Genomic DNA, 57432 nt, shown 5'->3' with positions numbered 1-57432 from the left:
GATCATGCCGACCGCACCGAGGATATTTTCCAAGGCCTGCTGGACCTTTTCCGACTGGCCGACGGTGCCGCTGGCCATCTCGTGGCTAGTGCCCATCGCCGTGACCGCGGCACCGACACCGCCGTGCAGGCGGGTGATCATCGCTTCGAGTTCTTCGGGCGAGTGCTGGGTCCGCTTGGCCAGGGTCCGGACTTCATCGGCCACCACGGCAAAACCACGCCCCTGCCCACCGGCTCGGGCGGCTTCGATGGCGGCATTGAGGGCCAGCAGGATGGTCTGTTCGGCGATGCTCTTGATCACATCCAGCACGCGGCTGATGGCCTGGCTGTCGGTCGCCAGTTGATTGATCACCTGCACCGACTGGTCGATCTCGCTGGCCAAGCGGGCGATGCTGCCCTGCTGGGACTCCACCAGCCCGCGCCCGCTGAGGGTTTCGTCGTTCACGCTGTGGGCGCTGCTCACCGCGGCGGCGGCACTGCGCGCCACTTCCTGGGCCGTGGCCGACATCTGGTTCATCGCCGTGGCCACCAGTTCGATCTGGCTGCGCTGGCCGGCGACAGCCTGGTTGCTCCGGGCCGATACCGTTTCCACCTGCTCGGCCTGGCGTTCGACTTCCGCGACGGTGCGACCGACCTGTTCGATCAGGTCGTGGATCTTCGCCACCGTACCGTTGAACACTTCACCCAATTCGCCCAGTTCATCCTGGCTGCGGGCGACGAAATTGACCGTCATGTCCCCCGCCGCCACCTTGTCCATCATCTGGCCCAGGTGTTGGAGGGTGGTGCGGGTCGACGCGTAGAAGCCGGCGTACAGGTAAAAAATCAACAGGAACACCGCCACCAGTGCCACGGCTTGCAGCACCATATGGCTGCGATTCTGCTCCAGGCGCTGTTGCAACTGCACACCGAGAAAGTCCTGGGTCGCTTCGTTCAATTCATAGGTCTGCGCCATCAAGCCGCTGACCTGATCAAAGAATGCCGGCCACGGCGCATCGAGGGTGTCGGCCATCACCACCTGTTCCTCGATCAGTTCCGAGGCTTTTTTCAGGGTGCTTTTGCTGCCGTCGGCCTGGGTGGCAAGGGCTTGCCCAGCCGCTTTGCTGGAACCGAGGGCGTCCTGCAGTTTCAAGTCGTACTCACCCTGGAGCTTTTCGATCTGCCCCAGCAACTCATCGAAGCGGGTGCTCGACGCCGAATTGAGAAACCCCAGCCCCAACGAGGACGCACCCAGCGCCCGGCCTTCGCCGAGGATCTGGGTGACCTTGGGGGTGGTGCCGATGATCAGTTCGCTGAGCTGGCGGATGTCGCTCTGGTTGTCGCGGCTCAGCCCCGCCTGGCTGGCGATGATCTGGCTGAACATCTGGGCGCTGTTGAGCAATTTGCCGATCAGCGCACTTTTGCTCTGCAGGGAGCTTTCAGCTTGCTGGGCCTTGAAAGCGCCGATCATCTCGTCGCGCTTGGCCTCGAAGGCACTGACCTGCTCAGGCTCGATGGCCATGGCGGTCATGCCTTGCAGGCGCGTGAGGACCTGTTGTTCCAGGCTACCGATCTTCGCCTCCACATCACCGGCCTTGCCAGACTGGCCCAGGCTGGCATTGATCTGCACCAGGTTGTTGAGGGTTTCCAGGTCCCGGCGCAGGGCCAGGCTGCTGCCCAGCAGGTCGAGGCTTTGCAGCTCCACCTGGGTGCCCTGGAATTCCCGATAGGAATCACGCACCAGAAAGAAGTTGGTCACCAGCATTGGCAGCAGGAACAGCACGCTGATCAGGCTGAACTTCATGCCGAAGCTCAGGCGGTTCATCAGCGCGACGGCGGGCCAGAGCAAACTCTTCACAAGGAAGTCTCCCGGTAGTGTTCTTATTGTTATGAGCGCGCGCACGGAGACAGCAGAAAGCCACTATTCGGGCGCTGTCCCTGTATAGCCTAAATCGGCGGGGAGATTTGTAACTTAAGGTTAACGAGAGAGATGAACCACGAAAACACTGTGGTGAGGGAGCTTGCTCCCGCTGGCCTGCGAAGCAGGCCCCGGGGTTGCTCAGGCAGATCGCTTTGTCCGGGTTTGCGGCTGCTGCGCAGCCGAGCGGGAGCAAGCTCCCTCGCCACAAAAGCGCCTGGCTACAACCTTGCTTACGCTGATCAGGCCAACACCGTCCACAACGCGAACCCGGCATACCAGAGCACTGCCGCACGCAGCAGCAATTCCCATAGGCGATCCAGGCTGTTGATGCCGTCCGGCCCGGCGACGGGCTTGGGGATCTCGCCAGCCACCAGGCCAACCTTGTCGATACGGTCGGCGGCGCTGATGTTCCAGTTCAACAGTTCATGCAGCATGACCCGGCTGACCGCAACGAAATTGCCCACCAGGGCGAAGCTCGCCGCCAGCAACCGCACCGGCACCCAATCGAAGGCATCGCGCATTTGCGCGGCCCGCTCGGCCACGCCGGGGGTCTGGCTGTGCTCGGCAGCCAGCGCCAGCAATCGATAGCTCAAGGCCGCGCCCGGGCCCAACACGAAATACCAGAAAATCACCGCGAAAAAGCTCTGGTAGGCCTGCCACAACAAATGGCCCTGGACTCGCTCCAGTAACTGCTCACCGTCATCGGCTTCAATGTCCAGGTCGCGCTTGGCCACATGAGCCGCCGCTTGCAGGTCTTCCCGACGCCAGGCGTCGCGAAACGGCCCGAGGGCGGCCAGCAGATCACCGCGCCCCAGGCTATAAATCACCACCAGCAAGTGCACCGGCAGCGCCAGCAAGCCGTAGGCCACTGGCTCCAGTACCCACAAAAGCAACGCCAGCAGGGCCACGGGCAGCAGGACCATTGAGGTCAACACCAGCCAAGGCCGGTTGACCCACCGTGGGCTCGCCTCGAGTTTGTTCAGCTCGCGCAGCCAACCGCCGTCGCGCTGGACCCGCAGGCGCAAGGCCGAGAACTTCTCGATCCAGACGGCCAGCAGCAACACCAGAAAACTCATTGTCCTTCCCCTTCTGTCAGGGCCGCGCGATAGCGCGCCCAGTCGAATGCCGGTCCCGGCTCGGTCTTGCGCCCTGGAGCGATGTCGCTGTGCCCGCAGATTCGCTGCACGGTGATCGCCCTGAACGCCGCTTGCAACTGCCGGGTCAGGTCCACCAATGCGACATATTGCGCGTCGGTGAATGGCAGATCATCCGTGCCCTCCAGCTCGATGCCCAGGGAAAAATCGTTACAGGTCTCGCGCCCCTCGAAGCACGAGACGCCCGCATGCCACGCGCGATCCAGACAAGAGACAAACTGGGTCACGCTGCCGTCACGTTCGATCAGGAAATGTGCGGAGACGCGCAAGTCGGCGATACCGGCAAAGTAGGGATGTTCCGTGACATCCAGACGATTCTGGAAGAATTCCTGCACCTTGCCCGTGGCGAATTGTGCCGGTGGCAGGCTGATGTTGTGGATCACCAGCAGGGAGATTTCGCCTTCCGGGCGCGCATTGAAGTTGGGCGACGGGCAATGACGCACCCCCTCGCACCAACCGCTCGCGGAGTCCAACTGCATACAGGTTCCTTCGATGACGACGGTGAATGCCGTCAGTATGCCGTGATCGGGCCGGGCTGCGCGATCACTTGCCGCGATTGAGCTGGCGCAGATTGCCCAGCACCGACTCCAGCGCCCGGTCGAACAACAGGGTGTCGTCCAACAGCCGCGCCGCGCCCCGGCGGAACTCCAGGGCCAGGCTGGTGCGGCTGTGCTCCAGCACCTTGAGGCCAGTGCGATTGACGAAGACGTATTTGCCGGTGGCCTCGATGATCGCCGCCAGCTTGCAACGCAGGGTATTGTCCTCGTCCTCCTGGAACTCGACCCAGCTCCCCAGGTGCAGTTGGTCGACCTGCAGCAGGCCGACGTCATCCGCCGGCAAATGCACCGCCACGCTCTCCCCCGCCGACTTTTGCGGCGCACGCAAAACAATTCTTTCCGACACCTCGACCATGGCCGGCGAATCGAGCGACTGGACCTGTTCCGTTGCCTGGCCCATGCGTTCGAGCGCCTGCACATGGAGGACTTCCAGCTCACTGAAAAACTCGCTGGTGGCGAATGGGTCGAACGCCGAACGGCTCAGGCCTTCACGCAGGGCCTTGAGCAGTTCCGGCACCATCGCCAGCAGACGCAGGCCGGCATCGGGCTCGTCGTGAGGCTGGACGCTCCAGATCAATTGCTCCAGGGTCAGGACGTCAGCCTGCCACTCGGCGGAATACTTGCCGTGCTTGAAACAGGTCAGCAACAACACCTGGCTCCAGGCCTGCTGCACGAACTCCACCACGGCTTGTGGCAAGACTTTGCCCAGCATCACCTGGTTCAGCGCCCCTTCGACACGCTGGCGCGCCAGTTCGGCCTTGGCCCGACCTTCTTCGGCGTCGCGGATACGCTGTTCAAGCAACTCGCTGCGGCGCCGCTCGTCACTGGTGAAGGCGAGGAAATCGGCGAGCAGTTCGGAGAAAATCGCCGGGTCATCGACGAAGTCATTCAGCAGGCGCTGAACGACCTGCTCGATGCGCAAGTACAGGCTGTCACGCTGATGATCGTCGCAATCGCCCCAACCCATGGCTGCGGCCGCGATTTCGTTGAGCAGTCGCCGGGCCGGATGGTTACCGCGGCTGAAAAAGCTCTTGTCCTGCACCGCGCCCTTGAGCATCGGGATTTGCAGGCGACCGATCAGGGCCTTGAAGGAATCTGGCAGGTTATGGTCGTCGAGGATGAATTCGAACATCATCGAGATCAGGTTGATCACATCTTCATCAGCGCCGTCGACCACCCGGGACTTGCCACTCCTGACGCTGACCCGGGTCAGCAGTTGTTCGAGCTGGCTACGCAGGTCGAACTCGTCCTGCACGGCAGGCGCCGGCACGTATTGCTGCAAATGCGAGAGCAGCCGCAGCAGGTCACGGGTAGAAATTGGCTGGGGCGGCACACTGGGTTCCAGGGTCGGCGCCACGCTGCCACGCACTTGCATCAATAGCTTCTGCAAGGCGGCGAACACTTCCTGCACGCTGTCGTCGACTTCGGCATCGCTGGGTTTGGCGGCGATTTCGGCGTTGGGGCTGGGGGTATCCTCGGGGCGATCCGAGACCCTACGCGCCGGCGTCACCTTGAGTTCCGGCAGGATCCCCGTGGCCGCCAGCAACTGGTTGGCCTCGGTATAAAGTTGGTCGCACTCGCTGAGCACATAACGCTCGAACAGTTTGAGCAGGATCAGCTTGACCTTGATGCCCACGCCCAGGTTGCGCCCGGCCTGCAAGAACTTTTCGCACAGCAGTGCCGGGCTCAGGGGATTGTGCTGATTGCCCAGCGGTCGAGCCAGCAGCACACCGAGCCGGGCCGTCAGTTGCTCCAGCGCCACGCCATCGCGCCTGAGCACCCGAGCGACCATGGCCTCGACCGCCAACTGCCGCTCCAGGTCGTCTTGGGAGCGCTGGGGTTGACCGTCCGACGCCAGGGTAGGCGCCAAGGTGGCGTGGGTCAGGTCGTACTGGGCCAGGCTGACGAAGGTCTCAAAAAACTGCTCGATGAATTCCCGCTCGATGCTTTTGCGCTTCAGGCGCAGGTCCCGCATGGCCTCGAAGTACAAGTTCTGCTCGACGTCATCGCGCGCCCGGTCGGCCATTTCGAACAAGGTGTCGTCAGCGTTATCGAACAGCCCCTGCAAGCCCAGGCGCAACTGCTGGGCGGCCTTGTCGCGAACCTGAAGCAGAATCACAGGCAGGCGGGCGAGCGGCGAGCGAGTCGCCTGATCGGTAGACACCTTGTGCAAAGGCACTACATTCCCGTCGTTGTGCATCCTGGCCTCCTGAAACGGTTCTTCGGCTCATGACGTCAAAGCTATGGCGTCAATCGAAAGGCGGATTATGGGTAAAAGAACCCCGCCGCACCAGCGGTACTCTGTGACGCAGCTCGAAATACGGCGCATCTAGTGACCGAGGAAATGAGGAAATGTTGCGAGGACGCGACCAAATGCAGGTTTCGACACCCTATAATCCAGGCCACTTTGTTTGTGGAGCCCGTTATGCCGAATCTACGCCTCGCCGACCTGACCGCCGAAATCGAAGCCAACGTGCGCCGCGCGTTGCTTGAAGACGTCGGCAGCGGCGACATCACCGCGCAACTGATCCCCGCCGAACGCCTGGCCAAGGCCACCATCATCACCCGCGATGCGGCGATCATCAGTGGCACGGCCTGGGTCGATGCCGTGTTCCGGCAGCTGGATCCGCGTGTCGCGGTGCATTGGCAAGTGCGCGATGGCGACCGGGTCAGCCCCGACCAGGTGCTGTTCCACCTGGAAGGCCCGGCCCGTTCGCTGCTGACCGGCGAACGCAGCGCGCTGAACTTCCTGCAGATGCTGTCGGGCGTCGCCACCCGGGCCCGCTACCTGGCCGACTTTGTCGCCGGCACCCAGGTCAAGCTGCTGGACACCCGCAAGACCCTGCCCGGGCTGCGCCTGGCCCAGAAATACGCAGTCACCTGCGGCGGCTGCCATAACCACCGCATCGGCCTGTACGATGCCTTCCTGATCAAGGAAAACCACATCGCCGCTTGCGGCGGGATCGCCCAGGCCATCGCCGCCGCCCATAAGATCGCACCGGGCAAACCGGTGGAAGTCGAAGTGGAAAGCCTGGCGGAATTGAAAGAAGCGCTGGCGGCCGGTGCCGACATCATCATGCTCGACGAACTGAGCCTGGACGACATGCGCGAAGCCGTACGCCTCAATGGCGGCAAAGCGAAACTGGAAGCCAGCGGCGGGATTAACGAAAGCACGTTGCGCCCGATAGCCGAGACGGGAGTGGACTACATCTCGATCGGTGCGATGACCAAGGATGTGAAGGCGGTGGATCTGTCGATGCGGCTGAGCCTCTGACAGGCTGACGCCGGGTAATCAGGAACAAAGATAGTCCGTGGCGAGGGAGCTTGCTCCCGCTGGGCCGCGAAGCGGCCCCCTCTTTTGGGGCTGCTGCGCAACCCAGCGGGAGCAAGCTCCCTCGCCACAGTGTCGCTTTTACCGCGTGCTTTCAGACCACCAGATTATTCATCTCGCAGTATTCATCCCATTCCACACCCAACACCTCGGCCGCTTCCTTGTGCAATGCAAGGCGCTGCACCTCGAATTCTTCAGGCGTGCTGGTGTACTTGAGCGTCAACTCCCAGGGTTGCAGCCCCTGGGCTTCGGCCTCGTCCTCGAATGCCCATTGGATCTGGTCTTTCTGATCGTCGGCGGACAAGTCCTTGATCTCTTCCCGCAGTTGCGGCGTTTCTTTCAAGTACTTTTCCAGGGCTTCTTCGTGTCTGGCTTCTTGACTCAATTCTTTAACGGTCATGGCGTTCTCGCTGATCTGGGAATGGAAGATGGATCTGGATCATCAAGGATCTCTCTGACGCAGGAAGCCGTTGGAAGCCCGGTTCACCTGGCCTTCAGAACCATTCGTGGATCATCTGAAAACTGCTGGGCGGTGCTCATGCAGGCAGTGAATATAGGATGTTTTGCCTACGATTTACACGGCTCTTTACATCAATCCCACAAAAAACCATGCGCATACGAAGCCAAGGGGACTAGGGAACATCTGTCAGAATAACCAGTCATAGCAATGTGCCATTCCAGCACTTCACAAGGAACCCCAGTGATGCGCAGCTTTTCGAAACGTTCGTCGACCCGTCTTGCTACCGCGACCTTGCTGCTCGGCAGCCTGATCTTGGCCGGCGTTGCCCAAGCGGCGGTTGAAGTCTCCTCCGATGGTCCCTCTGACCACGACGCCATTCCTGCACTTCATTACAACCAATTCGATAAGTACGTACTCGTAAAGACCAACGTCAGCGCCAGCGCCTTGGAAAACCTGCCAAAAACCGTAAAGAACAATGCCGACGAACTGGAAAACCAGAAACGCACCCTCAGCGAGCAGGCCCGCCAGATCGAAGAACTCAAGCACAACAGCGGCTCCAGCTCCACCTCCAGCAGCAGGGAGATCGACGAGCTCAAGCGCACCATCAAGGAACAGGAAAGCGATCTGAAGGATCTTGGCAAGCAGGTGGAAGAACTCAAGCGCAATAGCGGCTCCAGTTCGAGCTCGAGCAACAGCGAGATTTCGTCCCTGAAACGGGAACTCAGCGATCAGGACAACGAGATGGACCAGCTCAAGCGCACGGTCGAGGAGCTGAGCAGGAAGGTGAAATAACGAGGGAAAATCTTGCCCGAGACAGGAATCGAACCTGCGACCTTCGCGTTACGAGTGCGCTGCTCTACCGACTGAGCTACACGGGCGGTGGCTAAAACTAGCACCGTCCCCCGTAGCCAGGCAACCTGCCTGGCGGTGGTTTTTCACCACACAGCAAAACGCCCCGAACCAGTCGGGGCGTTTGCTTGTTCAGCGGTTAGACGACGGGGTGATTAAACGCCCGATGCCTTGGCTGCTGCGACGTCCTTGATGGACAGCTTGATACGGCCGCGGTTGTCCACGTCCAGTACCAACACTTCCACTTCCTGGCCTTCCTTCAGGATGTCGGTCACTTTCTCGACGCGAGCATCGCTCAGCATGGAGATGTGAACCAGACCGTCCTTGCCCGGCAGGATGTTGACGAACGCGCCGAAGTCGACGATGCGCTCAACCTTGCCGACGTAGATCTTGCCGATCTCGGCTTCCGCGGTGATGCCCAGGACGCGCTGGCGTGCTGCTTCTGCCGCTTCCTTGGTTTCGCCGAAGATCTTGATCGAACCGTCGTCTTCGATGTCGATCGAAGCCTTGGTTTCTTCGCAGATCGCACGGATGGTCGCGCCGCCTTTACCGATGACGTCACGGATTTTGTCGGTGTCGATTTTCATCGCGATCATGGTCGGAGCATTTTCCGACAGCTCGGTACGGGACTGACCGATGATCTGGTTCATCTGGCCGAGGATGTTCAGGCGCGCTTCCAGGGCTTGGCCCAGGGCGATTTCCATGATCTCTTCGGTGATGCCCTTGATCTTGATGTCCATCTGCAGTGCGGTGACGCCCTTGGCGGTACCGGCCACTTTGAAGTCCATGTCGCCCAGGTGGTCTTCGTCACCCAGGATGTCGGTCAGGACGGCGAACTTCTCGCCTTCTTTAACCAGACCCATGGCGATACCGGCCACCGGTGCCTTCATCGGCACACCAGCGTCCATCAGGGCCAGGGAAGCGCCGCAGACCGAAGCCATCGAGCTCGAACCGTTGGATTCGGTGATTTCCGACACCACGCGAATGGTGTACGGGAACACGTCAGCGGCCGGCAGCATGGCCTGGACCGAACGACGGGCCAGACGGCCGTGACCGATTTCGCGACGACCGGCGCCACCCATGCGACCGCACTCGCCCACCGAGAACGGAGGGAAGTTGTAGTGCAACATGAACGGGTCTTTCTTTTCGCCTTCCAAGGTGTCCAGCAGTTGCGCGTCACGGGCGGTGCCCAGTGTTGCAACGACCAGCGCCTGGGTCTCGCCACGGGTGAACAGTGCCGAACCGTGGGTCTTTGGCAGGACGCCGACTTCGATGTTCAGCGGACGTACGGTGCGGGTGTCGCGACCGTCGATACGCGGCTTGCCGTTGACGATGTTTTCGCGAACGGTGCGGTATTCGATTTCACCAAAAGCAGCCTTGACGTCGCTGGCCGATGGCTGGCCTTCTTCGCCGGAGAACTTGGCGACAACCTGGTCTTTCAGTTCGCCCAGGCGTGCGTAGCGGTCGGCCTTGATGGTGATGGTGTAGGCCTGGGAGATCGCGTCGCCGAACTCGGCACGGATCGCGCCCAGCAGCTCGGTGGCTTCTGGCTGTGGCGCCCAGGTCCAGGTTGGCTTGGCAGCTTCGGCGGCCAGTTCCTTGACGGCGTTGATCACCACCTGGAACTCGTCGTGGGCGAACAGCACGGCGCCCAGCATCTGGTCTTCGGTCAGCTCTTTAGCTTCGGATTCAACCATCAGCACGGCTTCGGAAGTACCGGCCACGACCATGTCCAGGCTCGACGCCTTCAACTGCTCGTAAGTCGGGTTCAGCAGGTAGCCGGTGCTTTCGTGGAACGCAACGCGGGCAGCGCCGATCGGGCCATCGAAAGGAATGCCGGAGATGGCCAGGGCAGCCGAGGTGCCGATCATCGCAGCGATGTCCGGTTCGGTTTTCTTGCTGGTGGACACGACGGTGCAGACAACCTGCACTTCGTTCATGAAACCTTCTGGGAACAGCGGACGGATCGGACGGTCGATCAGTCGGGAAGTCAGGGTTTCCTTCTCGGAAGGACGGCCTTCGCGCTTGAAGAAACCGCCAGGGATCTTACCGGCAGCGTAAGTCTTTTCCTGGTAGTGAACAGACAGAGGGAAGAAGCCCTTGCCTGGATCGGCTTGCTTGGCACCGACAACGGTCACCAATACGCTGACGTCGTCGTCAACGGTGACCAGCACTGCGCCGGAGGCCTGACGGGCGATACGGCCAGTCTCGAGGGTAACGGTCGACTGACCGAACTGGAATTTTTTGATTACCGGGTTCACGGTGTCCTACCTTCTTTGTGGCTCTTGGGGAACTTGTCTTCTTGCGAAATTCTTGGGCAATGGCGGGAATCGGCCCGACGCCTGTCCAGGGTAAAACGTGTATCCAGATAAAACTTGAGGCTGGGAGCCTGCCATGCGCCAGCGGGAACCCCACTGACGTACGACAGACCACCAACCTCTAGCGCAATCGCTGATTAGCGACGCAGACCCAGGCGAGCGATCAGAGCGCTGTAACGGCTCACGTCCTTGCCTTTCAGGTAGTCCAGCAACTTGCGACGCTGGTTTACCATGCGGATCAGACCACGACGGGAGTGGTGATCTTTACCGTTGGCCTTGAAGTGACCTTGCAGTTTGTTGATGTTGGCGGTCAGCAGTGCAACTTGCACTTCTGGCGAACCAGTGTCACCAACAGCTTGCTGGTAGTCAGCTACGATTTGAGCTTTTTCTTGAACGTCGAGAGCCATGAGGCAATCCTTTTAGTCAGGAAACTGTTCCGAGGAACAGCTTCAACAGGCCAGGGACAAATCCCTGTATCTATAAATGAGTAGTGACCGTGCCTGTTAACAGCCACACTCGCCAACCCGCTGTTACGCAGGCTGGTTCCGGTCATTCCGACCGAATCAGTCGACGCGGCGCAATGCGCCCGTCTTCGCTCACTTCACCGATACCGATGAAGCGACCGTTGTGATCCTGTACCCGGACCATGCCGAACTTCGGCGCATCCGGGGCGCGTACCGGCTGGCCGTTGAGCCAGTAGAACGCGCTGTGTTCCGAGAACTGCAAGAGCGGCCAATCCAGCAGGCCGCTGTCCGATGGCATCAGGAAACGGTCGACCGCTTCGTTGCCGCCTTCGGCATGCACCGCTTCAAGCTCTTCCAGCGTGACCGTCTGGGCCAACGTGAAAGGCCCGGCCTGGGTCCGTCGCAATTCTGCCACGTATGCGCCACAACCGAGCTGCTCGCCAATATCCTCCACCAAGGTCCGGATATAGGTGCCCTTGCTGCAATCCACGGCCAGCCGCGCAGTATTACCGTCAAAGGCCAGCAATTCCAAGCGCGCAATAGTAACAGAACGCGGTTCGCGCTCCACTACTTCGCCTGCACGGGCCAGTTTATACAACGGCTGTCCATCGCGCTTCAAAGCGGAGTACATCGGCGGTATCTGACTGATTTTCCCGCGAAATTTCGGCAACACCGCTTCGACATCCGCCTGACCAACGGTCACCGGGCGCTCCAGCAAAACCTCACCTTCGGCGTCCGCCGTGGTGGTGGTCTTGCCCAGTTGCGCCAGGGTTTCGTAACCCTTGTCGGAATCGAGCAGGTACTGGGAGAACTTGGTCGCCTCGCCAAAGCACAGTGGCAGCACGCCAGTGGCCAGCGGATCGAGGCTACCGGTGTGCCCGGCCTTTTCGGCATTGAGCAGCCAGCGGACCTTTTGCAAGGCCGCGTTGGAGGTGAACCCCAGCGGCTTGTCGAGCAGGATGATACCGCTGACATTACGACGGATACGTTTGACCTGAGCCACCGATTACTCCTTGGTGTCTTCAGGTTCAGCCGCAGCCGGATGCTGGCTGTCTTCCGCCACGGCGCGTTCGATCAGTGCCGACAGATGCGCACCCCGGACGACGCTTTCGTCGTAATGGAAGTGTAACTGCGGGACGCTGCGCAGCTTCATCTCCCGAGCCAGCTGCATACGCAGGAAGCCGGCGGCCGAGTTGAGCACCTTGATGCTCTGGGCGATTTCCTCAGCGCTGTCCTGGCCCATCACGGTGATGAAAATCTTGGCGTGACCGACGTCACGGCTGACTTCCACTGCAGTGATGGTGACCAGGCCGACGCGCGGGTCTTTGACTTCGCGACGGATCAGTTGGGCCAGCTCGCGCTGCATCTGATCGCCGATTCGTTGGGTACGGCTGTATTCTTTTGCCATGTATTGTTACCTGTTACTGCCCCACGGTGAAACCCGTGAGGTCTGAAAGCGGCAAACGCCCGGCCTGGCAAAAGCCAGACCGGGCGTTGCGTTTAGAGTCCGCCAGCAAGGCAGCGCATGTTCATGCGGCTGCCCGGCGCGGCTCTTGAAGTGCGCGAGTTAGAGGCTGCGAGCAACCTGGACCTTCTCGAAGACTTCGATCTTGTCGCCAACCTTGACGTCGTTGTAGCTCTTGACGCCAATACCGCATTCCATGCCGGCACGCACTTCGGAAGCGTCATCCTTGAAGCGACGCAGGGATTCCAGCTCGCCTTCGAAGATCACGATGTCTTCACGCAGTACACGGATCGGACGGTTACGGTGAACGACACCTTCGATCACCATGCAACCGGCGATGGCACCGAACTTCGGCGAACGGAACACGTCGCGAACTTCGGCCACGCCCAGGATGTTCTCCCGGACGTCGCTGCCCAGCATACCGGTCAACGCTTTCTTGACGTCTTCGATGATGTCGTAGATCACGTTGTAGTAACGCATATCCAGGCCTTCCTGCTCGACGATCTTGCGAGCGCCGGCATCGGCACGCACGTTGAAGCCGAACAGTACAGCGTTGGAAGCCAGTGCCAGGTTGGCGTCGGACTCGGTGATACCACCGACACCGCCACCGACCACACGTACTTGCACTTCGTCGTTACCCAGGCCATTCAAGGCGCCGTTCAACGCTTCCAGGGAACCACGGACGTCGGAGTTGAGGACGATGTTGAGCGTCTTCTTCTCTTCCTGGCCCATGTTCTCGAAGATGTTTTCCAGCTTGCCGGCGTGAGCGCGAGCCAGTTTGACTTCGCGGAACTTGCCTTGACGGAACAGAGCCACTTCACGGGCTTTCTTCTCGTCCGCCACAACGCTCATCTCGTCGCCAGCGTCCGGGGTACCGTCCAGGCCGAGGATCTCGACCGGGATAGCCGGACCGGCTTCCTTGATAGGCTTGCCGTTCTCGTCGAGCATGGCGCGCACGCGGCCATAGTTCGAGCCGACCAGCACCATGTCGCCTTGACGCAGCGTACCGTCCTGGACCAGGACCGTTGCAACCGGGCCACGGCCCTTGTCGAGGCGCGATTCAACCACAACACCACGGCCAGGTGCCGAAGGCGTAGCGGTCAGTTCGAGAACCTCGGCCTGCAGCAGAACGGCTTCGAGCAGTTCGTCAACGCCGGTACCCATCTTCGCCGAGACCGGAACGAATGGAGTGTCGCCACCCCACTCTTCGGAGGTCACGCCGTGGACCGACAGTTCGCTGCGGATGCGATCGAGATCGGCGCCCGGCTTGTCGATCTTGTTCACCGCAACCACCAGCGGCACGCCAGCAGCCTTGGCATGCTGAACGGCTTCGATGGTTTGTGGCATCACGCCGTCGTCCGCTGCAACCACCAGGATTACGATGTCGGTCGCCTTGGCACCACGGGCACGCATCGCGGTAAACGCGGCGTGACCCGGGGTGTCGAGGAACGTCACCATGCCGCGGTCGGTTTCAACGTGGTAGGCACCGATGTGCTGGGTAATACCACCCGCTTCACCGGCCGCCACCTTGGCGCGACGAATGTAGTCGAGCAGGGACGTTTTACCGTGGTCGACGTGGCCCATGACGGTCACGACCGGAGCACGGGAAACCGCCTCACCTTCGAACTTCAGGGACTCGGCCAGGGAATCTTCCAGGGCGGTGTCGCTAACCAAGGTCACTTTGTGGCCCAGCTCTTCAGCAACCAGTTGGGCAGTTTCCTGGTCCAGTACCTGGTTGATGGTGGCTGGCGTACCCAGCTTGAACATGAACTTGATGATTTCAGCAGCCTTGACCGACATCTGCTGGGCCAGATCGCCCACAGTGATGGTCTCGCCGATCTTCACTTCACGCACGACAGGGCCGGTAGGGCTCTGGAAACCGTGGGCGTTGCGTTTCTTCAGCTTGGCCTTGCCGCGACCGCCACGACGGAAGCCGTCGCTTTCTTCGTCGGTGGTACGTGGCGCAACACGAGGTGCTGGCGCCTTTTCCTTGACCGAAGCACGATGAGGCGCGTTCTTGCGCTCACCATCGCCGCTGCCACGACGGTTGTCGTCGGCCCGTGGCTTGTCCGGACGACGCTGTTCGTCGCGCTTGCGAGTGTCGGCTGGAGCCGGGGCAGCAGCCACGACTGGCGCCGCTTCGCGCACAGGTTCGGCGGCCGGGGCAACAGCCTCGACGGCTTCTACCGGAGCGGTCTGCGCAGCAGCAGGCTGGCGGCGCGCTTCTTCTTCGGCGCGACGCTTGGCTTCTTCTTCAGCCTTCTGGCGAGCAGCATTTTCTACTGCGCGACGTTCTTCCTGTTCGCGTTTGCGCTCGGCTTCGATTTCTTCCGGGCTGCGCTGTACGAAGACTTTCTTCTTGCGTACTTCAACGCTGATGCTTTTGCTACCGGCAACACGCAGGGTGCTGGTGGTTTTACGCTGCAGAGTGATCTTGCGCGGTTCTTCCACTTTTGCCTTGTGACTGCTCTTCAAGTGAGTCAGCAGGGACTGCTTTTCACTGTCGGTCACATGTTCCTCGGCGGCGGTGTGCGGCAGACCTGCCTCACGCATCTGCTGCAACAGGCGCTCTACCGGTGTTTTGACCTCATCGGCCAGTTGTTTCACCGTGACTTGCGTCATGCACTTCTCTCCTCAGGCCGCGCCTAATTACTCGAACCAGTGGGCTCGGGCGGCCATGATCAACTTGCCGGCACGATCATCGTCAATGCCGTCGATGTCGAGCAGATCGTCAATAGACTGCTCGGCCAGGTCTTCGCGGGTAATTACGCCGCGCACCGCCAGTTCCATCGCCAAATCCTTGTCCATGCCCTCAAGCGAGAGCAGGTCTTCGGCCGGATGGGCGTCTGCCAGCTTTTCCTCAGTAGCGATGGCTTTGGTCAACAAACGATCCTTGGCCCGAGCGCGAAGCTCGTTGACGATTTCCTCGTCAAAGCCGTCGATGTTGAGCATTTCCTCCACCGGTACGTAGGCAATCTCTTCCAGGCTGGTAAAGCCTTCATCCACCAGCACCTGCGCCAGCTCTTCATCGACTTCAAGCTCTTCGATGAAGTTGCGCAGGATGTCGCCGGTTTCAGCTTGCTGCTTAGCCTGGATGTCCGATTCGGTCATCACGTTCAGGGTCCAGCCAGTCAATTGGCTGGCCAGACGCACGTTCTGACCACCGCGACCGATGGCCTGAGCCAGATTGTCTGCGCCAACGGCGATGTCCATGGCGTGGGCATCTTCGTCGACGATAATTGCCGCCACTTCAGCAGGCGACATGGCATTGATCACGAACTGAGCCGGGTTGTCGTCCCACAGGACGATGTCCACGCGCTCGCCGCCCAACTCGCCGGATACGGCCTGGACACGCGAACCACGCATGCCGATGCAGGCACCTTGTGGGTCGATACGCGTGTCCTTGGAGCGGACCGCGATCTTGGCGCGCGAACCCGGATCACGGGAAGCGGCCATGACTTCGATCAGGCCTTCAGCAATTTCCGGCACTTCGATGCGGAACAACTCGATCAGCATTTCCGGCGCTGTACGCGACAGGATCAGCTGCGGGCCCCGGTTCTCGGTGCGGATTTCCTTGAGCAGCGCACGCAAACGCACGCCAACCCGGAAAGTTTCGCGAGAAATGATGTCTTCGCGAGCCAGCAACGCTTCGGCGTTGTTGCCCAGGTCGACGATCACATTGTCGCGGGTGACTTTTTTCACGGTGCCGGAGATGATTTCCCCCAGGCGCTCACGATAAGCGTCGACGACTTGCGCGCGCTCGGCTTCGCGAACCTTCTGCACAATGACCTGCTTGGCAGTCTGTGCAGCGATGCGACCGAATTCGATGGACTCGATTTTTTCTTCGACGACATCACCGACCTTGGCGCCCGGGTGCGTTTCCGCAACCTTGCTCGGCCAGGTTTCGATAGCTGGATCGTCCAGGTCGGCTTCCTCGACGACCGTCCAGCGACGGAAAGTCTCGTAGGCACCGGTGTGGCGATTGATCTCCACACGCAAATCAACTTCGTCTTCGAACCGCTTCTTGGTAGCAGTGGCCAGAGCCAGCTCCAGCGCTTCAAAAATAACGTTAGCCGGTACGCCCTTTTCATTGGATACCGACTCAACAACCAGCAGTACTTCTTTGCTCATCGTACGCCTCGCCTTTCGCAAGCCATTGGATCCGCGGGATCCGCAGTATCTGGCACGTATCAGTCAAAACTGGGAATAATGTTGGCCTTGTCGATCATATCGATCGGCAACAGGAACTCATGGTCATCTACCTGCACCACGACGTCCTGCTCTTCTACACCGCGCAGAAGGCCTTGGAAGTTGCGTCGACCTTCGAAAGGCGAGCGCAGCTTGATCTTCACTTGTTCACCGGCAAACAAAGCGAACTGTTCAAGTGTGAACAGGGGGCGCTCCATGCCAGGCGAGGAAACTTCAAGGGTGTATTCGGAGGTGATTGGATCTTCAACATCCAGCACACCGCTGATCTGACGGCTGACGATGGCGCAATCGTCCACCAACACGCCGCCTTCCTTATCGATATAAACGCGCAACAGTGAGTGGCGACCTTGAGCCGAAAACTCAATACCCCAGCATTCATAGCCAAGGGCCACGACCACCGGGGCCAACAAGGCCTGCAACTGTTCTAGCTTGCTCGACACCTGAACCCCCTCGTGCATGTTTGTGCATGCTGTGCAAATAAAAAAAAATGGGCGAATCGCCCATCCCTGAAACGCCGTCGAACAGCGGCGTTATAAAGTGTCCAGCTAACAAAAAGCCCCTTGGAAGGGGCCCCTGAAACTGGTTGCGGGAGCCGGATTTGAACCGACGACCTTCGGGTTATGAGCCCGACGAGCTACCAGACTGCTCCATCCCGCGACAAAGCTGGGGCGGAAGTATACGACCGATCCCTTACAGGGTCAATGTAACCCTTCCACCTACAAGAAAGCCCGCAATCGCGGGCTCTCCTGATAATTGGTACCGAGAAGGGGACTCGAACCCCTACACCCTATGGGCACAACCACCTCAAGGTTGCGTGTCTACCAATTCCACCACCTCGGCAATACAGCGTTTGAAACCTTCTTACTTCTGCTCTTGAGCTGGAGGCACGTCAGTCGCCGGGTTGGCCGACTTTTGCTCTTGAAGCACCGGGACATCATCAGAAGCCGGTTGTTGCTTTGGCGCTTCCAATACCGCTGGGTTTGGCAAACCTACTTGAGTCAGCTCGTGAGCTTTCTCTTTAGCAAAGTAACCTAACCCTAAGCTGGTTATGAAGAAACCGGCGGCAAGTATAGCAGTAAACTTACTGAGAAAGGTAGAGGAACCTTGGCTTCCGAACACAGTATTTGAAGCACCTGCACCGAAAGACGCACCAGCATCCGCACCTTTACCCTGCTGCAGCAATACGAGAGCAACTACGCCCAGTGCACCCAGCAGATGAAAAACGACTACGACTGTTTCCAGCATTTTTTCAGTTTCCCGCGGCGCGACAGATCGCACCGAACTCATCTGCATTCAGGGACGCTCCACCAATGAGCCCCCCATCGATATCCGGCATGCCGAACAGTTCGACCGCATTGGCCGCCTTCACGCTGCCGCCGTATAGAAGCCGCACACCTCGTGCCACTTCAGAATTCTCTGCCGCCAACTGTGCGCGAATGGCTGCGTGCACATCCTGCGCCTGTTGCGGCGAAGCAGTCAGCCCAGTGCCGATGGCCCAGACTGGCTCGTAAGCAATGATTGCCTTTGCAAAAGCACCGACACCCAGCTCCTCGATGATGCTGCCCAGCTGACGCTCGACAACCTCAAGGGTCTTGCCGGCCTCACGCTGCTCGCGGGTTTCCCCTATGCACAACACCGGAGTCAGACCACAGGCCTGGGCCGCAGCAAATTTGCGGATCAAGGTCTTGTCCTGCTCGCCCATGATCTGGCGACGCTCGGAGTGCCCGACCAGGACCAGGGAACAACCTGCATCCACCAATTGACTCGGTGCAATCTCACCGGTCAACGCACCTTGCATGGCTTCCATCGCAGAGTTCTGCGCGCCGACCGAAATCGACTTGCCCTTCAAGCCATCAATCACTTGATTGATATACAAGCAAGGCGGGAAAACCGCGACATCAACACCGCTTGGCAAGGCCAGATGACGAAGGCCATTGATCAGCTCAGCGACGCTGGCGCGGGTACCGTGCATCTTCCAGTTACCAGCTACCATAGGGCGACGCATGCTGTACCTCGTCGGTCAAAGTGGGCGCAGATGTTACCCAACGGATTCATGACTGGCAAGCCGAATTCAGGCAGAAACTTCAGTAACCAGTTTTGCCAGCTCTTCGGCATAACCGCGAACTTGCGCTTCATCCTCGCCTTCGACCATGACACGCACCAACGGCTCTGTGCCGGACTTACGCAACAACACGCGTCCACGCCCCGCCATCGCTTGCGTTACACGCTCACTGGCCTGCTTGACCTTCGCATGTTCGAGAGGGTTTACACCGCCACCGAAACGCACATTGATCAACACTTGCGGGCATTTGCGCAACGCCTGGCGCGATTGTGCGAGCCCCTCGTTGCGCGCCTTGAGTGCCATCAGCACCTGCAGGGCCGCGATAATCGCATCACCGGTGGTGGTGTGGTCGAAGCACACGATGTGACCGGAGTTCTCGCCCCCGATCACCCAGTTGCGCTCCAGCAACTCCGAGATCACGTAGCGGTCGCCCACATTGGCGCGCACGAAGGGGATATCCAGGTCCGCCAGGGCCAGTTCCAGCCCAAGGTTACTCATCAACGTGCCGACCACACCGCCTTGCAGCTTGCCGCGCCCATGCAGGTCGCGAGCAATGATGAAGAGCAGTTCGTCACCATCGACAACCGTACCCGTGTGATCGACCATCAGGACCCGATCACCGTCACCATCGAAGGCGATGCCCAGATCAGCCTGCTCGGCCAGCACCGCAGCCTGCAACGCCTCGGTATGGGTGGAACCACAGTTGTGGTTGATGTTCAGGCCATTGGGCTGGGCGGACAGCACCACCACTTCGGCGCCCAACTCGCGAAAGACACTCGGCGCGACTTTATAGGTGGCGCCATGGGCACAATCGACGACGATCTTGAGGCCGGAAAAGCTGGTTCCGGTCGGCACGCTGCCTTTGCAGAACTCGATGTAGCGACCCGACGCATCGTTGATCCGCGACACCTTGCCGATCTTGCTCGACTCGACCACCGTCATCGGGGTGTCCAGCAGCTCTTCGATCATCAGCTCAATATCATCCGGCAGCTTGGTACCCTGACCGGAGAAGAACTTGATGCCGTTGTCATCATGGGGGTTGTGCGAGGCACTGATCACGATGCCTGCCTGGCCCTGGAACGTACGGGTCAGGTAGGCGATGGCTGGCGTCGGCATCGGGCCGAGCAGCATCACATCGGCGCCCGCCGACGTCAGGCCGGCCTCGAGGGCCGACTCGAACATGTAGCCGGAAATACGCGTGTCCTTACCGACCAGCACCTTGCAGGCGCCCATCTTGCGGAACGCCATGCCGGCCGCCCAGCCGAGCTTGAGCATGAAATCAGGGGTAATGGGGTATTCGCCGACCCGACCACGAATACCGTCGGTGCCAAAATATTTCTTGCTCATAAGTGCTCCGTCATTCTTATTCGGCTGAATCCACAGCTGCGATCATCCGCACGACATCCATCGTTTCGGCCACATCGTGCACGCGCAATATGCGTGCACCTTTACCAAGGGCCAACGCCGCCAGGGCGAGACCGCCATACAGGCGTTCGCCCACAGGGCGACCCAGGGCGTTGCCTATCATGCTCTTTCGCGAGACCCCGACCAACAGGGGCCGACCCAGGGCATGCAAGGCTTCCATATGTTTGAACAGGCTCAGGTTGTGCGCCAGTGTCTTGGCAAAGCCGAACCCGGGATCAAGAATGATCCGCTCGGCAGGGATGCCCACGGCAGCACACTGGTCCAGACGCGCCACGAGGAACTCACCCACTTCCCGGGTGACGTCATCATAGTGCGGGTCGTTCTGCATGGTCCCCGGTTCGCCGAGCATATGCATCAGGCACACCGGCAACCCCGTGTCCGCCGCAGCATCCAGGGCACCATCGCGCTGCAAGGATCGAACATCATTGATCAGGCCCGCCCCCAGCCGTGCAGTTTCGCGCATGACCGCAGGCGTGGATGTATCGACCGAGATAATGACATCAAGCTCGCGATGGATGCGCTCGACAATCGGCGCCACCCGCTCCAATTCCTCGGTAGGCGAGACCGCCCGCGCACCCGGCCGGGTCGATTCACCGCCCACATCGATCAGCGTTGCGCCGGCGGCCACCATGGCCTCGGCATGCCGCAGTGCAGCATCGAGCTGGCTGAATCGACCGCCATCGGAAAAGGAATCAGGGGTGACATTGAGAATACCCATGACATGTGCATGGGCTAAATCAATAACCCGGTTGCCGCAAGGCAACCGGGTCGAGGACTGAACAGAAGTCATTTCAAGCCTTAGACATCAGCGGCCGGGCCGCCAATCGGTGTTTCCGGACGCTCACCCTGTACCGCCGGTGGCGTGCCGGAAGCACCGGTACCGCCGCCCGACCAGTCCCGCGGTTCACGAGGCTCGCGACCCGCCATGATGTCGTCGATCTGCTCGGCATCGATGGTTTCATACTTCATCAGGGCATCGGCCATGGCATCGAGCTTGTCACGATTGTCCGTGAGAATCTGCCGGGCAGTGCCATAACATTGGTCGATGATGCTGCGCACTTCGGAGTCGATCAGCTTGGCCGTCTCGCCGGAGAAGCTTGCATGCTGGCCACCGCCACCACGACCGAGGAATACCTCGCCCTCTTCCTCGGCGTACATCAGCGGCCCCAACTTCTCGGACAGGCCCCACTTGGTGACCATGTTCCGGGCGATCTGGCTGGCGCGCATGATGTCGTTGGACGCCCCCGTGGTCACACCGTCGAAGCCCAGCGTCATCTCTTCAGCGATACGGCCGCCGTACAACGAACAGATCTGGCTGATCAATGCGCGCTTGGACAGGCTGTAGCGATCCTCTTCCGGCAGGAACATGGTCACGCCCAGGGCACGACCGCGCGGGATGATCGAGACTTTGTAGACAGGATCATGCTCGGGCACGACACGACCGACGATCGCGTGACCCGCCTCGTGATACGCAGTGTTCTGCTTTTCTTTCTCCGACATGACCATGGATTTGCGCTCTGCGCCCATCATGATCTTGTCCTTGGCCAGCTCGAATTCCTTCATTTCCACGACGCGCTTGCCAGTGCGAGCAGCAAAGAGCGACGCTTCGTTGACCAGGTTCGCCAGGTCGGCACCGGAAAAGCCCGGCGTACCACGCGCGATGACGGCCGGAGCGACGTCGTCACCCATTGGCACCTTGCGCATATGGACCTTGAGGATCTGCTCGCGACCACGAATGTCTGGCAGCCCCACCACGACCTGGCGGTCGAAACGACCTGGACGCAGCAGCGCAGGGTCAAGTACGTCAGGACGGTTGGTGGCGGCAATCACAATGATGCCGGCGTTCATTTCAAAACCGTCCATCTCCACCAGCAACTGGTTGAGGGTCTGTTCACGCTCGTCGTGACCGCCACCCATGCCGGCGCCACGATGGCGACCGACGGCGTCGATTTCGTCGATGAAGATGATGCAGGGGGCGTGCTTCTTGGCCTGTTCGAACATGTCGCGGACACGACTGGCGCCCACGCCGACGAACATTTCAACGAAGTCGGAACCGGAAATCGTGAAGAACGGCACCTTGGCTTCACCGGCAATCGCCTTGGCCAGCAAGGTCTTACCGGTACCGGGCGGGCCTACCATCAGCACGCCTCGAGGAATACGACCGCCCAGGCGCTGGAACTTGCCCGGATCGCGCAGGAATTCAACCAACTCGCCGACTTCTTCCTTGGCTTCGTCGCAACCTGCGACGTCGGCCAAGGTGGTTTTCACCTGGTCTTCGGAAAGCAGCCGGGCCTTGCTCTTGCCAAAGCTCATCGGCCCGCCCTTGCCTCCACCACCGCCCTGCATCTGGCGCATGAAGAACATGAACACGGCGATGATCACCAGGATCGGGAAGCTGGCGACCAGGAGCTGGGTCCAGATGCTCTGCTGCTCAGGCTGCTTGCCTTCGACCACGACATGGTTGTCCACCAGATCGCCGATCAGGCCATTGTCCTGGATTGCCGGACGAATGGTCTTGAAGCTGTCGCCATCGGTGCGCTTGCCGGTAATCACATAGCCATCAACGGCTACACGCTCGACCTTGCCATCCTTGACCTGCTGGATGAAGTCGGAATAGTTGAGGGTCTGCGGCTCGTTAGGACTGGAGAAGTTGTTCATCACGGTCACCAGGACAGCGGCGATGATCAACCACAGGATCAGATTCTTTGCCATATCGTTCAATTAACTACCCTCTGAAGCAAGCTCCGCTACTGGCGCGCGCTTCGCATGATATTCACCGGCCTAACTTACTACATTACCTACGACTCTGGCAGGCGCCGTCTGTAACCCTTTGTGAAACACTTTCTACACATTATTCGCTAATGCTCACGGGACGAAATACGAAAAACCTATCGCCCCGGTCGAAAAACCTCTTATTCCTCACTGCGACCACGGAAACCACGGCCCAGCAGGTACTGCTCACGGGAACGATCACGCGATGATTTCGGCTTGCGCGTCGTGACCTTCTCGAACTGCTTGCGCACGCTCTTGTGGTATTCGTCGAAGCCTTCACCCTGGAAGACCTTGATCAAAAAATCACCACCTGGCTTCAACACCCGAGTCGCAAGATCCAGTGCCAACTCGCACAGGAACATCGATCGCGGCATATCAACAGATGCCAATCCACTCATATTGGGGGCCATATCGGAAATCACAAGGTCCACCTCGTTTTTTCCAACCGCTTCAAGGATCTGTGCCAGTACGGCGTCCTCGGTAAAGTCGCCCTGAATGAAGGTCACATCCGGGATGCTGTCCATTTCCAGGATATCGGAAGCGATCAGCGTGCCTTGCCCACCAATCAGACGACTGGTCACTTGGGACCAGCCACCCGGGGCGGCGCCCAAGTCGATCACGCTCATGCCTGGACGGATCAAACGGTCTCTTTCCTGAATCTCCAGCAGCTTGTAGCTGGCACGGGAACGATACCCGTCCTTTTGCGCCATTTTCACGAATGGGTCGTTGAAATGCTCTTGCAGCCATTTAAGACTTGTCTTGGAACGGGCCACGGGCCACCTCAAAAATAAAACGGGTCGTGATTAAGTGGGCGGTCCCGGACTTGCTCGGGTAAACTGGCCGCCGCTTTTTACAAGATCAGACGCAGGGGTCAGATTATGCCGCTCACTCAAGAGCAGAAGAAACAATACAAATCCATTGGCCACCATCTGAAACCGGTTTTGACTGTGGCTGACAACGGTTTGACTGAAGGTGTACTCGCCGAACTGGAACGCGCCTTGGGCGATCACGAGCTGATCAAGATCAAGCTCAACATCCTCGATCGCGAAGCCCGCCTGGCTGCCGTTGCCGAACTGTGCAAGACCGGCAAGGCAGACCTGGTGCAGGTCATCGGCAAGATGGCGCTGATTTATCGCAAGAATTTCAGCGTCAACAAGCAGTTGTCGAACGTTCACCGCTTCAAGTGATGCCAAGGGTCAAGGGTGTGCCTCGCACACCCTGCCGCTCCACCCGGGAACCGGCTGCAACACCAGCACCAAACCGGAAAAGCCCAGCACCAGATAACTGAATACCTGCCACTGGCTCGCATCCGGCCAGCCGAGATGCACCGCAAAGAACATCCCGCACGCATACATCGACATGAGCAGCAACTGCCCACGAATGTCGCGCCATAGACTGGCAAGGCCCTCGGCCTGAACCAGCACCAAAGCCTGAAACATCACGCACGCCGCGGAAAACGCCACCAGCAGCGCCGTCAGCATGCCGGCGATTTCATCGATGAGCAGCGGTGCCAGGCCGACTCGACCCAGCACCGGCAGCAAACCAATGTGCAACAACCAGATGCCGCCCACCCATAACATCTGGGTGAGCTGCCAGATCATGGCGCCGGCTCGCAGCGGGCGCCTTCGTTCAGATGTGACGGACTTCGACAATCTCATACTCGATGACACCACCCGGCGTCTTCACCGCCACCACATCACCCTCTTCCTTGGCAATCAAGGCGCGAGCAATGGGTGAACCGACGGAAATCTTGCCGAGCTTGATGTCTGCCTCGTCCTCGCCAACGATCTGGTAGGTCACGCTTTCATCGGTCTCGACGTTGGCAATCTCCACCGTAGTGCCAAAAATGACCTTGCCGGTGTGCGGAATCGTCGTGACATCGATGATCACCGCATTCTGCATGCGGCCTTCGATGTCACGGACACGCGCCTCGACCATCCCCTGCTCCTCTCGGGCAGCGTGGTATTCGGCGTTTTCCTTCAGGTCGCCCAGCTCACGCGCTTCACCGATAGCCTGGCTCAAGCGCGGGCGCTCGACCTTGGTCAGGAAAGCGTGTTCTTCCTCCAGGGCCTTCGCGCCCTGAACAGTCATCGGGTACTTGGTTATGCTCATGCCTTCAATCCTGCATGTAGATCCTGCAAGCGACGCACGGTCTTCTCGGGACCGAACTTGAGCGCTTCGCAGATCGCTTCGCCCGCAGCAATGGTCGTGGTGCAGTAGATCTTGTGCTGCAGCGCATTGCGACGAATGGAATAGGAATCGGCGATCGACTGACGACCTTCGGTGGTGTTGATGATCAGCGTGACTTCGTCATTCTTGATCATGTCGACCACGTGCGGACGACCCTCGGTCACCTTGTTCACGCGGCGCACTTTCAGGCCCGCCGCTTCGATCAGCTTGGCAGTACCGGCAGTGGCGACCACTTCGAAGCCCAAGTTGATCAGATCACGGGCTACGCCTGCAACCAGTGGCTTGTCGTCATCACGCACACTGATGAACGCCGTGCCGCCAGTTGGCAACACTTCGCTGGCGCCCATCTGGGCCTTGGCAAAGGCTTCACCGAAGGTATCGCCCACGCCCATCACTTCACCGGTGGACTTCATCTCTGGGCCGAGGATCGGGTCCACGCCAGGGAACTTGGCGAACGGGAACACCGCCTCTTTCACACTGTAGAAGTTCGGGATGATTTCCTTGGTGAAGTTCAGCTCTTTCAGGGTTTTGCCAGCCATGACGCGCGCCGCGATCATCGCCAGGGAAACACCGATGCACTTGGAAACGAACGGCACGGTACGGGAAGCGCGCGGGTTGACTTCGATGACGTAGATATCTTCGCCTTGCAGGGCCAGTTGCACGTTCATCAGGCCGATGACGCCCAGTTCCAGGGCCATTTTCTTGACCTGCTCGCGCATCTCGTCCTGGATGTGCGCCGGCAGCGAGTACGGCGGCAGCGAGCAAGCGGAGTCACCGGAGTGAACACCGGCCTGCTCGATGTGCTGCATGATCGCGCCGATCACCACGTCCTTGCCGTCGCTGACCGCATCCACGTCCATCTCGATGGCGCAGTTGAGGAAGTGGTCCAGCAGCACCGGGCTGTCGTTGGACACCTGGACCGCTTCGCGCAGGTAACGCTTGAGTTCGTCTTCCTGATAAACGATTTCCATCGCACGACCGCCCAGTACGTAGGACGGACGCACCACCAGCGGATAACCGATCTTGGCGGCGGCACGAATCGCTTCGTCTTCGCTGCGCACGGTGGCGTTTGGCGGCTGGCGCAGGTTCAGGCGCTCGACCATCTGCTGGAAGCGCTCCCGGTCTTCGGCGCGGTCGATGGCATCCGGGCTGGTGCCGATGATCGGCACGCCGGCGGCTTCAAGGGCGCGAGCCAGTTTCAGTGGGGTCTGGCCGCCGTACTGGACGATCACGCCTTTTGGCTTCTCGACGCGGACGATTTCCAGCACGTCTTCCAGGGTCACTGGCTCGAAGTACAGGCGATCGGAGGTGTCGTAGTCGGTGGACACGGTTTCCGGGTTGCAGTTGACCATGATGGTCTCGTAACCGTCGTCGCGCAGGGCCAGTGCCGCGTGTACGCAGCAGTAGTCGAACTCGATGCCCTGGCCGATCCGGTTAGGACCGCCACCCAGGATCATGATCTTGTCCCGGGTCGATGGCGCGGCTTCGCACTCTTCTTCGTACGTGGAGTACAGGTAGGCGGTGTCGGTGGCGAACTCGGCCGCGCAGGTGTCGACGCGCTTGTAGACCGGGAACACTTCCAGCTTGTGACGATGGGCACGCAGGCTCTTCTCGGTCACACCCAGCAGCTTGGCCAGGCGCATGTCGGAGAAGCCTTTGCGCTTGAGGCGGAACATCGTGTCGCGGTTGATGCTGGACATGCCCAGGGTCTTGACCTTCTCTTCTTCCTTGATCAGATCTTCGATCTGGACCAGGAACCAAGGGTCGATCATGTTCATGCCGAAGATCTGCTCGACGGTCATGCCGGCGCGGAAGGCATCGGCCACGTACCAGATACGCTCGGCACCCGGCACGGTCAGCTCGCGCTTGAGCACGCTCATGCTTTCCGGGTCGGCCAGGTCCAGCTTCGGATCGAGGCCACAGACACCCACTTCCAGGCCGCGAAGGGCTTTCTGCAGGGATTCCTGGAAGGTCCGGCCGATGGCCATGACTTCACCGACCGACTTCATCTGGGTGGTCAGGCGGGCATCGGCCTTGGCGAACTTCTCGAAGGCGAAGCGTGGCAGCTTGGTGACGACGTAGTCGATGGACGGTTCGAAGGACGCCGGGGTCTTGCCGCCGGGGATGTCGTTCGACAGCTCGTCCAGGGTGTAGCCCACGGCCAGCTTGGCGGCGACCTTGGCGATCGGGAAACCGGTAGCCTTGGAGGCCAGGGCGGACGAACGGGATACCCGTGGGTTCATCTCGATGACCACCATGCGCCCGGTGTTCGGGCAGATGCCGAACTGGACGTTGGAGCCGCCGGTTTCCACGCCGATCTCGCGCAGTACCGCCAGGGAGGCGTTACGCAGGATCTGGTATTCCTTGTCGGTCAGGGTCTGGGCCGGTGCAACAGTGATCGAGTCACCGGTGTGCACGCCCATCGGGTCGAAGTTCTCGATGGAGCAAACGATGATGCAGTTGTCCTTTTTGTCGCGGACAACTTCCATTTCGTATTCTTTCCAGCCGATCAGCGATTCGTCGATCAGCAGTTCCTTGGTCGGCGACAAGTCGAGACCACGGGCGCAGATTTCTTCGAATTCTTCACGGTTGTAGGCGATGCCACCACCGGTGCCGCCCATGGTGAAGGAGGGACGGATGATGCACGGGAAGCCGAGGCGTTCCAGGACGGCGTTGGCCTCTTCCATGCTGTGGGCGATGCCCGAGCGTGGGCAGTCCAGGCCGATGGATTTCATCGCCTTGTCGAAGCGCGAACGGTCTTCGGCCTTGTCGATGGTGTCAGCGTTGGCGCCGATCATTTCCACACCGAATTTTTCCAGGACGCCTTCGCGCTCCAGGTCCAGTGCGCAGTTCAGCGCGGTCTGGCCGCCCATGGTCGGCAGCAGCGCGTCCGGGCGCTCCTTCTCGATGATCTTAGCGACGGTCTGCCACTTGATCGGCTCGATGTAGGTGGCGTCGGCCATGGCCGGGTCGGTCATGATGGGGGCCGGGTTGGAGTTCACCAGGATGACGCGGTAGCCCTCTTCGCGCAGGGCTTTGCAGGCCTGGGCGCCGGAGTAGTCGAATTCGCAAGCCTGGCCGATCACGATCGGGCCAGCGCCGAGAATCAGGATGCTTTTTATGTCTGTACGTTTTGGCATGGGTTTGTCACTCAAATCCGCAGGTCAGTCGGCTAGGCCGTCGAACAATCTTTGAAGCGCCCGAGGGGGCCACCGCGTTCGGGGCCGCCCTCGGGCTTCGCGCGGTCAGCGTCGCTTGGCCATCTCGTTGATGAAGCGATCGAACAGCGGCGCCACATCGTTCGGGCCCGGGCTCGCTTCAGGGTGGCCCTGGAAGCTGAACGCGCTCTTGTCGGTACGCTCGATACCTTGGAGCGTGCCGTCGAACAGCGATTTGTGGATCGCGCGAACGTTGGCCGGCAGAGTCGCTTCATCCACCGCGAAACCGTGGTTCTGGCTGGTGATCATCACCACGCCGGTGTCCAGGTCCTGGACCGGGTGGTTCGCACCGTGGTGGCCGTGGCCCATTTTCAGGGTCTTGGCGCCCGAAGCGAGGGCCAGCAACTGGTGACCGAGGCAGATACCGAATACCGGGATCTCGGTTTCCAGCACGTCCTTGATCGCCTGGATCGCGTAGTCGCAAGGCTCCGGATCACCCGGGCCGTTGGACAGGAACACGCCGTCGGGCTTGAGGGCCAGGACGTCGGCGGCCGGGGTTTGCGCCGGCACCACGGTGACGCGGCAGCCACGCTCGACCAGCATGCGCAGGATGTTCAGCTTGACGCCGTAGTCGTACGCCACCACGTGGTACGGCAGCTCGGAAGCCTCGATCGTCGCGTGACTGTCGGTCTTCAGGTCCCAGACCGTGGAGCGCCATTCGTATTGTTTCTGGGTGCTGACGACTTTCGCCAGGTCCATGCCCTTGAGGCCAGGGAAACCCTGGGCAGCGGCGATGGCGGCTTCTTCGGAAATGTTGTCGCCGGCCATGATGCAGCCGTTCTGCGCGCCTTTTTCCCGAAGAATGCGGGTCAGGCGGCGGGTGTCGATACCGGCGATCGCCACGACGTTGTTGGCTTTCAGGTAGTCGGACAGGGACATCGTGTTACGCCAGTTGCTCGCTACCAGCGGCAAGTCACGGATGACCAGGCCGGCGGACCAGACACGATCGGACTCGGCGTCTTCCGGCGTGGTGCCGGTGTTGCCGATGTGCGGGTAAGTCAGGGTAACGATTTGCTGGGCGTAGGAAGGATCGGTAAGAATTTCCTGATAGCCGGTCATTGCGGTGTTAAACACCACCTCACCAACGGTCTGACCGTCGGCTCCAATGGCTTCGCCGCGAAAAATGCTGCCATCAGCAAGGGCGAGTATGGCTGGCTTAGTCAAGAAGACCTCCCGTAAATAAAGCCTGAAAGGGCGATCGCAGGTTGTAAAAAAGCGGAGTGACGTATGGACACGTCACCCCGCTTGTTCACTGAATTATTCTGCGCGCTTTTAGTGGACACACTAAAGCTGTAGCTTACAGAAAAAGGGTTTTTTGGTCCACCGCTAATGAGCCTTAAAGGCAGGGGAATGCGACAGGCCGTCGCGAGGCGGTGTAAAACGGGGCGCAGTATAACCTGAACCCCGCTCTTAATGGCATCAACGCAGGTCGAGAACGTCCTGCATGTCGTACAAACCAGGCTCGCGGCCATCCAGCCACAGCGCGGCACGTACCGCGCCCTTGGCGAAGGTCATCCGGCTCGACGCCTTGTGGGTAATCTCCAGGCGCTCGCCTTCAGTGGCGAACAGCACGGTGTGATCGCCCACCACATCGCCACCGCGCACCGTGGCGAAACCGATGGTGTCGCGCTCACGGGCACCGGTATGCCCTTCACGCCCATACACGGCGACTTTCTGCAGATCACGCCCCAGCGCATCGGCAATCACTTCACCCATGCGCAAGGCTGTTCCCGACGGCGCGTCGATCTTGTGCCGGTGATGAGCCTCGATGATTTCGATATCGGCATCGTCGCCCAAGACCCGGGCCGTCAGATCCAGCAGTTTGAGCGACAGGTTCACGCCCACACTGAAGTTCGCCGCGAATACGATCGGGATGTCCTTGCCGGCATCGGCCAACAATTGCTTCTGCGTCGCATCCAGCCCGGTCGTGCCGATCACCATGGCCTTGCCATGCTTGCGGCAGATCGCCAGGTTTTTCAGCATCACCTCCGGCAGGGTGAAGTCGATAAGCACGTCGAACTCGTCGAGCACCTTCTCCAGGCCGCCGGACATCGGCACGCCGATACGCCCCAGCGAGGCCAGCTCGCCAGCATCGGCGCCGACAAGCGTACTGTCAGGCCGAACGATGGCCGCCGTGAGGCCGGAGAGCGGCGAGCGCTGCTGCACCGCCTCGACCAGCGCCTTGCCCATGCGCCCCGCAGCGCCCATCACAGCTATACGTCGCATGCGAACTCCTTACAGGTCGCCGAAGAAGCGCTTCACGCCTTCGAACCAACCGGTGGATTTCGGTGAGTGGCTGTTGTCATCGGCCAGGGAGTGGCGGAACTCTTCCAACAGTTCACGCTGACGACGCCCCAGGTTGACCGGCGTTTCCACCGCCACGCGACACATCAGGTCGCCTGCACCACCGCCACGCACTGGCGCGACGCCTTTGCCACGGATCCGGAACTGCTTGCCGGTCTGCGTGCCTTCGGGGATTTTCAGCTTGACGCGACCGTCGAGGGTCGGGATTTCAAGCTCGCCACCCAAGGCCGCATCGACGAAGCTGATCGGCACTTCGCAGAACAGATGCTTGCCGTCGCGCTGGAAAATCGCGTGCTCACGCACGTTGATGACCACGTACAAGTCGCCAGTCGGGCCACCCTGGGCACCCGCCTCGCCCTCGCCAGACAGGCGAATGCGATCACCGGTGTCGACACCGGCCGGCACCTTGACCGACAGCGTCTTGTACTCTTCGACACGCCCTTCGCCATGGCAGGAGTCGCACGGATCGGAAATGATCTTGCCTTGGCCATGGCAACGCGGGCAGGTCTGTTGGACCGAGAAGAAGCCCTGCTGCATGCGAACCTGGCCAATGCCGCCGCAGGTCGGGCAGGTAACGGGCGAGGAGCCCTTCTTGGCACCCGAGCCATCACACGGCTTGCAGTTGACCAGTGTCGGCACGCGGATATTGACGGTGGTACCGCGCACCGCTTCTTCCAGATTCAACTCCAGCGTGTAGCGCAGGTCACTGCCACGCTGGGCGCCACCACGGGCACCGCCGCGACCGCCGCCGAAGAAATCGCTGAACACATCACCGAAAATATCGGAGAAGTTCTGGCCACCGAAACCGGCACCGCCGCCGCCCATGCTCGGGTCGACACCGGCATGCCCATACTGGTCGTAGGCCGCGCGCTTACTGGAATCGGACAGAACTTCGTAAGCCTCGTTGGCTTCCTTGAACATTTCTTCCGACGCTTTATCGCCGGGATTACGGTCCGGGTGGTGCTTCATCGCCAGGCGACGATAAGCCTTCTTCAGCTCCGCCTCGCTGGCTCCCCGCTCGACACCCAATACTTCGTAAAAATCACGCTTCGCCATTAGTCTTTGCACTCTTATAGGACGTCCGGCAAACCTCTCCTGAACCTTGCCAAACTCGTTGAGCCCCAATGCAGGCCCGGACCCAACTCACGTCAATTCAACGATCCTGGTCGTAAACTTTCAGCCAGGTACCCGGCCAAAACGCGGCGTCCATCGCCGGAAAGCAGGAGCATTCCCGAACACGCCGTCAGCACCCGAGCTTTGTCGCATGCTGTAAAAAATTCGTTGCCTCCAGACACGCCAACGCGGGAGCAAGCTCCCGCGCGGCGACATCCTACCAGCCACCGCACAACCGCAGTCAACCGGCCGACCCACACGCGCTTACTTGTGGTCTTTCACTTCGTCGACCTCGGCGTCGACGACGTCGTCGGCTTTCTCGGCCGATTCGCCCTGCGCAGCCGCGCCTTCGGCAGGCTGAGCCTGTTCGGCATACATCTTCTGAGCCACAGGCGCGGAGACCTTCGACAGCTCTGCGATCTTCGCCTCGATGGCCGCCTTGTCATCGCCTTTCACGGCGGCTTCCAGGGCACCCCCGGCCGCGTCGATGGCAGTCTTCTCTTCCGCGGTCACTTTCTCACCAGCATCGGCGATCATCTTGCGGGTCGAGTGCACCAGGGCATCGCCTTGGTTACGGGCGCTGGCCAGCTCTTCGAACTTGCGGTCTTCCTCGGCGTTGACTTCAGCATCACGAACCATCTGCTGAATTTCTTCCTCGGACAGGCCGGAGTTGGCCTTGATCACGATCGACTGGGTCTTGCCGGTGGCCTTGTCTTTCGCCCCAACGTGCAGAATGCCGTTGGCGTCGATGTCGAAGGTCACTTCGATTTGCGGCACGCCACGTGGTGCTGGCGGAATCTCGGCCAGGTCGAACTTGCCCAGGGACTTGTTCTGGGCAGCCTGTTTGCGCTCACCTTGCAGCACGTGAATGGTCACGGCGCCCTGGTTGTCGTCGGCCGTCGAGAACACTTGGGATTTCTTGGTAGGAATCGTGGTGTTTTTCTCGATCAGCGCGGTCATCACGCCACCCATGGTTTCGATACCCAGGGTCAGCGGGCTGACGTCGAGCAGCAGAACGTCCTTCACGTCACCGGCCAGAACGGCGCCCTGGATGGCAGCACCCATGGCAACGGCTTCGTCCGGGTTCACGTCCTTGCGGGCTTCTTTACCGAAGAAGTCGGTCACCAGCTTCTGGACCAGCGGCATACGGGTCTGGCCGCCGACCAGGATCACGTCGTTGATCGAGCCAACGTCGATACCGGCGTCTTTCATGGCAATGCGGCAAGGTTCGATGGTGCGCTGAACCAGATCTTCCACCAGCGCCTCGAGCTTGGCGCGGGAGATTTTTACGTTCAGGTGCTTAGGACCGGTGGCGTCTGCGGTGATGTACGGCAGGTTCACGTCGGTCGACTGGCTCGAGGACAGTTCGATCTTGGCTTTTTCAGCGGCTTCTTTCAGGCGCTGCATCGCCAGCGGGTCACCCTTGAGGTTCATGCCGCTTTCTTTCTTGAACTCGTCGACGAGGTAGTCGATCAGGCGGATGTCGAAGTCCTCACCACCGAGGAACGTGTCACCGTTGGTTGCCAGTACTTCGAACTGGTGCTCGCCGTCGACTTCAGCGATTTCGATCACGGAAACGTCGAAGGTACCGCCACCCAGGTCGTAAACGATCACGGTGTGATCGCCCTTGGCCTTGTCCATGCCGTAGGCCAGAGCGGCCGCGGTTGGTTCGTTGATGATACGTTTTACGTCCAGGCCCGCGATGCGGCCGGCGTCTTTGGTCGCCTGGCGCTGGCTGTCGTTGAAATAGGCAGGAACCGTGATGACCGCCTCGGTCACCGCTTCGCCGAGGTAGTCTTCGGCGGTTTTCTTCATTTTCTTGAGGATCTCGGCCGAGATCTGTGGCGGCGCCATTTTCTGGCCGTTCACTTCAACCCAGGCGTCGCCGTTGTCAGCCTTGGCGATTTTGTAAGGCACCATCTTGATGTCTTTCTGAACGACTTCTTCGTCGAACTTGCGACCGATCAGACGCTTCACCGCGTACAGGGTGTTATGCGGATTGGTCACTGCCTGACGCTTGGCCGACTGGCCAACCAGAATCTCGCCATCATTGGCGTACGCGATGATCGACGGCGTGGTGCGCGCGCCTTCAGCGTTTTCAATAACTTTGGCCTTGCCGTTTTCCAGCACGGAGACGCACGAATTGGTGGTCCCCAGGTCGATGCCGATAATCTTGCCCATGTTAACTCTCCCGGAACTTGGATTTTGTTGCCGCAGCAGTGGTGGCTAACTGCGGTAGCACTTAAACGCTTGACTTATAGATGGGGCCGCTGCGCCCGATTTCAAGCCTGCTCATCGATAGAAGGCGAAACCGGTGCCGGCGCCTTGCTGACCACGACCATGGCCGGACGCAGCAGGCGGCCGTTGAGCAGGTAGCCTTTCTGGAAAACCTTCAGGACGCTGTTTGGCTCGACGTCAGCACTTTCCTGCATCGCCATGGCCTGGTGATGCTCGGCGTTGAAGGGCTCGCCATGGGGATCCAGGGCTTCGAGCTGATAACGCTTGAGGGTGTCCTGGAACATTTTCAGGGTCAGCTCGATGCCTTCGCGCATCGGACGGATGTTTTCGTCATCCGGATTGGACAGCTCCAGGCCGCGCTCCAGGCTGTCGATGATCGGCAGCAGGTCGCCGGCGAAACGCTCCAGGGCGAATTTATGAGCCTTTTCTACATCTTGCTCGGCGCGACGGCGGACATTCTGCAGGTCGGCGGCTACACGCAACGCCTGGTCCTGCGCACCGGCCAGTTGCTCTTCGAGCACTTGTACACGTGCCGACAGGTCTTCACCGGAATCCTGGGAAGCCTGATTGGCGTCTAGATTTTGCGTGTCCTGCGTCTGTTCGTCAGCCATAGAGATTTCTCCTTTCAACTTCGTCCGCGAGCTCGACTCGCGCTTCTGCCCCGGTATATGGGGCCGGGTTTTCCAGCTTCAAGGGTCATCTGACGAATTAACCTTACAAAAAGCAGCCGCATAATCATTCCGTGCCGCGCTAAGAAAATCATTTTCCCAAGCAAATCGAGCTAAGCGAGGGCATTGTCAGGCCGAAACAAAACACTGTATAAATAACCAGACCTAAAGCCTGGGAGCGGCCTTATGCTGGTGCACCTGTCCGTACACAACTACGCCATCGTCGAACATCTCGACCTCGAACTCGATCGAGGCATGAGCGTGATCACCGGTGAAACCGGCGCGGGCAAGTCGATCATGCTCGACGCCCTGGGCCTGACCCTGGGCGACCGCGCCGACAGTGGCGTGGTGCGCCCCGGAGCGGACAAGGCCGACATCCTGGCGACCTTCGACCTGGTCGATATCCCCGAGGCCAGCGCCTGGCTGGCCGAACGCGACCTGGACACCGATGGCCTGTGCATCCTGCGCCGGGTCATCACCGCCGAAGGCCGCTCCCGAGGCTACATCAACGGCACGCCCTGCCCACTGGGCGACCTCAAGGCCCTCGGCGAGTTGCTGATCGACATCCACAGCCAGCACGAGCACCAATCCCTGCTCAAGACCGACACCCATCGTCGCCTGCTGGATGAATACGCCGGCGCCACCGACTTGGCCCGGCAGGTCCAACTGGCCGCTCAGCGTTGGCGCCAGACCCGGCAGGAACTGGATCGCCTCTCCAATTCCGGCGACGAACAGCGCGCCCGTCACCAGCTATTGAGCTACCAGCTCGAAGAACTGGAGAACCTGGCCCTGGGTGAAAATGAACTGGAAGAACTGGAGCAGGAACACAAGAACCTGACCAACGCCGAAACCCTGCTGGGCATCTGCCGTCAGGTGGTCGAGCAATGCAGCGAGAGCGATTCGGGCAACGTGCTCAATGCGCTGACAGCGAGCCTGAACCGGCTGTCCAGCGTGAACAATTCGGTGGGCGCCCTGAGCGAAGCGACCAACCTGCTGACGAGCGCGCAGATCCAGGTCGAGGAAGCCGTTGGGGAACTGAATCGCTTCCTCGATCATTTCGACGCCGACCCGGCACGCCTGCAATACCTGGAAGAGCGCCTGGACACTATCTATACACTGGCGCGCAAACACCGCATCCAGCCGACCGAGGTTGCCGAACTCCAACAGCGGTTGCTGGAAGAACTCGAGACCCTGAACGCCAACGACGAATCCATCGAGCGCCTCGGGGACGAATTGGCTGCTTATGCCCGTCATTATCAGGAAACGGCCAAAGAGCTCAGCGAACTGCGACGCCAAGCCGCGACAGGGCTGGCCAGTGCCGTGGAGCAGGAAATCCAGCGCCTGGGCATGCCCGGTGGACGCTTCACCATCGAATTGCGCCCCAACGCCGGCGACGAACTCCAACCCAATGGGTTGGAACAGGTGGAATTGCTGGTCAGCGCCAACCCCGGGCAACCACTCAAGGGCCTGGCCAAAGTCGCCTCCGGCGGTGAATTGTCACGAATCAGCCTGGCCATCCAGGTCATCACCGCGCAGACCTCCCGCGTACCGACGCTGGTGTTCGACGAAGTGGACGTGGGCATCGGTGGCCCGACAGCGGAAATTGTCGGCCAATTGCTCCGCCGATTGGGCGAACGTGGCCAGGTGCTGACCGTCACTCACCTGCCCCAGGTCGCCGCCCAAGGGCACCAGCATTTATTTGTGCACAAGGTGCGTGGCGAGGACGCGACTCGCACCGCCGTGTCGAAGCTCAACAAAAACGAGCGCGTAGAAGAAGTGGCACGAATGCTGGGCGGGATCGACCTCACCAAGGAATCCCTGGCCCACGCGAAAAAAATGGTCGTTACCGCGAAAAACTGAGAACGGCAGAAAGCACGAAGGCGACCCTGGGGTCGCCTTCGTTCGTTTCGCGAACCTTAAGTCCGCGCGACATGCTTACTTTTTCTTGCGTACGTACAGCACAAGATTGTGATCAACCATCTCGAAGCCATATTTGTCGACGATTGCTTTCTGCAGCCGCTCGATTTCTTCGTCGAAGAATTCGATGACTTCACTGGTCTCGACGTTGACCATATGGTCGTGATGCTTGCCGTCGTCCAGTTCGAAGACCGCATGGCCTCCGTCGAAGTTGTGTCGCACCACAAGGCCAGCTGCCTCGAACTGGGTCAGGACACGGTAAACCGTGGCCAGACCGACGTCCTCACCAGCCTCCATCAGCGCCTTGTAGACATCCTCGGCGCTCATGTGGCGTTGCTCGGCGGAATCGAGCATTTGTAGAATCTTGACCCGTGGCAGGGTCACTTTGAGGCCGGCTTTGCGTAGTTCGCTATTTTCAACCATGGTCAGCTTTCTCGCGATGCTGCTTCGCAGCTTCTCTTAATGCGGGTATGATCGGCGTTTACGTTGTCCCAGCCAAGATAGTGGAAGTCGCCCACCGATGCAAAACACCAAGCTCTTGCTAACCAGTTTCACCTTTGTGGGACTGCTCGCACTCGCCGGTTGTTCATTCCCCGGGGTTTACAAAATCGACATCCAGCAGGGCAATGTCGTCACGCAGGACATGATAGACCAGTTACGCCCGGGAATGACCCGCCGGCAAGTACGGTTTATCATGGGTAACCCTCTGCTGACCGACACGTTCCATGCCGATCGCTGGGATTATCTGTACAGCTTGCAGCCAGGTGGCGGTGAGCGCCAGCAGGAACGCATCAGCGTCATCTTCAGCCCCGACGACCAACTCGTCAGCCTGTCGGGCGATTTCATGCCTGGCGTGAGCCGCGACGAGGCCATCATGGGCAAGGACAGCGGCACCACCGTGACCGACCCGGCCCAGAATGCCGAACAGCCGAAACCGGAAAAACCGGTCAAGCCAGGTTCGTTGCTGGACCAGATCCAGAAGGACGTGGACAACGTCGAGACCGTACCGGTCCCGACTCCGGAGCCTCTGGATACGTCGCCGCAATAAATCGCGACAAGAAAAAAACCCGGCATGCCGGGTTTTTTCTTGTCTGCGATTCCGGCAGATGCTGCTTATTCAGGAACGTAGTGAATCCGTGGCGAGGGAGCTTGCTCCCGCTTGAGTGCGAAGCGCTCACAAAGAAAGGCTGCTGCGCATCGCCACAACGGCTCACAGTGCGATCAGACCAGGTTATTGCTCCGATTGTCGCGCCTGGGCAGCCTTGGCCGCGCGCAGGCGGCGAATTTCCTTCGGATCAGCCAATAAAGGTCGATAAATTTCCAATCGATCGGCCGCTTGCACCACCTGGCTATCCAGATCGGCAACCACCTTGCCAAAAATCCCCACCGGGCAAGTTGCCAGGTCCAGCTCTGGGAATACGTTGGCAATCCCCGACGCCACCAGCGCTGCGCGAACACTGGTGCCTTCCTGCACCCTGCATATGCGCAAGACCTGGCGATCCGCCGAGGCGTACACCACTTCTATCTCGATCAACGCTTGAGCTCTGCGTTCTGCTTGGCGCGCTGACAGAACGCATCGACCAGGGTATTGGCGGCCTGGTTGAACAGCGGTCCCAATGTCGCTCGCACCAACGGACCGGCGTAGTCAAATGAAAGGTCCAGGCTGATCTTGCAGGCTTTCTCGCCAAGCGGCTTGAACACCCATACACCATGGAGCTGGTTGAATGGCCCTTCTTCAAGGTTCATTTCGATGGACTGGCCAGGCACCAAGGTATTTCGAGTAACAAAATGCTGGCTCAGGCCGCCCTTGGCTACGTTGAGGCTGGCGCGCATATGGGTTTCGGAGCTCTCGAGCACCTCGGCAGACGAGCACCAAGGCAGGAATTCCGGATAACTCGCCACATCATTGACCAAGTCGTAAAGCGCCTGCGCCGGGTAGGGCAGCAAGGCCGAGCGTTGAATATGTGTCGTCATGTAAGCGTCACTTCCACAGCTGGGCGGCAAACACTACGAGAATGCCAATGGGCGCCACATAGCGCATCAAGAACAGGCTCAAGGCGAACAATACAGGACTGCGCAGCGACAACTCGTCACGCACGGCTTCACGCCCCATGATCCACCCTGCAAACACCACGAAACACAGACCTCCCAGTGGAAGCATGATCCGAGATGTGAAGAAATCAATCACGCCAAAGAAATCCAGCCCTCCGGTTGCTCCCCACTGGTAGAGATGGAACAGCCCGTCTTCGTTCACGAAAAACTTCGCCTGCTTCCATATATTGAAGGAAAACACCGTGCCCAAGCCCACGAACCAGCAAGTGAAAGCCAGCCAGAACGTGACCCAGGCGCGACTCAAGCGGGTGCGCTCCACCAGATAGGCCACCATGGGCTCAAGCAGAGAGATGGCCGAACTCCAGGCAGCAATCGCCACCAGGACAAAAAACACCACGCCCATGACTTGGCCGAACGCCATGCTACCGAAAGCAAATGGCAGGCTGACGAACATCAGCCCCGGCCCTTCGCTGGGGTTCAGGCCGGCGGCAAACACAATCGGAAACAATGCCACGCCCGCCAGCAGCGACACGAAGGTATCCAGCAGCGCAACACCGACAACAGTCCTGGTCAGCGACGCATTCTTCGGCATGTAGGCGCCGTAGATCATGATCGAACCGACCCCGACACTGAGGGAAAAGAACGCGTGCCCCATGGCCGGCAGCAGGCCATCCATGACTTTTTCCGGCTTGAAGTCGAACATGAAATGCACGCCTTCCATGAAGTGCCCGGTCGTCATGCTGTAGCCCAGCAGGACCAGGATCATCACGAAAAGCAAGGGCATCATGATCCGCAGGCTGCGCTCAAGCCCTGCCACTACACCCCGGGCAATCACCACGGCGGAAAGCACCATGAAGAGCGTGTGCCAAAGCGTGAGTCTCCAAGGGTCGGCGATCACATTGCCGAAGTAAGCGCCGACCTGATCAGGCGTCGCGCCTTGGAAATCGCCTCGCCCCATGTCGATGATGTAGTCCAGCGACCAGCCACCGACCACGCTGTAGAAGGACAAGATCAACAGTGCCGTGATCATCCCGGCGAACGCACCCCAGGACCACTTCGGCGAGTGTCCGGCCTCCACGGCCAACACCTTCAGCGCGTTGGCCGGGCTTTGCCGGGCGCGACGGCCGATCAGTGTCTCCGCCAGCATGACTGGCGCGCCGATCAGGGCGATGCATGCCAGGAACATCAATACGAAGGCACCGCCACCGTAGACGCCGACCATGTATGGAAACTTCCAGATACTACCCAGCCCCACGGCAGAACCGGTCGCCGCGAATATGAAGACCCAGCGGCTAGCCCAACTGCCGTGGACAGAAACCTTGTCTGTCGACATCGTGATCACGCCCAAGCGTTCAAAAAAGAGGCCGCATTGTCCGGGATTCACTCAACGTGCTCAAGCACGCAGCTTCACCGTAGCCGACACGCACGCAACTGCCTATAATGCCGCCCCTATGGCTAAACAGAAGAAACACCCCACAGGGACCATCGCGCAAAACAAAAAGGCGCGACACGATTACTTCATCGAACAACGTTTCGAGGCTGGCATGGTCCTGGCCGGCTGGGAAGTAAAGAGCTTGCGTGCCGGCAAGGCGCAACTGGTCGACAGTTATGTCTTGCTCAAGGACGGCGAAGCGTGGCTGCTGGGCAGTCATATCACGCCGCTGACCACCGCCAGCACCCATGTCATCGCCGATCCTGTGCGTTCGCGCAAGCTGCTGCTCAACAAGCGCGAGCTGGAAAAGCTCTTCGCCTCCGTGCAGCAGAAGGGCTACACCTGCGTCTGCACGTCGTTGTACTGGAGCAAGCACTTGATCAAGTGCGAAATTGCCCTGGGCAAGGGTAAGAAGGAGTACGACAAGCGCGACACCGAGCGCGAACGCGATGCCGGCCGCGAGCTGCAGCGCGCTGTGCGCAACAAGGGCAAGGAAGACTAGCCCGGAATCAACTGTGGGAACGAGCTTGCTCGCGATGACGGCGATACATCCAACACTGTTGGATCAGGCAGGCCGCCATCGCGAGCAAGCTCGCTCCCACAGGGTTCGCCGGCACTGTTACATTCCCTTGCGCCGCTCCGCCCGCGCCATACGCTGTACTTCCTGACGCACCTCTTCCAAGACTTCCTGCACATACAAGATATGTCGGCTGGAGATTTCCCGCGCCTGTTCGGCATGCCCATCCATAATGGCCTGGTACAACTCCCGATGCTGGCTGATCAGCATGTCGCGGGTCTCGCTGCGCTGCTTGTACATGCCACCGATATTGGTGACGACGTTGCGCTTGAGCAGGTCGAACAAGCCGCGAATGGTGTGCAGCAGTACCGCATTATGACTGGCCTCGGCGATCGCCAGATGGAACCGGGCATCCGCCGCGCCCTCCTCCGCCCGACTGACCTCGTCGTGGCGCGAGTAACAATCCTGCAGTTCGTCGAACGCCGCCGTCAGCCGCTCGCGATCCACCTCCGTGGCCCGCAGTGCCGCGTAATAAGCGCAGGAAGCCTCCAGCGTGTGACGGAACTCCAGCAAATCGCGCTGTGCTTCGGGGTTGCTTTCCAACAGTTGCAGCAGCGGGTCACTGAACGTCGAGCCCAGCGACTCCACCACATAGTTGCCGCCGCCCTGGCGACTGATCAACAAGCCTTTGGCCGTCAGCTTCTGGATCGCTTCACGCAACGAGGGGCGTGACACACCGAACTGCTCGGCCAGGGTCCGCTCGGCGGGCAGCCGCTCACCCGACTTCAGCGTGCCCTCAAGGATCATGCCTTCAAGCCGCTCGACAATATGGTCAGACAAACGGCGCTGACGAATCTGATCAAACCCCATAACTCAATTCTCCACGATCCCGACGGCTCGCCGGGCTCTCTATTCTGGCCCATCCGGGCCGTGCCCACACCCACCAAAAGCTATTTGTTCGAACGGATCAGATGCCCTCTGCACCGCTTATTCGACGAAAGTTTCAGGGCGGTAAATTGACACACGACAACCAAGGCTTTTACCCTAGCCGACAGCGCTTGTAAATTGGTATTACCAATTACCCAAAATCGCTGACAGTGCCTGACCAACAACAATTAGGGGCCCACCCATTATGCAAACCTGGCAACAGCTCTACAGCCCGCTCGGCAACCTCGGCTTGTCCGCACTTGCGGCCGTTATTCCCATCGTATTTTTCTTCCTGGCCCTGGCGGTGTTTCGCCTCAAGGGGCATGTGGCCGGCAGCATCACCTTGGCCCTGGCGATTGCCGTGGCGATTTTCGCGTTCAACATGCCCGCAGACATGGCCTTCGCCGCCGCCGGCTATGGCTTTGCCTACGGCCTGTGGCCCATTGCCTGGATCATCGTCGCCGCAGTGTTTCTCTACAAACTGACCGTCAAGAGCGGCCAGTTCGAAGTCATTCGCAGCTCGGTGCTGTCGATTACCGATGACCAACGCCTGCAAGTGCTGCTGATCGGTTTCTGCTTTGGCGCATTCCTGGAAGGTGCCGCGGGCTTCGGTGCACCGGTGGCGATCACTGCCGCCCTGCTGGTCGGCCTGGGCTTCAATCCTTTGTATGCCGCGGGCCTGTGCCTGATCGCCAACACCGCCCCCGTGGCGTTCGGCGCGCTGGGCATCCCGATTATCGTGGCCGGCCAGGTCACCGGGATCGACGCGTTCAAGATCGGCGCCATGACCGGTCGCCAATTGCCCTTGCTGTCGTTGTTCGTGCCGTTCTGGCTGGTGTTCATGATGGACGGCCTGCGCGGCGTGCGGGAAACCTGGCCAGCAGCGCTGGTGGCCGGCTTGAGCTTTGCCATCACCCAATACTTCACCTCCAACTTCATCGGCCCGGAACTGCCGGACATCACCTCCGCCCTGGCCAGCCTGATTTCCCTCACGCTGTTCCTGAAAATCTGGCAGCCCAAGCGCACCGCCGGCGCCCAGATTGCCGGCACCACCTCCAGCGCAACGGTCACCGCCAACGCCGGCGGTTTCGGCCAACCGCGCAGCACCGTGGCGTCGCCCTACAGCCTGGGGGAAATCATCAAGGCGTGGTCGCCGTTCCTGATTCTTACCGTGCTGGTGACGATCTGGACCCTCAAGCCGTTCAAGGCCATGTTCGCCGCCGGCGGCTCGATGTACGGCTGGGTGTTCAACTTCGCCATTCCGCACCTGGACCAGATGGTGATCAAGGTCGCGCCCATCGTGATCAACCCCACCGCCATCCCGGCCGTGTTCAAGCTGGATCCGATTTCTGCCACCGGCACGGCGATTTTCTTCTCCGCACTGATCTCGATGCTGGTGCTGAAGGTCAACCTGAAAACTGGTCTTACCACTTTTAAAGAGACGCTTTTCGAGCTGCGCTGGCCGATCCTTTCCATCGGCATGGTGCTGGCGTTCGCGTTCGTCACCAACTATTCGGGCATGTCGTCGACCATGGCCCTGGTGCTGGCTGGCACGGGCGCAGCGTTTCCGTTCTTCTCGCCGTTCCTGGGTTGGCTGGGCGTGTTCCTGACCGGCTCCGACACCTCATCCAACGCGCTGTTCAGCTCGCTGCAAGCCACCACCGCGCACCAGATCGGCGTCAACGACACCCTGCTCGTCGCGGCCAACACCAGCGGCGGCGTGACCGGCAAGATGATTTCGCCACAATCAATCGCAGTGGCCTGCGCCGCGACCGGGCTGGTGGGCAAGGAATCGGATCTGTTCCGTTTCACCCTCAAACACAGCCTATTCTTTGCAACGATTGTCGGCTTGATCACGTTGGCCCAGGCCTACTGGTTTACCGGCATGCTGGTTCATTAAGTCCTACACGCAATACTGGAAAAACCGACGCCGAACCGTGATTCGGCGTCTGCTATTCACAACCGGGTCTGCAAGGCTGCTGAAAGATTTCCTGGCTATATTCAGCAGCCTCAGCGGACGGATAACCGGGACCACCCGGAGACACGCCTGATGAGCGAGCTTTTCTACAACGCCGTACCGAACGCGACCCGTGTCGCCCCGCCCTTGCCCGAGCCTCGGCAGTACCCCAGCGAGAAACCGCGCCGGGTCTATCTGTTCGGCACATGCGTGGTGGACCTGTTCTATCCCGAAGCCGGAATGGATGCGATTCACCTGCTGGAGCGCGAAGGGATCCGGGTGGACTACCCGCAGGGGCAAAGTTGCTGTGGCCAACCGGCCTACACCTCGGGCTACACCGAGCAGGCGCGGACGGTGGCCCGGGCGCAACTGGCCTTGTTTGCCGAAGACTATCCGGTGGTGGTGCCCTCGGGCTCCTGTGCCGGCATGCTGCGCGAGCATTATGCCGACCTGTTCAAGGACGAGCCGGAAACGCTCAAGCAGGTCCAGGCCCTGGCGGCCCGGACCTATGAACTGGCCGAGTTCCTGCTATTTGTCTGCAAGGTGCAGCTGAACGACAACGGCGAGCCGGTGAAGGTCGCGCTGCATACGTCCTGCTCGGCACGGCGTGAAATGAATACCCATCTGCACGGCCGCGCGTTGTTGGCGCAGTTGCGCAATGTGGAGCGAGTCGAACACAGCCACGAAAGCGAGTGCTGTGGCTTTGGTGGGACGTTCAGTGTTCGCATGCCGGATATTTCCGGCGCGATGGTGGCCGACAAGACCCGAGCGTTGAAGGAATCCGGCGCGCATCAGGTCGTAAGCGCCGATTGCGGCTGCTTGATGAACATCAACGGCGCGCTGGAAAAGCAGCAGGAGGCGTTACGCGGCCAGCACCTGGCGAGTTTCCTCCGCCAGCGCATCGGAGGTGTCGCATGAGCACGCCGACGCTGATCCCGACCGTTGAGGTGCAGGAAGATTTTCGTGCCCGAGCCCATAAGGCCCTGGACGACACGCAACTGCGAAACAACTTTCGCAGTGCGATGGATTCACTGATGACCAAGCGGGCAACGTCCTTCAGCGATGCCCACGAAAGAGAACACCTGCGGGTGCTGGGCAATGCTGTCCGCGCCCGTGCGTTATCCAAGCTGCCCGACCTGCTCGAGCAACTTGAAACCAACCTGACCCGCAACGGTGTGAACGTGCACTGGGCGGAAACGGTGGACGAAGCCAACGGCATCGTCCTTTCGATCATCCGCGCTCACGAGGCGCGGCAAGTGATCAAGGGCAAATCGATGGTCAGCGAAGAGATGGAGATGAACCATTTCCTCAAGGCTCGGGACATTGAGTGTCTCGAATCCGACATGGGGGAGTACATCGTCCAGCTCGACCACGAGAAGCCTTCACACATCATTATGCCGGCGATCCACAAGAATGCCGGTCAGGTCGCGTCCTTGTTCCACGACAAACTCGGCGTGGAGTACACCAAGGACGTTGACCAACTCATTCAGATCGGCCGCAGGGTCCTGCGGCAGAAGTTCTTCGAGGCCGACGTCGGCGTCTCCGGCGTCAACTTCGCCGTCGCCGAAACCGGCACGCTGCTGCTGGTGGAAAACGAAGGCAACGGGCGGATGTCCACCACCGTGCCACCGGTGCACATTGCCGTGACCGGCATCGAAAAGGTTGTCGAGAACCTGCGTGATGTCGTGCCGCTGCTCTCGCTGCTGACCCGCTCCGCACTCGGCCAGCCCATCACGACCTACGTCAACATGATCTCCGGGCCACGCAAGGCCGATGAACTGGACGGCCCCCAGGAAGTCCACCTGGTCCTGCTGGACAACGGTCGCAGCCAGGCGTTTGCCGACAGTGAATTGCGCCAGACCCTGAACTGTATTCGCTGCGGCGCTTGTATGAATCATTGTCCGGTCTATACCCGAATCGGCGGCCATGCCTACGGTGAGGTTTACCCGGGGCCTATCGGAAAAATCATCACGCCACACATGGTCGGCCTGGCCAAGGTGCCCGACCACCCGAGCGCCTCTTCGCTGTGCGGTGCCGGCGGTGAAGTGTGCCCGGTGAAGATTCCGATCCCGGCACTGCTGCGGCGGCTGCGGGAAGAAAACGTCAAGGCGCCGGACAGCCCTAACCAAGTGATGCTCGGCCAGGGCAGCAAATACTCGCCCAAGGAACGGTTCATCTGGAATGCCTGGGCCTGGCTCAACAGCTCGCCGCGACTGTATCGGCTGTTCGGCTTCCTCGCCACGCGCCTGCGCGCCCTGCCGCCTCGAAACGTCGGCCCGTGGACCCAGCACCACAGCGCCCCCAAACCCGCCGCCCGCTCATTGCATGACCTGGCCCGCGAACACCTGAACCAGCAGGGAGACCGCCGATGAGTGCCAAGGACAATATCCTCGCCAAGCTGCGTAAAAGCCTGACGGGCGCCACGCCGGTTGCCGACAACTTCGATGTCGACCTGGTGACGCAGACCTATCGCTATGCGCCCGAGGAGCGTATCGCGCAATTGCGCAAGCTGATGGAGGCGGTGCACACCGAAATCCACCTGACCTCCGAGAAAGGCTGGCCGGCCCTGCTCGCGCAACTGCTGCGCGACCGTCAACTGCCGAGCCTGCTCATCGCGCCGACAACCGCACATGGGGAAAAACTCACACAGTTCTGGGCAAACAATCCGCACCTGCCAACCCTCAAGGCTTACGACCGCCCGGTGGAAGAATGGAAAGCCGAGCTGTTCAACGACACCCCGGCCAGCCTCACCGGAACCCTCGGGGCCATCGCTGCCACCGGTAGCCTGATTCTCTGGCCGACGCGGGAAGAGCCGCGACTGATGAGCCTGGTGCCACCGGTGCATTTCGCCCTGCTCAAGGCCAGCGAGATCCGCGACAACTTCTATGAAGTACAACAGGAATTCGAATGGGCCCAAGGCATGCCCACCAACGCCCTGCTGGTATCGGGCCCGTCGAAAACTGCCGACATCGAACAAGTCCTGGCCTATGGCGCCCATGGTCCGAAGGATCTGGTGGTTTTGATTCTGGAGGACCAATGACCCTTCCGACCTCTTTCCTACACGACGTTGAACGACTGATCCCGCAGAAACGCCGTTTCGACGACCCGCTGTCGACCTTGGCCTTCGGCACCGACGCCAGTTTCTATCGGCTGATTCCGAAACTGGTGGTACGCGTCGAATCCGAAGATGAAGTGATTGCCCTGCTGAAACTGGCCCAACGGGACCACGTCCCGGTCACGTTCCGCGCCGCCGGCACCAGCCTGTCCGGCCAAGCCATCAGCGACTCGGTGCTGATTGTGCTGGGGGATAACTGGAACGGACGCGAGATTCGCGAACAAGGGACGCAGATCCGTTTGCAGCCCGGCGTGATCGGCGCCCAGGCCAACGCCTGGCTGGCGCCGTTCGGGCGCAAGATCGGCCCGGATCCGGCCTCGATCAACGCCTGCAAGATCGGCGGCATCGTCGCCAACAACGCCAGCGGCATGTGCTGCGGCACGGCGCAGAACACCTATCACACCCTGGCCGGCATTCGCTTGGTCCTGGCCGATGGCACGCGCCTGGATACTGAAGACGACACAAGCGTGGCGGCTTTTCGTACAAGCCATGGCGACCTGCTGGAACGCCTGGCCACCCTTGGTCGCGAGACCCGCGCCAATACTGAGCTGGCAGCACGAATCCGGCATAAATACCGTCTGAAAAATACCACCGGCCTGTCACTCAATGCCCTGGTGGATTTTGACGAGCCTGTGGATATCTTGAGCCACCTGCTGGTGGGTTCCGAAGGCACCCTCGGTTTTATCAGTGCGGTGACCTACAACACCGTCATCGACCATCCGAACAAGGCTTCGGCCCTGATCGTATTCCCGGATGTGGAAACCTGCTGCAACGCCGTCACCGTACTGAAAAGCCAGCCGGTATCGGCCGTCGAACTGCTGGACCGCCGCAGCCTGCGCTCGGTGCAGGACAAACCGGGCATGCCGGATTTCGTACAGCATCTGTCGATCAATGCCTGCGCCTTGTTGATCGAATCCCGCGCAGCTTCTTCGTCGTTACTACAGGAACAGCTGGCCCGGATCATGGCCTCCCTGGCCGGTTTCCCGGTGGAAAAACAGGTCGATTTTACCGAAGACCCACGGGAAAACGCCCGGCTCTGGGCAATCCGCAAAGACACCTTCCCCGCCGTGGGCGCGATCCGCAAAACCGGGACCACGGTCATCATCGAAGACGTGACCTTTCCAGTGGAGCAACTGGCCATCGGCGTCAACCGTCTGATCGAGCTGTTCGACAAACATCACTACGACGAAGCGATCCTTTTCGGACACGCGCTGGAAGGCAATCTGCACTTCGTCTTCACCCAAGGCTTCAACAGCGCCGAAGAAGTCGCACGCTACCAGGCGTTCATGGATGACGTGGCGCAGTTGGTGGCGGTGGAATTCGGCGGCTCGCTCAAAGCCGAACACGGCACCGGGCGCAACATGGCGCCGTTCGTCGAGCTGGAATGGGGCAGCGATGCCTACCAATTGATGTGGCAGCTCAAACGCCTGCTCGACCCTAACGGCATTCTCAACCCGGACGTGGTGCTCAGCGAAGATCCGCAGATTCATCTCAAGCACCTCAAACCACTGCCGGCAGCCGATGAGATTGTGGACAAGTGCATCGAGTGCGGTTTTTGCGAGCCGGTGTGTCCTTCCAAGGACCTGACCTTGAGCCCGCGCCAGCGCATCGTGATCTGGCGCGATATCCAAGCGAAGAAACGCGCCGGCACCGACACCACCGAACTGGACCGTGCCTACCAATACCAGGGCATCGACACCTGCGCCGCCACGGGCCTGTGTGCACAACGTTGTCCGGTAGGCATCAATACCGGCGAGCTGGTGAAAAAGCTGCGCAGCCGCGACGCGACGCGAACGAAAACTGCCAACTGGATTGAAGGAAATTTCGCTATCACACTGCAAGGCGCGCGCTTCGCCCTGCACGTCGCCAACGGCGCACGCATGCTGCTGGGCGCGCCTCGCCTGGCGAAACTGTCGGCCTCGTTGACACGCCTGTCCAAGGGCCAGGTGCCACAGTGGACCCACGCCATGCCCCAGCCGGAAAAGGCCATTCGTTTCAGCCCCGCCGTCTCGGACGAACGTCCGAGGGTGGTGTACCTGGCGGCGTGCGTGTCGCGAGTCATGGGCCCGGCGGCGGGAGACAACGAGCAAATGTCGCTGTACGACAAGACTCGCGGCCTACTGGAAAAGGCCGGTTATCAGGTAGTCTTTCCCGACAATGTAAACAGTCTCTGCTGCGGCCAACCCTTTGCTTCAAAAGGCTACACCGAGCAGGCCGAACACAAGCGCCAGGAACTGATCGGCGCCTTGCTGCACGCCAGTCGCGGCGGGCTCGACCCGATCTACTGTGACACCAGCCCTTGCACGCTACGGCTGGTCCAGGACTTGGGTGACGTGCGCCTGGACCTGTATGATCCGGTGCGTTTCATCCGTACTCACTTGATGGACCGTCTCGATTTCACCCCCCAGGAGGCGCCCATCGCGGTGCACATCACGTGCAGTACCCAGCACCTCGGCGAAAGCCAGGCGCTGATCGATCTGGCGCGCCAGTGCAGCAAACAAGTGGTGATCCCGGAAGGTATCCATTGCTGTGGTTTTGCCGGCGACAAGGGCTTTACCACCCCCGAACTCAACGCCCACTCGCTGCGAAGCCTCAAGGACGCGGTTCAATATTGCACCGAGGGCATTTCCACCAGCCGCACGTGTGAGATTGGTCTGACGCATCATGGGGAAATCGATTACCACGGCTTGGTCTATCTGGTTGACCGTGTCACCCGCCCCAAGCCCGCCAACGGTGAAGGCCTTGCGATTGGGCTCGAAGAAAAATCGAATTCCTGCGCTTCGCTGTAGTCACTTGAATAGGCCCGGCTCCGCTGGGCCACCTACTGACTCGGCCCGGCCGCGACTGTCCAGCGGCACCGAGACCCTACGTTCAAGGAGATACACATGAAGCGCACCGCACTTGCTGGCTTGTTCATTTCCGCTGCGATGTTGGCCTCTCCGGTGTTTGCAAATAGCCAGGATGACCTTTGCAAAATCAACCTGCAAAAGATCAGCGACGCCAAAGTCAGCACCGAGCAAATGAGCGAAGGTCTAAAGACCGACATCGACGCCACCGTCGGACAAGCCAAGGCTGAGCACGCCAAAGGCACCAAAGAAGGCACCGAAAATTGCATCTCGTTGACCAATCAGGCCATCCAGAAGCTGCAGAACAACGCCAAAGGCGACCAGTAGCCTCACCGCAGGCCAACCTTCGGGTTGGCCTCGGACATGGATTGGCGTACACTGCACATGCCTGCCGCTCCAACAGACTCACGGAGCGACAGGTTCGGGGCCGTTTAGGATTCGACGCCGGTTGCGAAACTCTAGGTGCATGCCGAGTTGGTAACAGAACTCGTAAATCCACTGTTGCAACTTCTATAGTTGCCAATGACGAAAACTACGGCCAGGAATTCGCTATCGCTGCGTAAGCAGCCTTAGATCCTGAGCTTCTGGTACCTTCGGGTCCAGCAATCACGAGGGGATGTCCGTAAACCCAAAGTGATTGTCATATAGAACGGAATCGCCGTGCAGTACGTTGTGGACGAATCGGCTAAAACTTACACAACTCGCCCAAAGCACCCTGCCCGTCGGGTCGCTGAGGGTTAACTTAATAGACACGGCTACGCATGTAGTACCGACAGCGGAGTACTGGCGGACGGGGGTTCAAATCCCCCCGGCTCCACCAACTCGACAAAAAAGACGTCCATGGACGTCTTTTTTTATGCCCGGAATCCAGTGAAATCAGGGGCTTCAGCGCCACCGGCAATTTTTTGGTGACGGCAATCCAGAAAGAGAGAAGCGGGAAGTTCGTTCCGATACGCTGATCGGTAACGGCTCCAATTGGCAACGTAATTAAGCCTTAGACGGCTTGAAGGTCCCGCAACGCCTCAGGGTGCTGGCTCGCGACCCGCAGAAGGGTCTGTGCCGCACCGGCAGGTCGCCGACGACCCTGCTCCCAATCCTGCAACGTACGCAGGCTGACTCCCAGCAGCTCTGCAAATGCACTTTGGGATACACCGACTTTAGCCCTGGCCTCAGCCGCAGCCGAAAGCGTCACCTCGGTTTTGCGTGCCGCCTTGCCAGCTTTCATTTGGCGTACCGAAGCCAACAAGTCTTTCTGAAAGTTCTCCATTTCATGATCCATTACTGATCTCCTCTTTCAATTGATTCAAGAAGGCGGTCGGCAGGTTGTCGAACTTCGCCTTGGCGTAGGCGATCAGCAACCAGATGTGGCCTTCAGAAAGCGCGTTGTAGTAGATAACCCGCGTACCACCACGCTTACCCATCCCACCACCAGACCAGCGCACCTTACGCAACCCACCGCAACCCAAAAAAGCGTCGCCCCAACCGTCTCAAACACCAAAAGCAGGTTTCACCGCTATAACCATAATCTCCACCAGCACCTCAGGCCGCGCCAGGCGCGCCTGAACAGTGGCCCGTGCCGGAGCACTATCCGCTGGCAGCCAGGCGTCCCACACCGCATTCATCGGCGCGAAATCACGATCAATGTCCTTGAGCCAGATCTGTGCGCTCAAAAGCTGGCCCTTGTCGCTGCCCGCCAGTGACAACAAGGCGTCGATCTTGGCCAGCACCTGCCGCGTCTGCTCTTCGATGCCAACCTGTAGATCCGTGGGCACCTGGCCGGAGAGGTAAAGCAGATCGCCGTGACTGACCACACCGGACATCCGCGCGTTGCTCTGAAAACGTTGAATCGTTGCCATCGGGTTTACTCCGTGAATTGAAAGTTAAGGCTCTGCGCTGTCGGTTTCGCAATGCCCGGCAACAGAGCGGGATCGGCCAGCGGTTGCAACGGTGACGTTATGACCGGCCTTGTGTAGAAACCAGGCACTGCTCAAGCCAACGATACCAGCTCCGGCGACACAGATTTCCATCACGCCACCACCCTGTCCGACAGGTCCCAACCCACAGGCCGCCGCTGGAGCCAATCACTGACTTGCAGGTAGGCATGGGCGATCCGCAGGACCAAGGGTTCGGCGAAAGCACGCCCGACGATCTGCATCGAGACCGGCATACGTTGCTCGTCGAAGCCCACCGGCAGCGCCACTGAACAGAGGTTGAGCAGGTTGGCGAAACGGCCGAGCAAGGCCAGCGGCGTGCCGTACTCATCGACCTGACTCAGCGGCACGCTGCCAATGGCGTTGGTCGGAAACGCACAGGCATCGACGTTGGACATGGCTTCGTCCATGGCTTGGCGGGCAACACGTCGCTGGTTGTGCAAATCGATATAAGCCGCCGCGTCGATGGCGCGTCCGCTCAGCACCCGACGCTGCACATGAGGATCGAAGCGCAGATCATCGCGTTCGAACAGGCTACCAAGGCTGGCGTAGCCTTCGGCACTCATGAGGCCACCGGCAACGCGCATGCACTGCTCCAGGGAAGTCGGTAGCGGCTGTTCGACCAAATGCATGCCCAGTGCGGCCAATTGCTCAAGCCCCTGGTCATAGGCTGCCAATACGCCAGGCGCGATGTGTACGCGTTCGGCCTGTGGCAGCACCCAGACGCGCAGACCGGCCACCGGAAGATTCAAGCCTGCCGCGGTACTGAAGACTGGCGACTTGGTCGAGACCGAATCCAGCGGGTCCGGTCCCAGCAGCGCGTCAAGCATCCACGCGGCGTCTTCGACGGTGTGCGTAATCGGTCCTACCGAATCCAGCGATGGACACAACTCAATCAAACCGTGACGGCTCACCAACCCACGCGTGGTTTTCAACCCAACCAAACCACACATACCCGCCGGAATCCGCACCGAGCCGCCGGTGTCGGTGCCCAATGCCGCGCTTGCCAATCCGCCGGCCACGGCCACCGCGGAACCACTGCTGGACCCGCCTGGCGCACGATGCACGTCGCAGTCCCATGGATTCCACGGCGTGCCCATCACAGCATTGGTGCCCCACCCCCCGAAAGCAAACTCTACGGTGTGGGTCTTGCCCATGATGATCGCCCCGGCGCGCTCCAGTCGCTGGACTGCCGTGGCGGTGAGCCGCGAGATACGCGGCTGCTGTGCCAGCGAACCACCGGTGATGGCCTTGCCGTCGATTTCGAACAAATCCTTGATCGCCACCGGAATGCCATGCAATGGCCCCAGGTTGACACCGGCAGCCCGTTGCCGATCGGCCGCGATGGCGGCACCGAGCGCGCGCTGGGGATAGGCCTCGACATAAGCATTGAGTTGACCGTTGAAACGCTCGATCCGCTCCAGTTGCGCGCCAACCAGGGACTCGCTCGTGAGCGCCCCGGAGGCCAGCGCTTGCTGCAACTGGCCGATGCTGTGGGAAGCGGTACGATCCTTGATGTTCATGTGTTCAGCCTCGAATGGTTTTGCGTCCGCGAGAAAATCGTACTTCCAGTACCCGCGATAACAGAGAAAGAGGGAAAGCGATGACGAAATAGAACAACCCCACCAGCAAGAAAATATGCATCGGCAAAAAGGATTCGGACGCGATGGCCCGGGCTGCCAGCATCAACTCATCGGTGGCGATCAAGGCGCACAGGGAGCTGTCCTTCAGAATCGACACGTAGGCATTGAGCAATGGCGGCAACATGCCGCGAATGGCTTGGGGAAAGATCACCGAGGTGAAGGCTTGCAATGGCGTCAGGCCGGTGGCGATGGCCGCCTCACGTTGGCCGCGATGCAAGGAGTCCAGTCCACCGCGCAGGATTTCCGCGACGTAGGCCGAGCCCTGCAAACCCAAACCGATAGCGCCGGCCCAGTAACCAGACAGCGTCAGCCCGAGGCTGGGCAAGGTGAAGTACAGCGCCAGCAGCAACGCCAGGAGCGGCACCGCACGCATCCCCTGGATGAAGAACACCGCCAGACGCTTGAGCAATATGCTGGGGCTCTTCATCGCCCAGGCCAGTAACGCGCCCAACACCGCCGCCAGGGCGAAGCCTGTCAGGGACAGCTCGGCGCTGACTCGCGCGCCGAGTAGCAGGCGCGCGAACCAATCGCTCCAGTATTCCGGGTATTGCTGGAAAAAACCGATCATCGCGCCGCCCTCAGATGACGTTCAAGTCGGATGAATCCCACGCCAATTGGCAGGATCATCGCCGCATAGATGCACATCACCGCCAGATAAATCAACGAGGTCTGGAACGTGGAGGTCACAAGATTGCGGGCAAGGAACATGATTTCCGGCACGGCAATGGCCGAGGCGATGGACGTGTCCTTGATCAGTTGCGTGACATAGTTGGCGTAAGCCGGCAACGCAACGCGCAGGGCCTGGGGCAAGAGGATGTAGCGCAAAATTTGCAGACGGTGCAAGCCGACGGCCTGTCCGGCTTCATGCTGGCCGACGTGCAGCGATTGCAAGCCGGCTCGGAAAGTATCGGCCAGCACTGCGCTGCCTACCAGGCTCAAACCGACGATGGCCGCCAACCACGCGGGCAAGTTGATTCCCAGATAGGACAGCCCGAAGTAGATCAGGAACAAGTGCGCCAGCGCAGGCACGTTGCGCATCCATTCGATGAAACAGGCAATGGCGCCGTGCACCAGTCGCGATCGGCTGAACGTCAGTAAAACCGCCAGTATCAAACCGCCCGCACTGGCCAGCACCAAGGTGCAGAGGGCGATTTCCAACGCGTTAATTGCGCCTTTCAACAGCAAGGGCAACAGTCCGAGGAAAGCTTGCAGATTCACCATCAGGCGCTCTCCACAGCCATGCGCCCCAGAAAACTGCGGGTGCGTTCGTGACGAGGGTTGTCGATGACTTGCGCCGACGGCCCCTGTTCGACAATGCGCCCGCCGTCCATGAAGATCACCCGATCCGCCACATCGCGAGCAAACCTCACTTCATGGGTGACCATGATCATGCTGCGGCCCTCTTCCGCCAGCTCGCGAATCACGGCCAACACTTCGCCGACCAATTCGGGATCCAACGCCGAGGTCGGTTCGTCGAACAGAATCACTTTCGGTTGCTGGGCCAAAGCCCGGGCGATGGCGACCCGCTGTTGCTGACCACCCGACAACTGCTCGGGATAAGACTCGGCCTTGTGCCGCAGATGGACTTTTTCCAACATCGCGTCGGCCAATTCGTACGCTTGCTTGCGCGGCATGCCTTGGGCCTTGATGGGACCGAGCGCGACGTTATCGCGCACGGTCAAGTGCGGCCAGAGATAGAACAACTGGAACACCATGGCGATCTCGCGGCGCTGCGGCGCCATCTCCCGATCACTCATCAGGCGCAAACGCTTACCGTCCTTGACCTGCCCGATCAGCTCATCCCCCAGCCAGATCTCGCCGCTGGTGGGTTTTTCCAGGTAATTGATGCAACGCAGGCAGGTGGACTTTCCAGAACCGCTTGGGCCAATCAATGACAGGGTCTCACCGGGCTTCAACTCCAGGCTGATGCCCTTGAGCACTTCCAGATCGCCATAGTTCTTGTGTAATTCGTGCACGCGCAGCAACGCGGCATCAGACGGGCTCGACATCTTGGCTAACCTCTTTTTGTTATAGGCATGGCGATGAGTCCGGCGCATCGCCTCACACACTTATTTGCAGCCAGGTAGCGTCCAGTCCGCTGGGCGATCGACGCCCAGACGCAGGTCCTTGCCTTCGGGCATGAACCAGACATCCTGGGTCAGGCCGTAGCGAGCGCCGACCTTGCGCATCTCACAATTTTTCCAGAGCGTCTGAATCTGCGCGTTGACCGCCGTCACCAGCTCCGGACTGGCCTTGTTGAAGCCGAACACCACCTGGCCCAAGCCAGTCAGCAATGGGAAATTCGGATCGTTGTCGACAAAGGCGTTGAAACGCAGGTGCCATTGCTCATTGCGGGAAATGGCGTATTGCATGACCGGTGGATCGCCGATCACCGCATCGATCCGTCCGGCGAGCAGATCGCGAACGGCCGCATCAGACGTGTCGTACAGGGCGACTTGCAGGCCATCGATCTTGCGCATCTCGGGGATGAACGAAAAACCGGTGATGGTGCCGACTTTCTTGCCTTGCAAATCCTTGAGGCTGTTCCAGTTGGTCTTGTCTGGCTGGGTGATACCGTTCTTGAAGTAGTGAATAGGATCGCTCAAGGCCATGATTTTCGAGCGTTGCTCGGTCCAGCCCATGGTGCCGGCCATGACATCCACTCGTTTGGACTGCACCGAGGCAATCGTCCCTGACCATTCCATCAATGCCGGTTTGACCTTAAGGCCCAGCTTTTCGGAAATTTGTTGAAGAATTTCACCGTCATAGCCGACCATCCGACTATCTTGATACCCTGTTCCTGGCATATCACCACTGAAGGCGATGGTCAGGCTTCCCGGCTCTACTGTCTCCAATGCGACCACCGGTGCCGCGGCCAGCACGGACATCAGAAAACCGGCACAGATACCGGAAAAACGCTGGACTTTGGACGTCTTCATCGGATGCTCCTCGATAGTTTTTATTGTGGCAGCAGAACGTTTCGCATCGGTCCATCGTAGTGGGCCCGTCGGTATACCTGGTTGGACGCTTTGCACGAATGATTGAACATTTGCGACATTCTGGCGGCACAGAGCCCGTGGCACCCCCGGAAAGCCTCGTGGACGAGCTCGATCATGGGCAGGCGCGTCATCCACCCATGCGCCGCGGCACCGCCGAGCTGTCTATTGGCATCATGTTGTGGCCACGTTTCCCCTTGCTGTCACTGTCAGGGCTGACCGATGCGTTGCGGCACGCCGCCGATACAGGAGATCAAAGCCGCCCCATACGCTGCCAATGGAAAGTACTGGGTACTCCCGGGCAAAGAGTCATTTCCAGTAGCGGACTGGACGTACCGATCGACAGTGAACTCGCTGATCCGAAGCGTTTCGACTACATCGTGGTGATTGGTGGTTTGCTCGACTCCATCGAGTCGGTGCCGAAAAACCTATCCCGTGTTCCTCCACCAGGCCGCAGCGGCACAGGTGCCGTTGATCGGCCTGTGCACCGGCAGTTTCGTGCTCGCGCGACATGGCCTGATGGAGGGGCGAACGGCGTGTGTCCACGCCTATCATGGCGACGACTGGAAGCGACTGTTTCCCTCGTTGCGCTTTGTCATCAACAGAGACTTTCTGATCGACCGGGACCGGATCACCTGCGCGGGCGGTGTGTCAGTCATCGAACTGGCGCTTCATCTGATTGGCCTGCACTGCGGACCGGATCGTGCGGGCAAGGTTGTGCATCAGATGACGGTGGCAAAGAACACGTCCAGCAGTTTCGTCGACCGACGCAAGGCCCTCGGGTACGCCAGTTCATCCAATCGCCGGCTGCCCGAAGCCGTGATGTTGATGGAGAAACACATGGCCCAACCCCTGGATATCGAGGCCATTGCGCATCTGGTCGGCACCAGTAAACGGCAATTGGAACGCCTGTTTGTCGCTGAAACCAACAACAGCCCAGCCCAGTTCTACCGACAGGTCCGACTCCGGTTCGGCAGATGGCTGCTGGTGAGTTCCGACCGCCAGATTAGCGAGATCGCCTTTGAATGTGGCTTCGCCGATGCGCCACATTTTATTCGGCACTTTCAGAGCATGTTTGGCATGTCACCCGGGAAGTTACGCAAAGCCCTGATGCAGCAAGATGGGAAATAATGCGGCAACGAACAACGTCATCTATAGAGCTCAGACTCGATCTGACAGTTACCTGATTTCGGTCTTAAGTAATGCCAGTCGGTTAAATGGAATACCACGGGCGAACACAACCCGTGGCGAGGGAGCTTGCTCCCGCTGGGCTGCGTAGCGGCCCCAAAACAGGGCCGCTTCGCGACCCAGCGGGAGCAAGCTCCCTCGCCACGGGGTTACAGCCCGGCTTTATTTCGCTTGACTGACTGGCATTAGTCCAAGGATGTCTTTTTTGTGCCTGAAAT

At 60.0% G+C, this 57432-nt stretch carries 52 protein-coding genes, 3 tRNA genes, 1 other RNA gene and 2 pseudogenes (1 of these 58 only partly in view); 14 read left to right on the top strand and 44 right to left on the bottom strand.

All coding sequences use genetic code 11. From position 1 onward, the window contains the following. The 5 genes and pseudogenes from HGO40_RS30895 to HGO40_RS17545 all read right to left on the bottom strand — a co-directional run. A protein-coding gene (locus HGO40_RS30895; protein ID WP_502943321.1) for a methyl-accepting chemotaxis protein crosses the window boundary here: on the bottom strand, positions 1-507 show its 5' portion. The gene continues 198 nt to the left of window position 1, outside the view; the window shows 507 of its 705 coding nt (coding positions 1-507); its start codon is at positions 505-507; its stop codon lies off the left edge, out of view. Between the two features lie 153 nt (positions 508-660). Next, a pseudogene (locus HGO40_RS30890) lies at positions 661-864 on the bottom strand (HAMP domain-containing protein); the annotation flags it as partial. Positions 865-2135: 1271 nt separating this feature from the next. Continuing rightward, entirely contained in the window at positions 2136-2972 is an 837-nt protein-coding gene (gene ampE, locus HGO40_RS17555) for a regulatory signaling modulator protein AmpE (protein WP_250964033.1), read from the bottom strand. Further along, entirely contained in the window at positions 2969-3529 is a 561-nt protein-coding gene (ampD, locus tag HGO40_RS17550) for a 1,6-anhydro-N-acetylmuramyl-L-alanine amidase AmpD (RefSeq protein WP_250964032.1), read from the bottom strand. The genes ampE and ampD overlap by 4 nt, the downstream gene beginning before the upstream one ends. A gap of 64 nt (positions 3530-3593) precedes the next feature. Beyond that, on the bottom strand, positions 3594-5807 hold the full coding sequence (locus tag HGO40_RS17545) for a DUF1631 domain-containing protein (RefSeq protein WP_250964031.1): 2214 nt from the start codon (positions 5805-5807) through the stop codon (positions 3594-3596). A 225-nt stretch (positions 5808-6032) separates the two neighbouring features. Here HGO40_RS17545 and nadC point away from each other — a divergent pair, with 225 nt between their 5' ends. After that, the gene (gene nadC, locus HGO40_RS17540; RefSeq protein WP_250964030.1) at positions 6033-6881 is read left to right on the top strand and encodes a carboxylating nicotinate-nucleotide diphosphorylase; all 849 of its coding nucleotides are present in this window, start codon (positions 6033-6035) and stop codon (positions 6879-6881) included. A 151-nt stretch (positions 6882-7032) separates the two neighbouring features. Here the strand turns inward: nadC and HGO40_RS17535 are convergent, their stop codons facing one another. Continuing rightward, positions 7033-7338: a DUF6388 family protein gene (locus HGO40_RS17535; RefSeq protein WP_250964029.1), complete on the bottom strand. Its 306-nt coding sequence runs from the start codon at positions 7336-7338 to the stop codon at positions 7033-7035. 303 nt (positions 7339-7641) lie between these two features. On the opposite strand from HGO40_RS17535, the gene HGO40_RS17530 reads away from it, so the two are divergent. Then, positions 7642-8190, top strand: a complete 549-nt coding sequence (locus HGO40_RS17530; RefSeq protein WP_250964028.1) for a hypothetical protein — start codon at positions 7642-7644, stop codon at positions 8188-8190. Positions 8191-8203: 13 nt separating this feature from the next. On the opposite strand, the gene HGO40_RS17525 is transcribed toward HGO40_RS17530, so the two are convergent. From HGO40_RS17525 to rlmE, 16 genes are all read right to left on the bottom strand, one after another. Continuing rightward, positions 8204-8276, bottom strand: a tRNA-Thr gene (locus tag HGO40_RS17525). 126 nt (positions 8277-8402) lie between these two features. Then, positions 8403-10508, bottom strand: a complete 2106-nt coding sequence (pnp, locus tag HGO40_RS17520; RefSeq protein ID WP_250964027.1) for a polyribonucleotide nucleotidyltransferase — start codon at positions 10506-10508, stop codon at positions 8403-8405. A gap of 194 nt (positions 10509-10702) precedes the next feature. Then, positions 10703-10972, bottom strand: a complete 270-nt coding sequence (gene rpsO / locus HGO40_RS17515; protein WP_011332409.1) for a 30S ribosomal protein S15 — start codon at positions 10970-10972, stop codon at positions 10703-10705. Between the two features lie 142 nt (positions 10973-11114). Continuing rightward, positions 11115-12032 (bottom strand): tRNA pseudouridine(55) synthase TruB, encoded by a 918-nt coding sequence (truB, locus tag HGO40_RS17510; protein WP_250964026.1) that lies wholly within the window; start codon positions 12030-12032, stop codon positions 11115-11117. Between the two features lie 3 nt (positions 12033-12035). Further along, entirely contained in the window at positions 12036-12437 is a 402-nt protein-coding gene (gene rbfA, locus HGO40_RS17505) for a 30S ribosome-binding factor RbfA (protein ID WP_181287552.1), read from the bottom strand. A 159-nt stretch (positions 12438-12596) separates the two neighbouring features. Continuing rightward, the gene (gene infB / locus HGO40_RS17500; RefSeq protein ID WP_250964025.1) at positions 12597-15116 is read right to left on the bottom strand and encodes a translation initiation factor IF-2; all 2520 of its coding nucleotides are present in this window, start codon (positions 15114-15116) and stop codon (positions 12597-12599) included. Between the two features lie 27 nt (positions 15117-15143). Continuing rightward, positions 15144-16625: a transcription termination factor NusA gene (gene nusA / locus HGO40_RS17495; protein WP_250964024.1), complete on the bottom strand. Its 1482-nt coding sequence runs from the start codon at positions 16623-16625 to the stop codon at positions 15144-15146. 59 nt (positions 16626-16684) lie between these two features. Beyond that, positions 16685-17143, bottom strand: coding sequence for a ribosome maturation factor RimP (gene rimP, locus HGO40_RS17490; protein WP_053118762.1), 459 nt, complete (start codon positions 17141-17143; stop codon positions 16685-16687). 140 nt (positions 17144-17283) lie between these two features. Beyond that, positions 17284-17360: transfer RNA gene (locus HGO40_RS17485), tRNA-Met, on the bottom strand. Positions 17361-17457: 97 nt separating this feature from the next. After that, a tRNA-Leu gene (locus HGO40_RS17480) sits at positions 17458-17543 on the bottom strand. A gap of 21 nt (positions 17544-17564) precedes the next feature. After that, a complete protein-coding gene (secG, locus tag HGO40_RS17475; RefSeq protein WP_025211789.1) occupies positions 17565-17948 on the bottom strand; it encodes a preprotein translocase subunit SecG in 384 nt (127 codons plus the stop codon). A 4-nt stretch (positions 17949-17952) separates the two neighbouring features. Continuing rightward, a complete protein-coding gene (tpiA, locus tag HGO40_RS17470; RefSeq protein ID WP_186705985.1) occupies positions 17953-18708 on the bottom strand; it encodes a triose-phosphate isomerase in 756 nt (251 codons plus the stop codon). A 66-nt stretch (positions 18709-18774) separates the two neighbouring features. Then, the gene (gene glmM / locus HGO40_RS17465; RefSeq protein WP_186705984.1) at positions 18775-20112 is read right to left on the bottom strand and encodes a phosphoglucosamine mutase; all 1338 of its coding nucleotides are present in this window, start codon (positions 20110-20112) and stop codon (positions 18775-18777) included. 16 nt (positions 20113-20128) lie between these two features. Beyond that, complete coding sequence (gene folP, locus HGO40_RS17460) at positions 20129-20980, bottom strand: dihydropteroate synthase (RefSeq protein WP_250964023.1); 852 nt, start codon at positions 20978-20980, stop codon at positions 20129-20131. An 8-nt stretch (positions 20981-20988) separates the two neighbouring features. After that, complete coding sequence (gene ftsH, locus HGO40_RS17455) at positions 20989-22902, bottom strand: ATP-dependent zinc metalloprotease FtsH (RefSeq protein WP_250964022.1); 1914 nt, start codon at positions 22900-22902, stop codon at positions 20989-20991. Positions 22903-23102: 200 nt separating this feature from the next. Then, positions 23103-23735: a 23S rRNA (uridine(2552)-2'-O)-methyltransferase RlmE gene (rlmE, locus tag HGO40_RS17450; RefSeq protein WP_003177853.1), complete on the bottom strand. Its 633-nt coding sequence runs from the start codon at positions 23733-23735 to the stop codon at positions 23103-23105. A 105-nt stretch (positions 23736-23840) separates the two neighbouring features. Here rlmE and HGO40_RS17445 point away from each other — a divergent pair, with 105 nt between their 5' ends. Beyond that, entirely contained in the window at positions 23841-24149 is a 309-nt protein-coding gene (locus HGO40_RS17445) for a YhbY family RNA-binding protein (protein ID WP_003177852.1), read from the top strand. Between the two features lie 9 nt (positions 24150-24158). Here HGO40_RS17445 and HGO40_RS17440 read toward each other — a convergent pair whose 3' ends face one another. The 8 genes from HGO40_RS17440 to grpE all read right to left on the bottom strand — a co-directional run bounded on the left by HGO40_RS17440 (position 24159) and on the right by grpE (position 34636). After that, positions 24159-24563 (bottom strand): MFS transporter, encoded by a 405-nt coding sequence (locus tag HGO40_RS17440; RefSeq protein WP_186706016.1) that lies wholly within the window; start codon positions 24561-24563, stop codon positions 24159-24161. A 28-nt stretch (positions 24564-24591) separates the two neighbouring features. Next, positions 24592-25068: a transcription elongation factor GreA gene (gene greA, locus HGO40_RS17435; protein ID WP_030139783.1), complete on the bottom strand. Its 477-nt coding sequence runs from the start codon at positions 25066-25068 to the stop codon at positions 24592-24594. Positions 25069-25070: 2 nt separating this feature from the next. Beyond that, positions 25071-28292 (bottom strand): carbamoyl-phosphate synthase large subunit, encoded by a 3222-nt coding sequence (gene carB, locus HGO40_RS17430; protein WP_250964021.1) that lies wholly within the window; start codon positions 28290-28292, stop codon positions 25071-25073. Positions 28293-28397: 105 nt separating this feature from the next. Further along, positions 28398-29534: a glutamine-hydrolyzing carbamoyl-phosphate synthase small subunit gene (gene carA / locus HGO40_RS17425; protein ID WP_053118343.1), complete on the bottom strand. Its 1137-nt coding sequence runs from the start codon at positions 29532-29534 to the stop codon at positions 28398-28400. Positions 29535-29789: 255 nt separating this feature from the next. Further along, positions 29790-30596 carry a 4-hydroxy-tetrahydrodipicolinate reductase gene (dapB, locus tag HGO40_RS17420; protein ID WP_186705981.1) on the bottom strand — a complete coding sequence of 269 codons (807 nt, stop codon included), beginning with the start codon at positions 30594-30596 and terminating at the stop codon, positions 29790-29792. A 9-nt stretch (positions 30597-30605) separates the two neighbouring features. Further along, positions 30606-31730, bottom strand: a complete 1125-nt coding sequence (gene dnaJ, locus HGO40_RS17415) for a molecular chaperone DnaJ (RefSeq protein ID WP_250964020.1) — start codon at positions 31728-31730, stop codon at positions 30606-30608. A 321-nt stretch (positions 31731-32051) separates the two neighbouring features. Then, positions 32052-33968 (bottom strand): molecular chaperone DnaK, encoded by a 1917-nt coding sequence (dnaK, locus tag HGO40_RS17410; protein ID WP_250964019.1) that lies wholly within the window; start codon positions 33966-33968, stop codon positions 32052-32054. A 101-nt stretch (positions 33969-34069) separates the two neighbouring features. Continuing rightward, entirely contained in the window at positions 34070-34636 is a 567-nt protein-coding gene (gene grpE / locus HGO40_RS17405; protein ID WP_186705980.1) for a nucleotide exchange factor GrpE, read from the bottom strand. 243 nt (positions 34637-34879) lie between these two features. Between grpE and recN the strand changes: the two genes are divergently transcribed. After that, on the top strand, positions 34880-36553 hold the full coding sequence (gene recN, locus HGO40_RS17400; protein WP_250964018.1) for a DNA repair protein RecN: 1674 nt from the start codon (positions 34880-34882) through the stop codon (positions 36551-36553). A 75-nt stretch (positions 36554-36628) separates the two neighbouring features. On the opposite strand, the gene fur is transcribed toward recN, so the two are convergent. Further along, complete coding sequence (gene fur / locus HGO40_RS17395) at positions 36629-37033, bottom strand: ferric iron uptake transcriptional regulator (protein WP_003197684.1); 405 nt, start codon at positions 37031-37033, stop codon at positions 36629-36631. A gap of 97 nt (positions 37034-37130) precedes the next feature. On the opposite strand from fur, the gene HGO40_RS17390 reads away from it, so the two are divergent. After that, a complete protein-coding gene (locus HGO40_RS17390) occupies positions 37131-37658 on the top strand; it encodes an outer membrane protein assembly factor BamE (RefSeq protein WP_014336565.1) in 528 nt (175 codons plus the stop codon). Positions 37659-37841: 183 nt separating this feature from the next. Here the strand turns inward: HGO40_RS17390 and HGO40_RS17385 are convergent, their stop codons facing one another. Genes HGO40_RS17385 through HGO40_RS17375 form a run of 3 tightly spaced genes read right to left on the bottom strand, consistent with a single transcriptional unit; the run spans position 37842 to position 39995 of the window. Continuing rightward, positions 37842-38144 (bottom strand): RnfH family protein, encoded by a 303-nt coding sequence (locus HGO40_RS17385; protein WP_250964017.1) that lies wholly within the window; start codon positions 38142-38144, stop codon positions 37842-37844. Continuing rightward, complete coding sequence (locus tag HGO40_RS17380; RefSeq protein WP_186705977.1) at positions 38141-38584, bottom strand: type II toxin-antitoxin system RatA family toxin; 444 nt, start codon at positions 38582-38584, stop codon at positions 38141-38143. The genes HGO40_RS17385 and HGO40_RS17380 overlap by 4 nt, the downstream gene beginning before the upstream one ends. 7 nt (positions 38585-38591) lie before the next feature. Next, a complete protein-coding gene (locus tag HGO40_RS17375) occupies positions 38592-39995 on the bottom strand; it encodes a sodium-dependent transporter (RefSeq protein ID WP_186705976.1) in 1404 nt (467 codons plus the stop codon). A gap of 118 nt (positions 39996-40113) precedes the next feature. Between HGO40_RS17375 and smpB the strand changes: the two genes are divergently transcribed. Continuing rightward, positions 40114-40596 (top strand): SsrA-binding protein SmpB, encoded by a 483-nt coding sequence (gene smpB, locus HGO40_RS17370; protein ID WP_042730880.1) that lies wholly within the window; start codon positions 40114-40116, stop codon positions 40594-40596. A 117-nt stretch (positions 40597-40713) separates the two neighbouring features. Here the strand turns inward: smpB and HGO40_RS17365 are convergent, their stop codons facing one another. Further along, positions 40714-41481 carry an FCD domain-containing protein gene (locus HGO40_RS17365; RefSeq protein WP_250964016.1) on the bottom strand — a complete coding sequence of 256 codons (768 nt, stop codon included), beginning with the start codon at positions 41479-41481 and terminating at the stop codon, positions 40714-40716. Between the two features lie 262 nt (positions 41482-41743). Between HGO40_RS17365 and HGO40_RS17360 the strand changes: the two genes are divergently transcribed. The 7 genes from HGO40_RS17360 (at position 41744) to ssrA (ending at position 50276) form a co-directional block, all read left to right on the top strand. Then, positions 41744-43438 carry a lactate permease LctP family transporter gene (locus HGO40_RS17360; protein WP_250964015.1) on the top strand — a complete coding sequence of 565 codons (1695 nt, stop codon included), beginning with the start codon at positions 41744-41746 and terminating at the stop codon, positions 43436-43438. A 150-nt stretch (positions 43439-43588) separates the two neighbouring features. Further along, positions 43589-44413 (top strand): (Fe-S)-binding protein, encoded by an 825-nt coding sequence (locus HGO40_RS17355; RefSeq protein ID WP_250964014.1) that lies wholly within the window; start codon positions 43589-43591, stop codon positions 44411-44413. After that, positions 44410-45867, top strand: a complete 1458-nt coding sequence (locus HGO40_RS17350) for a LutB/LldF family L-lactate oxidation iron-sulfur protein (RefSeq protein ID WP_250964013.1) — start codon at positions 44410-44412, stop codon at positions 45865-45867. The genes HGO40_RS17355 and HGO40_RS17350 overlap by 4 nt, the downstream gene beginning before the upstream one ends. After that, entirely contained in the window at positions 45864-46535 is a 672-nt protein-coding gene (locus HGO40_RS17345; protein ID WP_250964012.1) for a LutC/YkgG family protein, read from the top strand. The genes HGO40_RS17350 and HGO40_RS17345 overlap by 4 nt, the downstream gene beginning before the upstream one ends. Beyond that, entirely contained in the window at positions 46532-49399 is a 2868-nt protein-coding gene (locus tag HGO40_RS17340; protein WP_250964011.1) for an FAD-binding and (Fe-S)-binding domain-containing protein, read from the top strand. Before HGO40_RS17345 ends, HGO40_RS17340 begins: the two co-directional genes overlap by 4 nt. 96 nt (positions 49400-49495) lie before the next feature. After that, positions 49496-49783 (top strand): PA2433 domain-containing protein, encoded by a 288-nt coding sequence (locus tag HGO40_RS17335; protein ID WP_250964010.1) that lies wholly within the window; start codon positions 49496-49498, stop codon positions 49781-49783. Positions 49784-49879: 96 nt separating this feature from the next. Further along, positions 49880-50276: a transfer-messenger RNA gene (ssrA, locus tag HGO40_RS17330) on the top strand. A gap of 174 nt (positions 50277-50450) precedes the next feature. Here ssrA and HGO40_RS17325 read toward each other — a convergent pair. From HGO40_RS17325 to HGO40_RS17285, 9 genes and pseudogenes are all read right to left on the bottom strand, one after another. Beyond that, the gene (locus HGO40_RS17325) at positions 50451-50735 is read right to left on the bottom strand and encodes a helix-turn-helix domain-containing protein (RefSeq protein ID WP_207963357.1); all 285 of its coding nucleotides are present in this window, start codon (positions 50733-50735) and stop codon (positions 50451-50453) included. Continuing rightward, positions 50725-50934: pseudogene (locus HGO40_RS17320) on the bottom strand (transcriptional regulator); the annotation flags it as partial. The pseudogene HGO40_RS17320 and the gene HGO40_RS17325, both read right to left, overlap by 11 nt. 9 nt (positions 50935-50943) lie before the next feature. After that, a complete protein-coding gene (locus HGO40_RS17315; protein WP_250964008.1) occupies positions 50944-51312 on the bottom strand; it encodes a RidA family protein in 369 nt (122 codons plus the stop codon). Between the two features lie 24 nt (positions 51313-51336). Next, a complete protein-coding gene (locus HGO40_RS17310; RefSeq protein WP_250964007.1) occupies positions 51337-51483 on the bottom strand; it encodes an FAD-dependent oxidoreductase in 147 nt (48 codons plus the stop codon). Continuing rightward, positions 51483-52910 carry an amidase gene (locus HGO40_RS17305; protein ID WP_250964006.1) on the bottom strand — a complete coding sequence of 476 codons (1428 nt, stop codon included), beginning with the start codon at positions 52908-52910 and terminating at the stop codon, positions 51483-51485. The genes HGO40_RS17310 and HGO40_RS17305 overlap by 1 nt, the downstream gene beginning before the upstream one ends. Before the next feature lie 4 nt (positions 52911-52914). Further along, positions 52915-53598, bottom strand: coding sequence for an amino acid ABC transporter permease (locus tag HGO40_RS17300; RefSeq protein ID WP_250964005.1), 684 nt, complete (start codon positions 53596-53598; stop codon positions 52915-52917). After that, a complete protein-coding gene (locus HGO40_RS17295; RefSeq protein WP_250964004.1) occupies positions 53595-54251 on the bottom strand; it encodes an amino acid ABC transporter permease in 657 nt (218 codons plus the stop codon). Before HGO40_RS17295 ends, HGO40_RS17300 begins: the two co-directional genes overlap by 4 nt. Further along, positions 54251-55039 carry an amino acid ABC transporter ATP-binding protein gene (locus HGO40_RS17290; RefSeq protein WP_250964003.1) on the bottom strand — a complete coding sequence of 263 codons (789 nt, stop codon included), beginning with the start codon at positions 55037-55039 and terminating at the stop codon, positions 54251-54253. The genes HGO40_RS17295 and HGO40_RS17290 overlap by 1 nt, the downstream gene beginning before the upstream one ends. A 60-nt stretch (positions 55040-55099) precedes the next feature. Next, a complete protein-coding gene (locus tag HGO40_RS17285) occupies positions 55100-55969 on the bottom strand; it encodes a substrate-binding periplasmic protein (protein WP_250964002.1) in 870 nt (289 codons plus the stop codon). Positions 55970-56461: 492 nt separating this feature from the next. Here HGO40_RS17285 and HGO40_RS17280 point away from each other — a divergent pair, with 492 nt between their 5' ends. Next, on the top strand, positions 56462-57157 hold the full coding sequence (locus tag HGO40_RS17280; RefSeq protein ID WP_250964001.1) for a GlxA family transcriptional regulator: 696 nt from the start codon (positions 56462-56464) through the stop codon (positions 57155-57157). The last annotated feature ends 275 nt before the right edge of the window (positions 57158-57432 follow it).

The sequence above is a fragment of the Pseudomonas sp. CG7 genome (genome assembly GCF_023701885.1).
Taxonomy (GTDB): Bacteria; Pseudomonadota; Gammaproteobacteria; order Pseudomonadales; family Pseudomonadaceae; genus Aquipseudomonas; species Aquipseudomonas zanjanensis.
This window is presented reverse-complemented; position numbering and strand designations above follow the sequence as displayed.

Coding starts and splice junctions, on each gene's coding strand:
- rpsO (WP_011332409.1), bottom strand. CDS start 10,972: ATGGCTCTCGACGTTCAAGAAAAAGCTCAAATCGTAGCTGACTACCAG.
- rbfA (WP_181287552.1), bottom strand. CDS start 12,437: ATGGCAAAAGAATACAGCCGTACCCAACGAATCGGCGATCAGATGCAG.
- HGO40_RS17365 (WP_250964016.1), bottom strand. CDS start 41,481: ATGGGGTTTGATCAGATTCGTCAGCGCCGTTTGTCTGACCATATTGTC.
- HGO40_RS17315 (WP_250964008.1), bottom strand. CDS start 51,312: ATGGCAACGATTCAACGTTTTCAGAGCAACGCGCGGATGTCCGGTGTG.
- HGO40_RS17285 (WP_250964002.1), bottom strand. CDS start 55,969: ATGAAGACGTCCAAAGTCCAGCGTTTTTCCGGTATCTGTGCCGGTTTT.
- nusA (WP_250964024.1), bottom strand. CDS start 16,625: ATGAGCAAAGAAGTACTGCTGGTTGTTGAGTCGGTATCCAATGAAAAG.
- glmM (WP_186705984.1), bottom strand. CDS start 20,112: ATGAGCAAGAAATATTTTGGCACCGACGGTATTCGTGGTCGGGTCGGC.
- HGO40_RS17530 (WP_250964028.1), top strand. CDS start 7,642: ATGCGCAGCTTTTCGAAACGTTCGTCGACCCGTCTTGCTACCGCGACC.
- dapB (WP_186705981.1), bottom strand. CDS start 30,596: ATGCGACGTATAGCTGTGATGGGCGCTGCGGGGCGCATGGGCAAGGCG.
- HGO40_RS17445 (WP_003177852.1), top strand. CDS start 23,841: ATGCCGCTCACTCAAGAGCAGAAGAAACAATACAAATCCATTGGCCAC.
- tpiA (WP_186705985.1), bottom strand. CDS start 18,708: ATGCGTCGCCCTATGGTAGCTGGTAACTGGAAGATGCACGGTACCCGC.
- HGO40_RS17340 (WP_250964011.1), top strand. CDS start 46,532: ATGACCCTTCCGACCTCTTTCCTACACGACGTTGAACGACTGATCCCG.
- HGO40_RS17310 (WP_250964007.1), bottom strand. CDS start 51,483: ATGGAAATCTGTGTCGCCGGAGCTGGTATCGTTGGCTTGAGCAGTGCC.
- folP (WP_250964023.1), bottom strand. CDS start 20,980: ATGACTTCTGTTCAGTCCTCGACCCGGTTGCCTTGCGGCAACCGGGTT.
- infB (WP_250964025.1), bottom strand. CDS start 15,116: ATGACGCAAGTCACGGTGAAACAACTGGCCGATGAGGTCAAAACACCG.
- dnaJ (WP_250964020.1), bottom strand. CDS start 31,730: ATGGCGAAGCGTGATTTTTACGAAGTATTGGGTGTCGAGCGGGGAGCC.
- HGO40_RS17360 (WP_250964015.1), top strand. CDS start 41,744: ATGCAAACCTGGCAACAGCTCTACAGCCCGCTCGGCAACCTCGGCTTG.
- HGO40_RS17345 (WP_250964012.1), top strand. CDS start 45,864: ATGAGTGCCAAGGACAATATCCTCGCCAAGCTGCGTAAAAGCCTGACG.
- HGO40_RS17350 (WP_250964013.1), top strand. CDS start 44,410: ATGAGCACGCCGACGCTGATCCCGACCGTTGAGGTGCAGGAAGATTTT.
- HGO40_RS17300 (WP_250964005.1), bottom strand. CDS start 53,598: ATGATCGGTTTTTTCCAGCAATACCCGGAATACTGGAGCGATTGGTTC.
- grpE (WP_186705980.1), bottom strand. CDS start 34,636: ATGGCTGACGAACAGACGCAGGACACGCAAAATCTAGACGCCAATCAG.
- carB (WP_250964021.1), bottom strand. CDS start 28,292: ATGCCAAAACGTACAGACATAAAAAGCATCCTGATTCTCGGCGCTGGC.
- recN (WP_250964018.1), top strand. CDS start 34,880: ATGCTGGTGCACCTGTCCGTACACAACTACGCCATCGTCGAACATCTC.
- HGO40_RS17335 (WP_250964010.1), top strand. CDS start 49,496: ATGAAGCGCACCGCACTTGCTGGCTTGTTCATTTCCGCTGCGATGTTG.
- smpB (WP_042730880.1), top strand. CDS start 40,114: ATGGCTAAACAGAAGAAACACCCCACAGGGACCATCGCGCAAAACAAA.
- HGO40_RS17535 (WP_250964029.1), bottom strand. CDS start 7,338: ATGACCGTTAAAGAATTGAGTCAAGAAGCCAGACACGAAGAAGCCCTG.
- ampE (WP_250964033.1), bottom strand. CDS start 2,972: ATGAGTTTTCTGGTGTTGCTGCTGGCCGTCTGGATCGAGAAGTTCTCG.
- HGO40_RS17380 (WP_186705977.1), bottom strand. CDS start 38,584: ATGACGACACATATTCAACGCTCGGCCTTGCTGCCCTACCCGGCGCAG.
- HGO40_RS17325 (WP_207963357.1), bottom strand. CDS start 50,735: ATGGATCATGAAATGGAGAACTTTCAGAAAGACTTGTTGGCTTCGGTA.
- HGO40_RS17375 (WP_186705976.1), bottom strand. CDS start 39,995: ATGTCGACAGACAAGGTTTCTGTCCACGGCAGTTGGGCTAGCCGCTGG.
- HGO40_RS17305 (WP_250964006.1), bottom strand. CDS start 52,910: ATGAACATCAAGGATCGTACCGCTTCCCACAGCATCGGCCAGTTGCAG.
- HGO40_RS17355 (WP_250964014.1), top strand. CDS start 43,589: ATGAGCGAGCTTTTCTACAACGCCGTACCGAACGCGACCCGTGTCGCC.
- nadC (WP_250964030.1), top strand. CDS start 6,033: ATGCCGAATCTACGCCTCGCCGACCTGACCGCCGAAATCGAAGCCAAC.
- HGO40_RS17390 (WP_014336565.1), top strand. CDS start 37,131: ATGCAAAACACCAAGCTCTTGCTAACCAGTTTCACCTTTGTGGGACTG.
- fur (WP_003197684.1), bottom strand. CDS start 37,033: ATGGTTGAAAATAGCGAACTACGCAAAGCCGGCCTCAAAGTGACCCTG.
- secG (WP_025211789.1), bottom strand. CDS start 17,948: ATGCTGGAAACAGTCGTAGTCGTTTTTCATCTGCTGGGTGCACTGGGC.
- dnaK (WP_250964019.1), bottom strand. CDS start 33,968: ATGGGCAAGATTATCGGCATCGACCTGGGGACCACCAATTCGTGCGTC.
- ftsH (WP_250964022.1), bottom strand. CDS start 22,902: ATGGCAAAGAATCTGATCCTGTGGTTGATCATCGCCGCTGTCCTGGTG.
- HGO40_RS17440 (WP_186706016.1), bottom strand. CDS start 24,563: ATGATCTGGCAGCTCACCCAGATGTTATGGGTGGGCGGCATCTGGTTG.
- HGO40_RS17290 (WP_250964003.1), bottom strand. CDS start 55,039: ATGTCGAGCCCGTCTGATGCCGCGTTGCTGCGCGTGCACGAATTACAC.
- ampD (WP_250964032.1), bottom strand. CDS start 3,529: ATGCAGTTGGACTCCGCGAGCGGTTGGTGCGAGGGGGTGCGTCATTGC.
- HGO40_RS17295 (WP_250964004.1), bottom strand. CDS start 54,251: ATGGTGAATCTGCAAGCTTTCCTCGGACTGTTGCCCTTGCTGTTGAAA.
- HGO40_RS17545 (WP_250964031.1), bottom strand. CDS start 5,807: ATGCACAACGACGGGAATGTAGTGCCTTTGCACAAGGTGTCTACCGAT.